This window comes from Candidatus Neomicrothrix sp., from assembly GCF_035329545.1.
Lineage (GTDB): Bacteria > Actinomycetota > Acidimicrobiia > Acidimicrobiales > Microtrichaceae > Microthrix > Microthrix subdominans.
This window is the reverse complement of record NZ_DAOLGP010000036.1, coordinates 1-40,417: the sequence shown is the minus strand read 5'-3', so window position 1 is coordinate 40,417 and position 40,417 is coordinate 1. Positions and strand designations below refer to the sequence as shown.

At 66.8% G+C, this 40,417-nt stretch carries 35 protein-coding genes and 1 pseudogene; 25 read left to right on the top strand and 11 right to left on the bottom strand.

The features are described from left to right. The 4 genes from PKD89_RS16265 to PKD89_RS16250 all read right to left on the bottom strand — a co-directional run. The coding region (locus tag PKD89_RS16265) for a DUF4157 domain-containing protein (RefSeq protein WP_324332537.1) at window positions 1-1,027 on the bottom strand (1,027 nt) is incomplete at its 3' end. 16 nt (window positions 1,028-1,043) lie between these two features. Beyond that, window positions 1,044-1,808: a hypothetical protein gene (locus PKD89_RS16260; RefSeq protein WP_289010948.1), complete on the bottom strand. Its 765-nt coding sequence runs from the start codon at window positions 1,806-1,808 to the stop codon at window positions 1,044-1,046. Window positions 1,809-1,963: 155 nt separating this feature from the next. After that, entirely contained in the window at window positions 1,964-2,542 is a 579-nt protein-coding gene (locus PKD89_RS16255) for a hypothetical protein (protein WP_289010947.1), read from the bottom strand. Between the two features lie 2 nt (window positions 2,543-2,544). After that, window positions 2,545-3,777, bottom strand: a complete 1,233-nt coding sequence (locus PKD89_RS16250) for an eCIS core domain-containing protein (RefSeq protein ID WP_324332538.1) — start codon at window positions 3,775-3,777, stop codon at window positions 2,545-2,547. Window positions 3,778-3,944: 167 nt separating this feature from the next. Between PKD89_RS16250 and PKD89_RS16245 the strand changes: the two genes are divergently transcribed. The 19 genes from PKD89_RS16245 (at window position 3,945) to PKD89_RS16155 (ending at window position 29,982) form a co-directional block, all read left to right on the top strand. Continuing rightward, window positions 3,945-4,526: a Pvc16 family protein gene (locus PKD89_RS16245; protein ID WP_289010945.1), complete on the top strand. Its 582-nt coding sequence runs from the start codon at window positions 3,945-3,947 to the stop codon at window positions 4,524-4,526. Between the two features lie 299 nt (window positions 4,527-4,825). Further along, a complete protein-coding gene (locus tag PKD89_RS16240; RefSeq protein ID WP_289010944.1) occupies window positions 4,826-5,368 on the top strand; it encodes a hypothetical protein in 543 nt (180 codons plus the stop codon). A 16-nt stretch (window positions 5,369-5,384) separates the two neighbouring features. After that, a complete protein-coding gene (locus PKD89_RS16235; RefSeq protein ID WP_324332536.1) occupies window positions 5,385-7,337 on the top strand; it encodes a phage tail sheath family protein in 1,953 nt (650 codons plus the stop codon). A 12-nt stretch (window positions 7,338-7,349) separates the two neighbouring features. Beyond that, entirely contained in the window at window positions 7,350-7,805 is a 456-nt protein-coding gene (locus PKD89_RS16230; protein ID WP_289010942.1) for a phage tail protein, read from the top strand. 134 nt (window positions 7,806-7,939) lie between these two features. Then, window positions 7,940-10,000: a phage tail sheath C-terminal domain-containing protein gene (locus PKD89_RS16225; RefSeq protein ID WP_289010941.1), complete on the top strand. Its 2,061-nt coding sequence runs from the start codon at window positions 7,940-7,942 to the stop codon at window positions 9,998-10,000. 2 nt (window positions 10,001-10,002) lie between these two features. Further along, entirely contained in the window at window positions 10,003-10,656 is a 654-nt protein-coding gene (locus PKD89_RS16220) for a phage tail protein (protein ID WP_289010940.1), read from the top strand. Continuing rightward, window positions 10,656-11,390: a hypothetical protein gene (locus PKD89_RS16215; protein ID WP_289010939.1), complete on the top strand. Its 735-nt coding sequence runs from the start codon at window positions 10,656-10,658 to the stop codon at window positions 11,388-11,390. The genes PKD89_RS16220 and PKD89_RS16215 overlap by 1 nt, the downstream gene beginning before the upstream one ends. Continuing rightward, window positions 11,378-11,551: a hypothetical protein gene (locus PKD89_RS16210; protein ID WP_289010938.1), complete on the top strand. Its 174-nt coding sequence runs from the start codon at window positions 11,378-11,380 to the stop codon at window positions 11,549-11,551. Before PKD89_RS16215 ends, PKD89_RS16210 begins: the two co-directional genes overlap by 13 nt. A 1-nt stretch (window position 11,552) precedes the next feature. Continuing rightward, window positions 11,553-12,596 (top strand): phage late control D family protein, encoded by a 1,044-nt coding sequence (locus PKD89_RS16205; RefSeq protein WP_289010937.1) that lies wholly within the window; start codon window positions 11,553-11,555, stop codon window positions 12,594-12,596. Further along, window positions 12,593-13,318, top strand: coding sequence for a phage baseplate assembly protein V (locus PKD89_RS16200; RefSeq protein ID WP_320415446.1), 726 nt, complete (start codon window positions 12,593-12,595; stop codon window positions 13,316-13,318). The genes PKD89_RS16205 and PKD89_RS16200 overlap by 4 nt, the downstream gene beginning before the upstream one ends. 4 nt (window positions 13,319-13,322) lie before the next feature. After that, entirely contained in the window at window positions 13,323-15,128 is a 1,806-nt protein-coding gene (locus PKD89_RS16195; protein WP_289010936.1) for a hypothetical protein, read from the top strand. After that, window positions 15,125-15,529: a GPW/gp25 family protein gene (locus tag PKD89_RS16190; protein ID WP_289010935.1), complete on the top strand. Its 405-nt coding sequence runs from the start codon at window positions 15,125-15,127 to the stop codon at window positions 15,527-15,529. The genes PKD89_RS16195 and PKD89_RS16190 overlap by 4 nt, the downstream gene beginning before the upstream one ends. Window positions 15,530-15,531: 2 nt before the next feature. Next, a complete protein-coding gene (locus PKD89_RS16185) occupies window positions 15,532-17,778 on the top strand; it encodes a hypothetical protein (protein WP_289010933.1) in 2,247 nt (748 codons plus the stop codon). A 178-nt stretch (window positions 17,779-17,956) separates the two neighbouring features. Next, a complete protein-coding gene (locus PKD89_RS16180; protein ID WP_289010932.1) occupies window positions 17,957-20,431 on the top strand; it encodes a phage tail protein in 2,475 nt (824 codons plus the stop codon). A gap of 43 nt (window positions 20,432-20,474) precedes the next feature. Next, window positions 20,475-22,550 carry a hypothetical protein gene (locus PKD89_RS16175; RefSeq protein WP_289010931.1) on the top strand — a complete coding sequence of 692 codons (2,076 nt, stop codon included), beginning with the start codon at window positions 20,475-20,477 and terminating at the stop codon, window positions 22,548-22,550. 965 nt (window positions 22,551-23,515) lie between these two features. Next, window positions 23,516-24,298, top strand: a complete 783-nt coding sequence (locus tag PKD89_RS16170) for a hypothetical protein (RefSeq protein WP_289010930.1) — start codon at window positions 23,516-23,518, stop codon at window positions 24,296-24,298. Between the two features lie 160 nt (window positions 24,299-24,458). Then, a complete protein-coding gene (locus PKD89_RS16165; RefSeq protein WP_289010929.1) occupies window positions 24,459-25,877 on the top strand; it encodes a hypothetical protein in 1,419 nt (472 codons plus the stop codon). Further along, the gene (locus tag PKD89_RS16160) at window positions 25,877-28,006 is read left to right on the top strand and encodes an ATP-binding protein (RefSeq protein WP_324332535.1); all 2,130 of its coding nucleotides are present in this window, start codon (window positions 25,877-25,879) and stop codon (window positions 28,004-28,006) included. The genes PKD89_RS16165 and PKD89_RS16160 overlap by 1 nt, the downstream gene beginning before the upstream one ends. 293 nt (window positions 28,007-28,299) lie before the next feature. Further along, complete coding sequence (locus PKD89_RS16155; RefSeq protein WP_289010927.1) at window positions 28,300-29,982, top strand: SulP family inorganic anion transporter; 1,683 nt, start codon at window positions 28,300-28,302, stop codon at window positions 29,980-29,982. 16 nt (window positions 29,983-29,998) lie between these two features. Here PKD89_RS16155 and PKD89_RS16150 read toward each other — a convergent pair whose 3' ends face one another. The 4 genes from PKD89_RS16150 to PKD89_RS16135 all read right to left on the bottom strand — a co-directional run bounded on the left by PKD89_RS16150 (window position 29,999) and on the right by PKD89_RS16135 (window position 32,965). Continuing rightward, a complete protein-coding gene (locus tag PKD89_RS16150; RefSeq protein ID WP_289010926.1) occupies window positions 29,999-30,778 on the bottom strand; it encodes an ArsR/SmtB family transcription factor in 780 nt (259 codons plus the stop codon). 54 nt (window positions 30,779-30,832) lie between these two features. Then, window positions 30,833-31,267, bottom strand: a complete 435-nt coding sequence (locus PKD89_RS16145) for a VOC family protein (protein WP_289010925.1) — start codon at window positions 31,265-31,267, stop codon at window positions 30,833-30,835. Next, entirely contained in the window at window positions 31,264-31,428 is a 165-nt protein-coding gene (locus PKD89_RS16140; RefSeq protein ID WP_289010924.1) for a hypothetical protein, read from the bottom strand. The genes PKD89_RS16145 and PKD89_RS16140 overlap by 4 nt, the downstream gene beginning before the upstream one ends. An 88-nt stretch (window positions 31,429-31,516) precedes the next feature. Further along, window positions 31,517-32,965: an FAD-dependent oxidoreductase gene (locus tag PKD89_RS16135; RefSeq protein WP_289010923.1), complete on the bottom strand. Its 1,449-nt coding sequence runs from the start codon at window positions 32,963-32,965 to the stop codon at window positions 31,517-31,519. A 76-nt stretch (window positions 32,966-33,041) separates the two neighbouring features. Here PKD89_RS16135 and PKD89_RS16130 point away from each other — a divergent pair, with 76 nt between their 5' ends. Then, window positions 33,042-33,593, top strand: coding sequence for a helix-turn-helix domain-containing protein (locus PKD89_RS16130; protein WP_289010922.1), 552 nt, complete (start codon window positions 33,042-33,044; stop codon window positions 33,591-33,593). A gap of 32 nt (window positions 33,594-33,625) precedes the next feature. Here PKD89_RS16130 and PKD89_RS16125 read toward each other — a convergent pair whose 3' ends face one another. Beyond that, complete coding sequence (locus PKD89_RS16125; protein WP_289010921.1) at window positions 33,626-34,432, bottom strand: DUF4386 domain-containing protein; 807 nt, start codon at window positions 34,430-34,432, stop codon at window positions 33,626-33,628. A 134-nt stretch (window positions 34,433-34,566) separates the two neighbouring features. Here PKD89_RS16125 and PKD89_RS16120 point away from each other — a divergent pair, with 134 nt between their 5' ends. From PKD89_RS16120 to PKD89_RS19850, 3 genes and pseudogenes are all read left to right on the top strand, one after another. Next, window positions 34,567-37,779, top strand: a complete 3,213-nt coding sequence (locus PKD89_RS16120) for a BTAD domain-containing putative transcriptional regulator (protein ID WP_289010920.1) — start codon at window positions 34,567-34,569, stop codon at window positions 37,777-37,779. Between the two features lie 94 nt (window positions 37,780-37,873). Further along, complete coding sequence (locus PKD89_RS16115) at window positions 37,874-38,047, top strand: hypothetical protein (RefSeq protein WP_289010919.1); 174 nt, start codon at window positions 37,874-37,876, stop codon at window positions 38,045-38,047. Window positions 38,048-38,055: 8 nt separating this feature from the next. Beyond that, window positions 38,056-38,493 (top strand): annotated as a pseudogene (locus PKD89_RS19850) (ribbon-helix-helix domain-containing protein); the annotation flags it as partial. Between the two features lie 37 nt (window positions 38,494-38,530). Here PKD89_RS19850 and PKD89_RS16110 read toward each other — a convergent pair. Beyond that, entirely contained in the window at window positions 38,531-38,734 is a 204-nt protein-coding gene (locus PKD89_RS16110) for a hypothetical protein (RefSeq protein WP_289010918.1), read from the bottom strand. A gap of 575 nt (window positions 38,735-39,309) precedes the next feature. Here PKD89_RS16110 and PKD89_RS16105 point away from each other — a divergent pair. Beyond that, the gene (locus PKD89_RS16105; RefSeq protein ID WP_289010916.1) at window positions 39,310-39,546 is read left to right on the top strand and encodes a hypothetical protein; all 237 of its coding nucleotides are present in this window, start codon (window positions 39,310-39,312) and stop codon (window positions 39,544-39,546) included. Then, window positions 39,531-39,809: a hypothetical protein gene (locus PKD89_RS16100; protein ID WP_289010915.1), complete on the top strand. Its 279-nt coding sequence runs from the start codon at window positions 39,531-39,533 to the stop codon at window positions 39,807-39,809. Before PKD89_RS16105 ends, PKD89_RS16100 begins: the two co-directional genes overlap by 16 nt. A 97-nt stretch (window positions 39,810-39,906) precedes the next feature. On the opposite strand, the gene PKD89_RS16095 is transcribed toward PKD89_RS16100, so the two are convergent. Then, complete coding sequence (locus PKD89_RS16095) at window positions 39,907-40,203, bottom strand: DUF2442 domain-containing protein (protein ID WP_289010913.1); 297 nt, start codon at window positions 40,201-40,203, stop codon at window positions 39,907-39,909. Between the last annotated feature and the right edge of the window lie 214 nt (window positions 40,204-40,417).

Sequence of the window (40,417 nt, the reverse complement as noted above, 5' to 3'; positions counted from 1 at the left end):
CCTCAGAGAAATACGAGGCGTCGTCCTGGATCTTGACGAGCCGGTCGACGTCGGCGGTCATCGCGGTGACGGTGGCTGCGCTCGCCGTCGGTGAGGCGAGCGCTGTAGCGGGCGCCACCATCGGGATGGGAGACGGCTGCTGGGAGAACCTCGTCTGCCGTAGGCGTCCGGCATCGTCGCGGACGTAGGTGACGGTCCAGTCGGCCGGAGCCTGCAGCAACATGATGTCGAGGATCGGCGACAACTCGGCGGCGACCTCCGTCCATGACCTCCACGTCGTGCCCGAAGGGCGCGGACGCTTCGGATCCTGCTTCTCGAACCCCGGGATCAACTCGCGGTCGGTGCGGCGAACGGTCAGGACCACTCCGGCGTAGCCGGCGCTGTCGGTTTCGACGACCACCTGGGTGAACGACTCGAGGGCGGTCTGGCGCTGTCGGGCCAGACGCTGCGGAGCGGATTCGGCAGGAGGGTCGACCGTCGCTGTCTTCGACTGGCGCCAGGTGACCGAGAGCGCGGAGTGGCCTTGCTCGATGTGCGCCAACTCGTGGGCGATCAGCGCGTCGCCGCGTGGTGTGCCCGGTCGGTACTCGCCCTGGTTGAAGAAGATGTGGCTGCCGTAGGTGAAGCCTCGGGCGTCGACCGATTCGGCGAGCGTCGCTGCTAGCGCGTCGTCGTGGATCCGCACCTCGCCGAAGCCGAAGCCGAAACCCAGCTCGAAACGCCTTCGGGCCGCACCGCCGAAGATCGAACCGCCGGAGCCGGCGATGACGTCGGGTGCTTCTGTCGGAAGCTGAGCTCTCGAAAGTCCGAAGCGGATGGCCCCCGGTGGCTCGGTCGGGGCGAGCACCTCCCGCGCCCTGGCTGCAGCGGCCACCTCATGGGCGTCATTGCTCGGAGCGACGAACATGGCCCACGCGGGCACCAGCAGTTCTCGACCTACCGCCCTGTACGGTCCTGCGCGAGCCGACGATCGCTCGACCGGCTTGGCCTGCGGTTCGGCGGTTTGGCGACCAGCGGGTTCAGCCACGACCCGACCTCGTCTCTCAAGGGTTGATCGGCGGCTCCTTTGGAGCGAAGGCCGACAACAGGAGGAGTTGCTGGGACGGGTCACCGTACGCGGCGACAAGCTTGGTCAAGCGGGCGACCGACAGCGACGTCGCCGCCTTCGCCAGAGACGCGGCCGACGCGTTGGTCTGCGCATCGGTCACGCGGCTCAACGCCTCGTCGAGGTCGGCTGGCAACGTCTTGATCCTGTCAAGATTTGCCCTGAGCGCCTTGAGTTGCTGGGCCCGGAGTGTCGTCCGGCGATACCTCGTCGAAGCGTCCGCCGACGTGCCGGCGGCGTCGGACGCTCCGGCCGAGGCGATTGCAGCGACCGTCGTGTCGCGGCGAACGACGACCCGATCGAAATCCGCGAGCGCGGCGGCATGCTCAGATGCTGCCACCGACTCGGCCTCCTCGGCAGCGGCCGCCGCTGATTGGGCATCCTTTAGCTGCTTCTCGATGTCAGCGATGCGTTTTGCCAACCCCGTGAACTCGCCGTCGATGGACGTCATCTGCTCGTCGGTGAGGGTGCCCGTAGCTGAATCGAGGTCGCCGCTGTTGTCTTCGTCGAGCTTGGCGAGGTCCTTGGTGGCGGCCGCAGCGACGTCGTCGGCGACCAGAGCGGCCTTGGCCGTGGCGACCTGCTCGCGCCGCGCCGTCGACTCGGTAACCAGCCGGTCAAGGCCGCCGCCTCGCTGGAGCGCGATCGTCGATTCGTCACGTGCCTGCTGTGCCTGATCTGCGATGTCGAGGAGATTGTCCATACGGCGCTCCTTTGCCAACGGTCGATGGTTCTCGAACCATGCGCTCGCCAAGGTCGCGTCAGCGTCACCGAGAAGTCGCGGGCGGTCGAATCCGACGGGTTCCATGCGCCGCAGCGTGTCGGGCCGTCTCGTTCACCACTGAGCATCGAGCAGGTTCAGGGCCGGTAGCGGTACCAGTGGCGCGTCATTGCCAAGTCAATCTCATCGAACGGAAAGTCGTCGCTGTGGGCGCGCCGGAATCGCTCGAGGAAGATCACGATGGCAGCACCTTCCGCGGGTAGCACGTCGTCGAAGCGTGCGACGAAGAGAGCGTTCGGCGCGCCTGAGTCGAACCATTCGAGCTGCCGCGAGCGGAGCTCGTTCGTCAGTCCGGGATTACGCAGTGATTTCGGAGGCAACGAATCGAGGAGTTCGAAAGCTGCGCTCACGTCCTGTCTCGACGGCTCGGTCAGTGCACCGATCAGTTCCCCTGCGAAGACCGTGAGGGCGGGGTAGTCGACTAAGCAGAGTCGCATGAAGGCAGGAAGGAAGTAGAGGAACGCTGGTCCCGCCAGGCTCCACAGGTTGCCTTCGAACACGCTCGTGACATCATCTACGGAGAGGGTCGATGGCGAGAGGTCGCTATAACGGGCACGGAGCAGCGAGTCCGCTTCGACCATGTCGGGTGTGAAGACAGCCGAGAGCGCTGGCTTGGACCTGCTCGTAAACGCAGGTAGGAAGTCGGGAATTTCCACAGTCACATCGATGGTTGAAGCGCTCTGCCAAGCGCCGCGACGATCCCGATCAGTTCGGCGACTGCGGTGACGACCAGGGCTGATTCGGCGGCTGCGGCGACCGCTGCGGCGATCATCTCGGCCAGCGCCATGATTGCCATTACCAAGACTGCGAGCGCCGCAATGACGAGAGCGATGGCAGCAGCCGTCATCGCGACTGCGATCACCGCCGTGGCGGCGACTACCACCGATTCCATCATCTCGACGAGGCCCTGTGAACATTTCCCGTTGTTGAAGAACCTGTAGCAGCGGATCAGCATGTTGACCTTTCCCTGGATCTGTTGGCGATGACCGGTATCGCCCCCCCGGAAACAGGCAGTGGCCAAGGCAACCCGTGCTGCGATCTCGGCGGTGATGGCCGCAATCTTGAGGGCGAGAAGCTCGCACTTCTTTCCGGACGGGCCGACGCCGCACGGTCCGAGCATTGCTCCGAGCGTGCTCACCAGCGCCTTAGTCGCCTCTACCGAAAGCCGCGTTTGGAGGTAGGTCGACCAGTCGCAGTCGCCGGGTGGCATCATGCCGTCGCCGGGGAAACGCTGGACGAGTGAGCTGCGCGTCGCTTCTTCCCCACGTTCACCCGATCCACGTTGTTGGACCACGTGTGCTAGCTCGTGCGCCAGCAACCGAATCCCACCGGTCGTGGCCGGGTCGTAGGCCCCTCTGCGAAAGACGACATCGGTTCCGGTGGTGTACGCGAGAGCTTGGACCGATTGAGCGGCGGCGTCGGCCCCACTGTGGTCGTGTACACGAACGTCGCCAAAGTCGTGGCCGAAGCCGTGCTCCATGAACCGCTGGGTCGAGGGATCGAGCGGTTTTCCTGTGCCCAACGATCCGCCCTGGCCTCTAGGAGACGTGTCAGCGCCGGCGGAGATCCCATCTCGCTTGGCCACCACGTGCTCGGAATCTTCCTCGCGGTCGTCCTCCTCGCAGGCATCGCACTTGCGGAGTGTTGCGTCTGGGATCGCCCGTGTCAGTGGCCCTGCCAGCGAACCACGAACGACCTGGTCGGCTGCCTGGTCTGCCTCGCGTTCTAGCGGATGATCGGACGGACCGACCTTGAGCCTCGGCTGGGCCCACCTCGGGACACCTGCCTGACGCGTCGGTGAGAGAGTTCCGGACGTTCGGCGCGTCGGCGATCGGTCGCGCGCTTGGGTGGGCTCGTCGATTTGGGTGGGTTGTCGAATCAACGTTCTCATGGACACCTCCGGGACGTCGCATGCAATTCCAATCCTAGAGGCATTCTCGGCGATCGTCGCCCTCCGGCGCGTCACCGATCAGTCACGGCCCACGCAAACGTCGCACGTGACGCGGGGACGACTGCACCGCGACTGCGTCGCGACGCGATGCCGAGCACGGTGGGGCCATGGCGAGCTATCGGGGCATCGGGTCGGCGGCACAGGCCGTCATTGAGGTGCTCCGCGACTCTTGGGAGCCGGCGAAGTTCAACGGCTCACCGTTCGGTGCACAGCTGTGTCGCAGCCTTGACCTCCAGACACCGCCGATCGAATTCGGCTACAGCGTGTACGTCCCGAGCGTGGTCGTCGGTGGCGCCAGGCGGACCATGCCGCCGACCATTGAGGGACACCGCCGGTCGCTTCCGTTGGAGGCGACGTTGATCCTTACCGCATGGGCGGCCTCCGCCGAGCTAGAGCTCGACCTCATGGGTTGGGCGATGCTCGTGCTCGAGGAGAACGCAGTCCTTGGCTCGGCTCGGCTGAACGCCGCGGTGCCGGGTGTGTACCAACCGGCCGAGATCGTCGAGCTGGTCCCGGTCCAGATGTCACCCGACGAACAGTTCCGACTGTGGGACGTGCTGCCTTACGACCTCCAGTTGTCGGTCACCTACGTCATCCGGTCGATCCGGCTGCAGTCGGACCGGGTGGTCACTGACGCCGGGCCGGTGCTCGAACGCGAGTACCAGGTCGGGATTTTGGAGGACGTATGATCCTCGCCGATTCGCAGCGCTTCGTTCCCGGCGACGTAGTCGTGCGCCGCGCCTCTCTAGCTGTCAGGCCGATTGACGGCGGGAGGCCGACCCCGACACCCGTCGTCGACGGGGTCGAGGCGACCGCGTTTCCCTACGGGTCGCCGGCTTTCGCCCGAACGGCGAACAGCGGTCGCGGCAATGGGGTCATCGGCTTTACGGCGCTGCCCGGGCTCATGTTGTACGAGCGTGGTGACGGAGCGCGTGCTGAATGGTTAGGACCGAACCCCACGAAGCTGCAAGTTCGGTTCGTCGTGATCGTGAGCGATCGACTCGGAAGGTATCAGTCCTCGACCGACCTGATCGATGTTCCGGTCGGTCAGGTAATCGACGTCCCGATGTTCCCCGGACCCGATGCTGCGTCGTGGGCTCCGGGGACCGTCCGGCTGGTGGCGCAAGTGGTGCGTCGGGTTGGGGGAGCCGCCGTACCGGGAGCTGTGGTTGAAGCATCGACACCAGGTGGTGTGCTCGCTCGAGGAGTCACTGACGGCCGTGGAGCGGTGGCGCTCGCAGTGATCGCCGCGCCCGTCCCTGGTGAGCCGATCGACGCCGTCGGCGGCGCGTCGTTCCCCGTCGACATCGTGGTCCGCGCTGCGGCCATCGCCCCCGACACGACGGTCGCCCTCGGCGTGACCTACCCCGCCCCCTGGCGCATTCTGCTGAGACAGCCGCCCGCCACTGTGAACGACCTCGGCACGCCGGTCACCACCCTTCGCCGCACCGTGACCGGGCCCGCTCCGTTCGTCCTGTCCTCGAGCTCGGCCGTCGGAACCGCCGGCCAACTCGAGATCGACCCCGTCTGAATCAAGGAGACCGACCATGCCCGAGTACCTGGCGCCCGGCGTCTACATCGAGGAGACGAGCTATCGCGCCAAGAGCATCGAGGGCGTCAGCACCAGCACCGCTGGTTTCGTTGGACCGACGAGGACCGGCCCCGTCAGCGGCGAGCCCGAGATGCTGACGAGTTTCACCGACTTCGAACGGATCTACGGCGGACTTGAGGACCTCGGCGTCGGCGAACCCAACTACCTGGCGCACGGGGTCAAGGCCTTCTTCGACGAAGGCGGCCGTCGAATCTACGTGGTCCGGGTGTTCGGCGGCGACGTCGGGACAGGGACGGCGTTGATCGGATTGCCGGTCACTAAGGCGCCACCGGTGCCCTCGGCGACATCTCCGTTCTCGTTGAAGGCCCGGTTCCCTGGGACCGCCGGGCAAGTGCAGGTCACCTTCTCCCTTCAGGTCGGACCGAACCAGTTCTTCATTGCCGGCGCTGATCGGTCGCTCACCCGCATCCGTTCCGAGGACACTGTGGCGATCGTGGGGGCGACGGCTGTGAAGCTGGCGATCGCCCGCCAGAGCACCACGACCGGCGACTGGACCTTCACCGACGTCGAGTCGGGGACGCGCACGGTGATGAGTGCCGTCGACGTCAAGGCGACCGTGCATCTGGTGAAGATCCAAGTCGAGGTTGCCCGGCCGACCATCGACGCCCGCGGGCTTCCTGGATTTGGACAGCCCGAATTGCTCGGCGCGTTCAGCCTCTCCTCCGACAGCTCGGAAGGCCTGACCAAGGTCCTTGCCGTCTCTCCGCCGACCCGGGTCGAATCGCTCCAGCTTCCGATAGCGGTGGTGCCGACAAAGGCGCCGGCTCCAGGGACCGCGGTTGACGTGAAGGCGCTGGTGCAGGCGGTGTTCGGTACCGAGCCGGGGGCGAAGCCCGCCGCTCCACCTGCCCCCACCAACCCTCCCACTCCACCCGCACCGGTCGACCCGTTGGTCCAGAACGGTGTGCTCCGCGCCCCGCCGCTAACCGTCGTGCTGGCGAACGGCGGCAACGGCACTCGACCTTCTGTCATCGACTACCAGGGCCACGCTGATGGGGTGCCCGGCGATACGACCGGCGACACACTCTCCCGGTCGAAGAACGGACTGCTGGCCTTCGAAGGAGTCGAGGACATCTCGATTATCGCCTCGCCGGGATCGACTGGTCTGTTTGGGACCGACCCCGGAACCGCCATGGGGGTGCGCAATGCCCTAGTCGCGCACTGCGAGCAGATGCGGTACCGGGTCGCCGTGCTGGACACACCACCGGGAAGCCTTCCGAGCGAGGCCCGTACATGGCGCAACAGCGTGACCTCTGATGGCGGTCACGGTGCTCTGTACCACCCGTGGGTAGTCGTGCAGAACCCGTTCGACGGGTCCCGCCTAGTCTTGCCACCGAGTGGTTTCGTCGCCGGCATCTGGGCCCGCAACGATACCGAAAATGCAGTGTTCAAAGCGCCTGCCAACGAACCGATCCGCTCAGCCATCGAGCTCGAGTCGGCGGTGTCACGAGGACAACAGGAGATGCTCAACCCTGAAGGCGTCAACTGCTTGCGGTATTTCCCCGGCCGGGGAAATCGGGTGTGGGGGGCCCGGACGATCTCCGACGACCCAGAGTGGAAATACGTCTCGCTCCGCCGCTACTTCGCCTACCTCGAGCACTCGATCGAGCGCGGCACGCAGTGGGCGGTGTTCATGAACAACGGTGAGGCGCTATGGGCCAACGTACGCCGAACCATCGAGGAATTCCTGCTCAACGAATGGAAGACGGGCGGCCTGCTGGGAGCATCGGCGAAGGAGGCGTACTTCGTCGAATGCGAACGCAAAACAATGACTCAGAACGATCTCGACAACGGTCGGCTCGTCTGCAAGGTCGGTGTCGCCGCAGTGAAGCCAGCCGAGTTCGTCATCTTCCGGATCGGTCAATGGACCGCTTCCGCAACCAGCTAGGAGCGTGTGCTGATGAGCATCAAGCGAGACGATCCGTACGGCAACTTCAACTTCCTCGTCGATCTTGGCACCGGTGACACGTCGACCGTCGTCGCGGGTTTTCAGGACGTCACCGGCCTCGGCATTGAGGTGACGACGGCGGAGTACCGCAACGGCAACGAGCCGGTGAACCACGTTCGTAAAGTCAACGGCATGTACAAGATCGGTGACGTCACGTTGAAGCGCGGCCTTATCGGGGTGCTCGACCTTTACCAGTGGATCGACGAGACGCGGCGGGGAATGAAGTCGGCGATGCGATCGGTCACGATCCATCTGCGAGACGAGGTTGGTGAGAACGACGTGATGGTCTGGAAACTGACCCGGGCGCGCCCGACGAAATACACGTCGCCACCCATGAACGCCAAGGGCGGCACCGATGTCGCAATCGAGGAACTCGTGCTGACCTACGAGGACCTGGCGCTCGAGTGACTACCTCCATCGCCTTTCGCAGCCGGTTGCCAGGCGTCACCTGCGACCCACGGCTGGTCCCCGAACCCCCTGGCGTCCGGCTTGATGTCGCGGCGTTCGTTGGGTTCGCTAATCGTGGCCCCCTGAACGTGCCGATGCCCGTTGACGACGCCCGGGTTTTCGATCAGCTGTACGGACCGGACGTCGAGCTGGCGGTCGACGACCGGGATCGTCCGGTGTTCGGCCACCTCGGATCGTCGGTCCGGTCGTTCTTCGCGAACGGCGGACGCCGGTGCTACGTGGTTCGGGTCGCCGGACCGTCGGCCTCGGCCGCCCGGTTTCGACTCGCTGGCATCGAGATCGCCTCGATCGGCGCCCCGGGCTCGATGGTCGATCCGGCGCCGCTCGATCTCGACGCGGCCACGGCCGGCGTGTGGGCTGACGCGATGGGCGTGACCGGCGAGGTGGTGGCGCACCACATGCTGAGCGAGACCGTGATGGACGGTACGATCCGGTGCCGGGCGCTCACTGCCACCGCTCGTTCAGAAGTAGCAGTGGGCGACCTCCTCGCCGTCATTCCACCCGGCGGAACGACGGTGCGACTCATCACCGTCGGCGGTGTGGACGGGACGTCACTGAGTGGTGTGCGACCTGTTGCCGAGGTGAATGCGTCCCTAGTCGGCTCTCGTGTCACCTCGCCCCAGGTCGCTACGCCGTCGGATCGGTGGCCCGACGGTGCGACCGTGCTCCGGCTCCGCCTCCGCCTCGACGTCGACGAGGCCGATCGGTTCGTCGTCAGCCGTGTCGAGCAGATCGACGGGCTGATGCTCGGAGCGCTCGACGGCGGGGGTGCGCCGCCCGTGTCCGGCAACAGCGACTCGGCCGGAGCGCAGCCCTGGGTGGCGCGCATCCAGCAGCACGACACGGTCGATTTCGATGCATCCCGGTCGCGGCGCCTCCGGTCACCGTCGATCGCCGGGTCGGTGATGCTCATGCCGACCGATGTGCGCTTGTCGGCGGCCATGCCGATCACGAGCTCCCTCACGGCCCGCGGACATGATGGCCTCGACCGGTTCGACCCCGAGGCCATGTTCCTCGACGCAGAGCTGTCCGACGCCACCGTTGTGTCGCTCGGCGAGCGAATCGAGGTGCAGCGGTCGGGACTCCACCGGCGCCCGACCAGCGCTATTCACGCCATCCACGCCATCGCTGAGGTGGCCGTTGTCGCACTGCCTGACCTCTGCCACACGCCGTGGGGTCCGAGGACGGCACCACCGGAACGATCGCTCCTCGAACCGGAGGTCCCCGAGCCGCTTGGCTTCGTGGACTGCGGCCCAGAGGGTCCGTGCGGCGACCTGCCCCGCACGAAGCTCCGACCCGTGGTCCTCCCCGCGAACGGTCTCGCCGAACCATTCCGAGGAGCGGACCTTGGACCGATCAGCTCTGTTCACGCAGCGCTGTTGGTGCTCTGCCGGAGCCGGGCCGACCTCGTAGCGGTCATGAGCCTCCCGCGTGGCGTCGCCGCTGCCGACATTGCTGATTGGCGGGCCGCGCTGGCGACCGAGCCCAGACTGGTCGATAGTCCGGCCCTCAGCCACGGTGGGCTTTGGCACCCCTGGGCTCTGGTTCCCGAGACAGTGGCTCGCGACCGGCAATTGCTGCGCCCCATTCCACCCGATGGAGTCGTGTGTGGCCTGATCGCGGAACGGGAGCGGACGAGAGGTGTCTGGGTGTCGCCGGCCGGTCAGCGACTGCGGAGCGCCGCCGGACGGAGCGTCAATATGCCAAGCCAACTGGAGGTCGCTCTGTTCGACCTCGGGGTCAACCTGCTCGTCGACGACCGGGGCGGCGTCACCACCACCAGCGCGCACTCGCTCGATCACGACCCGGACTGGTTGCAACTGTCGGTGCGTCGGCTCGTCATCCTGCTGCGCAAGATCGCAGTGCTCCTCGGGGAGCGCTACGTATTCGAGGTCGACAACGACCGGTTCCGGGCCCAGGTCCGGGTGGCCTTCGGGACCGTTATGACCCAGTTGCTGGAGCGGGGAGCGATCGTCGACTTCGACGTCGTGGTACCCCCACCGAGCAACGTGGTGGGCCAGCGTGAGGGACGCGTTGAGATCGACTTCCGGATCGCGCCGACGTCACCGATCGAATTTATCACCGTGCGCCTCACACGCACCGGCAGTGGCGTCATCGACGTCCGGGGAGGTTGACCGTGGCCGCCGCCGATGTGCTCGAGCCCCCGTTCTCAGCGTTCCGATTCGACGTCGAGCTGACGGTGCGGTCTGCCCTGCGCGGGATCGGCAGTCCGGTGTGCCGGGGCGCGTTCGCAGAGTGCGACGGCATCGAGATCGCGATCGAGCCGAAGACGATGACGCCTGGCGGGTACACGACCCGCCAGTCACATCGCGTCGGCCCGCCCAAGTTCGGGCAGATCACCCTGCGTCGAGGGATGGATTCGGCCCACGACCTGTGGGCCTGGATGTCGGCGGCCACGGTGCCGGGCCGCGATCTCCGCGCCGACGGGCGCATCGCACTTCAAAGCCCCGCCGGCGAGGTGAATGCGGTGTTTGTGGTCGAAGGATGCCTGCCGGTGCGGGCCAAGGGTCCGTCGCTGCACGCCCAGAACGGCCAGATCGCCATGGAGGAACTGGGGCTGGCCGTCGAGCGGCTGTACCTCGATGGCACCCTGTCGGTCGGCAGGGGCGCATATGGCGTCGACGCGTCGGTGGGCTTGTCAGCGTCGTTCGACCTGTCGGACGGCGGGAGCGTCGGCGTGAACGCCACCGCCGGGCTTCAAGTGAGCGGTGGGGAGGGACTGTCGGGTTCCCTCGGTGGTGTGGTCTCAGGGTCGGCGGGGATCGGCTGATGGCGTCAACCATGACGTTGACGGATCAGTCGGGCAGCCTTTCGATTACGGCCGACTTCAACCCCCAGTCGCTTTCGCTCACCCACTCGACGTCGCTGGTCAATCAGGGCCAACCGAAGACCGGCACCCAGAGCAGCCCTGCGCAGGTCACGGGCTACCAGACGGCGTTGTCGTTCGACCTGCAGTTCGACACGACCCTGACGGGCGACGACGTCCGCAACACCACCGAACGATTGGTGCAGCTCAGCCGGCCCGACAAGGCCGAGGCCCGGAACGTCACCGTGTCGTGGGGCACCTTCCTATTCACCGGACAGATCCAGGGCATCACCGAGTCGGTGGACTTCTTCTCTCCCGACGGTGTGCCGCTCCGTGCTGTCGCCAAGGTGCAGATGAGCCAGATTGGCAAGGAGACACTCCGAGGGATGTCGGCTAGCGGCGGTGCCGGTGTTGGCGCGTCGTTCGGGGCTAGCGCGTCGGTGAGTGCGTCCGCCGGTGCGTCCTTCGGGGCGAATGCATCGTCGAGGGTGTCGGTCGGCGCAAGGGGGGCCGTTGGCGTCACCCCGCTGGCCATAGCCGGCAACGGGACCTCGCTCCAGGCGATGGTCGGCCGGGCTGGAGGGGGAGCGTCGTGGAAGGCGGTCGCCACCGCCAACGGCATCGACAACCCTCGCCTTCTCAGCGGTGGCATCACCATCGATCTCAAGGCTTCAGGAGGCACGTCATGGGGATCGTGATCGATCAGCTCGACGTCGAAGATCCAGACGACCCCGCTTCGTCGACCGGCGGCCCGGTAGCCGCCGCCATCGCGTCGGCAGCGGTGCCGGAACGGACCGATCTCGGAGCGCCGGTATCCCGGCTCTCCGCTGCTCGCTCGACCCGTCAGTGGGCCGACTGACATGACCACCGTCTCTTACGTCGCCCAGCCAGAGCTTCGCGTTGACGGAACCGTCCTCAACGCGCAGATCGTGGCGGTGTCGATCGAGGACTCGCTTGACGGCCTGGATCGTGCCGAGGTCGAACTCGATGGCTGGACCGCCGACGGGTACGACTGGTTCGCGGGAACGCTGGACTTCGGCAAGGAGGTGTCGATCGCCGTCGGCGCAGTCGACGAGCGGGCGTTACGATTCGTCGGGCGGGTCAGTGGCATCGACGGGCGGTTCCGGAACGGCGGCGGGACGACCGTGACATTCCTGCTCGAGGACGCCATGAGCTTGCTACGCTCGACCCGGCGAACCCGGTCGTTCGACGATGTTTCGGACAAGGATCTCGTCCAACGACTTGCTAAGGACCATGGTCTCCGAGCCGAGGTCGACCTCGATGGTCCGACCCACCTCCACGTCGCCCAACTCAACCTGAGCGACCTTGCGTTTCTTCGTGACCGCGTGAGGGGCATGGGGGGAGAGCTTTGGCTGGATGGAACCACCGTGCACGCCCGCCAATCTCGACCGACCGACGATCCGGTCGAGCTGGACTACGGCTACGGGCTTCGATCGTTCCGGGTTGTGGCCGACCTCGCTGACCAGTGCTCCGAACAACATGTGACGGGATGGGACGTGGCCGCAAAGGAGGCAATCGACGAGTCGGCAGACGCGTCCGACCTCTGCCTCGAAACCGACCACGGCCGGACCGCGGCCACGGTCCTCGACGACACCTTCGGGCGCCGGATCGAAACGGCCGTGCTGACGTCGCCTGTCTCTATTCCTGAAGCTCGGAGTCGGGCCCGCGGGCTGTATGCGGAACGCTCGCGACGATTCGTTGTCGGTTCGGGCCTGGCCGACGGGCTACCCCGGCTGCGGGCTGGCCGCAGCGTGCGTCTCGGGGGGCTCGGGCCGATCTTCGACGGCGTGTACCACCTAGTCGCCACCCGCCACCTGTTCACCGTCGGCGAGGGCTACCGGACCGAGTTCGACGCCGAGCGTCCCGGGGTGGGGGCGGCATGACGATCGCCGCGTCGCCGCTAACCGGCTTGAGCAGCGACCCGCGGCCTGTCGCCGCCGGCCTCGCCAACCCTGGTGGTTGGAACGCGATGTACCCGGCCACGGTCGTGGACAACCAGGACCCTGACCATCAGGGCCGTGTGAAGGTTCGACTGCCCTGGAGCCCCGACACCGGTTCGGGGCGGTTCGAGGCGTGGGCCCGCCTGACAACGCTGATGGCCGGTCCGGGCCGGGGTACATGGTTCGTCCCGGATGAAGGTGACGAGGTGATTGTCTCATTCCAGGCCGGTGACCCTCGACACCCAATCGTTCTCGGTGCGTTGTGGAACGGCGAGGACGATCCACCTGAGCGGATGGCCGACGGCAACCACGTCCGGACGATCCTCACTCGAAAGGGCATCCGGCTCACCTTCGACGACACCGACGGTGATGTGCATCTGCTGCTTGAGACCCCCGGTGGGCAATCCGTACGACTGAGTGACACCGGGACCAATGTCGTGGTTACGGATGCGAACGGCAATGAGATTGCGCTGGAGGCCAGCGGCGTGACGGTGACGAGCCCATCGAAGGTCACGGTGCAGGCGCCATCGGTCAAGGTCGAGGCCACCTCGGTGGACGTCACGTGCCCGATTTCGACGTTCAGCGGCGTGGTCAAGGTCGACACGTTGCTGGCGACCACTGTCGTCAGCGCCACCTATTCGCCCGGCGCTGGGAACGTGTGGTGACGCCGTGACCGAACTCGCACAGTGGACCGTGCCCGCCCCATCGTGGCTCGACACCACGGACGACCTCGACGCCGGGACGTTGGCCCATCCCGAGATCATCGAGTTCAGCGGTGACGACTTCGTCGACCAGCTGAGGGACGTGCTCGACGGGGGCGACCCCCAGCATCGACGCTTGTCGGCGATGCACCCGAAGGGCCCCGGGACCGAGGCCGATCCGTGGCGGCTCTTCCAGCCGTTGCACGCCCGCTATTACATGGTCACCGGGTCGCTGGTGTGTCGGCGCGCCGGGCTGCCGGACCGGGCGGTTGATCGCCGGGCCGGCCAGTCGGCGAGCTTCGTGGTGCGCCGCGTGGTCGCCGGGCGGGAGCAGGCCTGGGTGCCGTCGGGTCGCTCGGGTGCGTGGCGTGACCTCTCCGACCCGGCGACGCTGTTCACGACGGTCAACGGTCTCAACGACGTCGTTGCCGAGGAGCGTCACAAGATGCAGCCGATGACGGTGACGGCGAGCAGCGGCACCGGGGAGGTCGCAGAGCTGTTCGGGCTGGACGAGCCGGGTCGTCGCCAGATCTGGGTGGGTTATCTCCCGGTGGTGCCCCGCGTCGAGCCTCGCGCCGAGAACGGGCGGGGGGCTGCGATCGTGAGTGACGCGAACGCGACCGTCTCGGCTTCGAATCAGGATAACGCCGCAGCAAAAAACGATCCGCGGATGATGGTGGCGACCATCCGCGTGCTTGAACCGTGGCGGTTACTCAAGGAGGGCGATAAGAATGGCGAAGTGCGCAACGATGACGCGTACATCGCGTCGTTTTATTGGCTGCTTGAGATGTCGGACCTGATGCACCAATGGTTCCCCGACGAACTGGCGGCGGCCCGCCGCGACCCGTATACCGACTCGGACTTTCCGGCGCCCTGGCCGCCGTCGACGGCACCGGCGGTGCCGAGCTACGACCCCGATCCAGCGGGAGCGAACGGGACTATCCGTTCCTTCCTACGCGACACGTACTTCGTGCGACCGGACTCGTCGCTTATGGAGCCCGGCTGGAAGTTTGCTGCGCTTCCCGGGGAGGTCCGCAAGGTTGCCAGGCTCGCCGACGTACTCGTTGAGCTAGCTGGCGAGCGCGAGATCCTCCGAGGTCATTCGATGCCGCCGAAACGCGACACGGCCGACAAGTTCGATGTGCGGACCATGTTCCATAGCTCGGCTGCACGACGGGAGCGGAAGGACTGGACCGTCGACCCAGAGAAGCCCAGTCCCGTCGAGCTGGCGACCGCTATCGTCTCAGCACTCGCCGAGGACGGCGCCCCACCCGTCGAGGTGCCAGAGGAACTGGTCGGCTTGATCGCTCCGATCCCGGACCGCCCAGCGACGGACGCGATCGCAGCAGGGACCGTCGAGGAGCAGTACGTCGTGCGGCTCGGATACGAGCACGAGCCGTGTATGCCAGTCCTGAGCGAGCCCAGTCGACGTCTGGTGTTCGCCAAGGTGTTCGATCCGGGCGCGCCGGCGCGACCGATCCGGATCGAGCTGCCCGACCCGAGCACGCTCCGACGCAACCGTAAAGGGGTGGCGTTCGAGATGCCTCCGGCGCTGCGCAATCAGTTGGCCCGCATTGGACCAGGCTTACTCAAAGGAGACGAGCCCGGCGACGCCGGAGACTTCGACATCGCCATGATCTGCGCGTTCTCGATTCAGATCATCACCCTCGTCGCCTTCGTCGTGATGTTCATCTTCCTGATTCTGCTCAACATCGTGTTCTGGTGGCTGCCCTTCTTGAAGGTCTGCTTCCCCGTCCCCACGAAGAAGCAATGAGCGCGGTCGAGGACATCGGGGCCCGGATGTACGGGCAAGGCGTCGCCTTCCCGTTCCGGGTTGGACTGGACGGACGCGTCGCCTGGTCCACCGGCGAGGAGAACGTTCGCGAATCGCTGAGCCTGATCGTGCAAACCCGGCCGGGGGAGCGGATCGAGCGGCCGGATTTCGGTTGCGGCGTCGACCGCTTCCTGCACGAGCAGGTCACGGTGGCGACACTACGTCGGCTGCAGGACGAGATCAGAACGGCGATCGATCGCTGGGAGCCACGGGTGGCGCTTGATGATGTGCGGCTTGCGGCTGATCCCGCTGACCGCCGCGCCGTTGACATCACCATCAGCTACCGGCTTGTGGCTAGCGGGCTGCTGGACCGACTGTCGCTGACGATGGCGGTGGATTGATCATGCCGATTGATATCCCCAACCTCGACGATCGCTCGTACGCCGACCTGCTGGCAGACCTCCAGGCTCGAATCGCGGTGCACACGCCGGAGTGGACGACGCCTTCGGCATCGGACCCGGGTTACGCGCTGCTTGAGATGTTCGCGTTCCTCACGGACAACCTCCTGTACCGGAGCAACCGCATCCCCGAGGCAAACCGAAAGAAGTTTCTCTCACTGCTCGGTGTGCCGACCCGGCCGGTCGGTGCGGCGACGGGGTTGGTGGCGTTCACGTCGAAGATTCGGCGGGACCTCGACGCGGCCGAGGAACTCCGCGCCGGCAACGTCGTCTTCCGCACGGTGGCACCGGTGAACGTCCTGCCCATCGAGGCGCTCGCCGTGGTGAAGCGTCGCCGAGATGGAATCGACGCGGCGACGCGGCGACATATGGAACGGCTGCACGGATCCCTGGTCACCTCGGGCAAGGAGGCGCTGACGTTCTACGACCCGGTGCCCATCGAAGACCCCGTGCCTGGCATGCCTCCTCCGTCGGTCGATCTATCTGATCGCAATGCGTGTATCGATGCATCGGTTTGGGTGGCGCTGCTGGCCCCCAAGACCTCCACGTTCGCTGATGCGGTCAAAGCGATCGGGGGTCAGACGCTGCAGCTCGGCGTGGCTCCGTCGCCGACCATCACCGAACGCCTCCTCGGCGCCCAACTCGTCGCAGGTGGTCCGACCGGCGGCCTGATCGTCGAGGCCATGCTTCCCGACGTCCAGGCTGGTCAGGACCCTACCGTCACCGTGTTGCAGACGACGAGCGACACGGTGCTTGAAGCGCCGGGTGTAATCAACGTGGTCCTTCCTCGGGTCGACGAGATCCACCCGTGGTTGCTGGACCCCATCGAGGACGGCGTCGGCGACCTGCCGCCGTTGATCGCTGAGGCAGCGATTCGTGGGCGCGTCGTGATGTGGCTCCGGTTGCGCCTCCCTGACCAAACGGTTGCGGCCGAGCGGACAACCGGACCGGTGCCCAGCCCCGTGATCTCGTGGGTCGGCATTAACGCAGCGCTGGCCCGGCAGTGCGAACGAGTCACAGGAGAGCTGGTAGCGGTTGGCAACGGCGCTCCATCGCAGGAGGTACGGACCCGGTTTGCGCCGGTGCTCGTTGATCAAGGGGGTGCCGGAGCGCTCGATCCTGAGGTCGAGGTGCAGGATGACTCCGGTGCTTGGGCGGCGTGGGAACGGGTCGACGACTTGGCGGTGCTTGACGCGTCCGACACCTCCTTCCAACTCGATCCTGATATCGGCACCCTACGGTTCGGCGATGGTCTCCGGGGTCGGCGCCCCGGCCTCGGCGCCGGCATCCGCGTCACCTACGACCATGGTGGTGGACTCGCCGGTGCCGTCGAGGTGGGCGACATCAAGGGCGGACCGACGCTGCCCGGTGGGTGCAAGGTGTGCAACCCGGTACGTACGTGGGGCGCCGGCGCCTCCGAGACCACCGAGGAGGCCGAGCGGAGCATCCCGGCGTTCCTGCGCCACCGCGACCGTCTGGTCACGGCGACCGACTTCCGCGACATCACACTGCAAGCACCAGGCGCTGACCTGGCACGCGTCGACGTCCTCCCGCTGTTCCGCGCCGAGCCGCCGCCGGGCGCGCCCCAGGAGGGTTGGCCAGGGATGGTCACTGTGGTCGTGATCCCGCGCACCGATCGAGTGAGCCCCGAGGCACCCCGCCCCGATCGCTCGACCCTCGACCTTGTCTGCCGATGGCTTGAGCCCCGTCGGCTTGTGACCACCGAGCTGCACGTGCGCGGACCCGACTACGTGCGGATGTGGGTATCGATCGGTGTGACCGTGCAAGGGGGGCAGATACAGGACCGTGTGGAACGCGCTGTCCGGTCCGAGATCGAGCGGTTCCTGTCGCCCCTCGAGGGTGGCCTCCGCGACTGGCCCGGTGATCGGCTGGCACTTGAGGAGGGCGGACGTTGGATCAGCGGTGGTTGGCCCCTAGATACCGACGTGCGGGTTCAAGACATCGAAGCGGCGGCGACGCGGGTTCCGGGTGTTCGCAACGTGGAGGGTGTTCGCTTGGCCGTCGAAGGGGCGGACGGTTCGCGTGCGGAGGTCCCGATCGCCCGCCTGCGCGGCCTCCAACTGCCATGGGCCATCGTGTTCGCCTCGGTCGGTGATCCGGTCGACCCGTCGGCTCGACCGCCCGAACCGACCAACCAAGTTCCCGTCCCGATTGTGCCGGAGACGTGCTGATGGGGACGCGCTGATGGACGTCCAGGGTGGCCGGTTCCATCTCCTGTCGGGACGGTCGGATTGGACATCGTGCTCCCACGCGCCTCCGGGCGCTGTGGTCCGCCCGCTGGGATTCTGGTGGGACAGCGCGGATCCGCGTAGTAACCGGGCGACCCTTGAATGGAGCGAGTCGGAAGGCGTGATCCGGCTTCAATCGGTCGTTCCGACCTTCGTCCTGCGCGGCTCGCGTGCGGTCCTTCGGGGTCGGCCCGAACGCCGTGGCGCCGGCGCCGAATGCGGCGGCTGCTGGTACTGGATCGGACAGGACTGTCGATCGATCTGGCGGCGACTCCCCGGGACTTCGACGCCGGCGGTGATGTGGTGGTCCCTCGACGAGGGTGTCGGTGGTCCCGGAGATGTCTTCGCCGAGTGCACTCGGCCGGAACCATTGGTCGGTTGCCTCCAGGGCCTGACGGTCAGCGGAGCCAGCGACCTGGTTGTGGGCGTGGTGCGACCGGGTGAGGAGCAGGGCGGATTGCTGGTGTTCGACCTTGAGTGCGGAGGGTTGCCCGAGACCGTGACGTGGCTGTCGACCGGTCGGGAGGGTTCGCCCGGTCCGCCCGTCCGGCCACTTGACCTCGCCGCGGCCGACGACGGGTCGGTGCTCGTGCTCGACGAAGATGGACGGCGCTGGTGGCGCCTTGATCGGTGCGGGCGCCTTCCCGCCGTCGGTATCGCCTCGGAGGTCGTGTCGGATAGATTCGTCGATCAGACCCGATTGGGGGGTGAGCCGGTCGACCCGGCCGCTCAGGTGGACGCCGACGGTGGGGGTTCGGCTCATGAATGGCGGTGGACCGCACCCCCGTTCATGGTTCCCGGCGACAGTCGAGCCGACGCGGTGGAAGCGGGGCCTGGCGGCCTGGCACTCTTCCTCGTGGGGCCGCTCGACGACGCTGACGAGCCAGCGTCGACCGTCTGGATTGTGCCAGCGTCGGGCGAACCGACCCCGTGGCCGCTCGTCGTGCCCGTCGCCGACCCCGAGCAACCCAACGACCGCCAGACCGAATTCGGGTTCGTCGCGACCGACCTGTGCGTGATCGATGATCAGGTCCCTAGCTGTGGTGTTAAGGGCGGTGGCAACGGTTGCGGCCGCGCTGGTTGGCGTGGCAATCACGACGACCACGACCACAAGGATCGCAAGGATCTTCCCCTCGTCTTCGTCGGGGGCGCCGACATCGACCAAGCCATCGCGTTCAGGCTCCGTAGCGACGCGAAAACCCCCTCCCTGGAACCGGTGCCGCGCTACTACTCGCTCCGTGGGTGGCGGGGCCGTGGCATTGTGGCCCATGACGGCGACGTGTGGGCCGACATGGGCCCAAGGGCAGCGAGCGTCGACGACACCGTGGATTGCTGGCTCCCGCTCGAATCGTACGATGCGTGCGCGTTCGCACCCGAAGGAGCGTTCGTGTCGCCGACCGCGTTCAGCGCTACGCCCGGTGCCCAGCCGCCGTTGCTCGGGCAACCATTCGACGGCGAGACGCCGGGGTGCGTTTGGCACCGGGTGTTTCTGGACGCTCGCATCCCGGTGGGCACCTCGGTCACCGTTGAGGCCCGGGCATTCGACGACCCTGATGGTCTTGACAAGCTCCCGTGGATTATCCAGCCGTCCCTGTACCTCCGTTCGGGAGGGTGCGAACTGCCGTACTACGAGCCGTGGGCCTCGCTCGAAGATGAAGTGCAGGACGACCGAACTGGCACGTGGGAACTTCTCTTTCAGGGCATTGTTGGACGTTACGTGCAACTCCGGATCACGTTGCGCGGGTCGGTGGGCCAGTCACCGAAGGTTCGCTCCGTTCGCGCCTGGTACCCGCGATTCTCGTACGTGACCAATTATCTCCCCGCGATCTTCGGAGCCACCGACGACGATCGATTCCTCGAGCGGTTTCTCGCAAACGTCGAGGGTGTCGAAACGGTACTTGAGGAGCGTATGGAACGGGTCGGCATGTTGTTCGACCCTTACGCCACACCTCGCGAATCGGTCGATTGGCTGGCGTCGTGGGTCGGGCTGGCGCTTGAGTCGGCATGGGATGAACCCCGCCGCCGCTTTCTCGTCGCGCATGTCGACGACTTTTTCAGGCGCCGGGGCACGCTGGGAGGGCTGCGGGCCGTTCTGCGCCTGTACCTGCGCTGCTGGCCCGGAGGCGCGGACGGTGATCGTGCAGTAATCGACGCCACCGTGGTGTTCGACCCCACAGCCCGCTCCGATGATCCGGCGTTCCTAGTCGAGCTGTTCATGAACCGGCCGCAACGGGCCGACGAGATCCTGGCCTTGGCGGGCGGGGCCGATCCGGACGGCGACAATCGGGCAGCAGCGGAGCGGCAGGCCGCCGACGAGCTGGCTCACCGCCTCCTCGTGCTGGTTCCGGCCGCCCTGTCCCCCGAGGTCGACGGCATGGTCGAACGGATCGTCGACATGTTGCGACCGGCTCACGTAGCCTTCGAGCTTCGACGGGCCGCCGGACTCTTGAGAGTAGGCGACGTGACCATCGGCGACGGGACCGTGGTGGGGCCGAGCCATGACTACACGCCGATGGTCGAAGGGGTCACAGTCCTCGGTGGGGGCTCGCTCGCCACCGTGGACTGCTCGCCAGGACTGGACGGAGTGCTGAGGTGAACGATCTCACTGATCTCACGATGGCAAAAAATGGAGGACCGAGATGACGGATGTGCTGCGAGCATGCGCGCTGCTGGACGCTGGCCGATTCCACGTCGACCAGAGGCTCAACTACGAGAAAGGCTTGCCGTTGGGGGCCGCCGAGTTCCGACTTGAACAGCGGTACCTGTTGGAGCGCGACCAGCGACACCAACGCTCAATCCACGGATATGGAACCGTCGAGGGGCTGGCCGTCACGACCGAGCCGGTGGGTCAGGGCGACGACGCCGACGTCGAGATCCGGGTGTCGACCGGGTTCGGCATCGACCAGATGGGCCAGCCCATCTTGGTACGGACACCCCAGTGCGCCCGGCTCGGTGCTTGGCTCAAGGCCCAGCGAATCGACCTTGAAGGGAAGCTGCCGACGGTGGACCTGAACATCGGCGACGGCGTGCACTCTGCCCAGTTCGTTGCCGGAAACGGCAAGGTTAGGGGAAACCGGATTTGGGTGGTTGCGCTCAGCGACGAGTGCGGCACCGACCTCCGGCCGATTCCCGGCTGCACGTGCGCCACCGAGGACGAGAGCCGGGCACCGTCGCGTATTCAGGATTCGTGGCGGATCGAGCTGCGCTGGGTGCCGCCGGGAATGCCGGTGTGGCACGCCGCTCAGCAGTTCGCCGACCTATTGCTGAGCATCATCTGGCAAAAGAAGCAACCCACCGACGCCTCGCCTGACGCGCTGAAAGCCCGCGTCGACACTTTCGTGCAAGCGTTAGGGGATGCCGCGGGCGACCCAATGGCCGTTGCGCGCGCCATCAAGACGCTAGATGCCAGCCCGGGCCTCAAGCTTTGGTCGACCGGCGCCAGGACGGTCATCGATGGGCTCCTTCGGCGTTGGGCCGTGGAGATCCGACCGCTCCTGTCTCCAGGAGGCGTGCTCCCCAACACGGACTTGACGGAAGGGGCGATCGTCCTGGCGTCGGTGTTCGTCCCTCTCGTCCCGGTTGGCATCGGCAACCAGTCGGGGGACCACCCGGTCGACGGACACGGCCATACCGGTGACGACGAAGCCATGGGGCTCACCGACCTCCACGGCGCGACGGTCGATAATAGCGAACGCCCGATGTTGGCCCCGACCCAGTTGCTCCAAGAGTTGCTCCTCCTCGGCGTCGGCTCGGGGGTGACGGTGTCGGGCGAGACGCCGCCGCCCCGACCGCCCCGTGAGATCGTCACCGTGATCGACGCGGATGATGTCGACGGGCAGGTACCGGGATTGCGCGCCCTCGGGCATCTGCCTGGCAACCTGAATGTCGTGTTCAGTGGTGCGCCCGGGGCGCCCAACAGCTGGGTCGGCACACCGGCAACGTCCAGCGGCGTCGCCGACGCGACCTTGGCTAATGGATCTGCGAGGGAGTTGCGGCTGGGTGTCGCTCCTGCACCCGGGCAGCTCGTTGGGTTGGCGATCGACCTCGACCGGTCGACCGTCGACGAAGGGCTCGCGGCCCAGTCCTCGCTCGCCGACTACCTTGCCGCCCACGACCTCGAGGTGGTCAACCGAGAGGGATCGGTGGCCTGGATCTACCACCAGATCCGTCAGGCCACACCCGATCCTGTGCCCGAGCCAGTCAAGACCGTTCTGTTGCCACCGAACCTGATCACGACGCGTAGCACGGTCCGCCGTGCCGACGACAACCAGCAAGTGACCGAATGTCGGCTCGACGTCTGGCTTCACCTTGACGTCATCGACCCGGCCCCAGGATCGCCGCAGGGCGACGAATATGAACTCGCCGCCGAGGGCGAAGAGCTGTCCAACTTTGTTGGCGTGTATTTCGAGGTGCAGACCGCCCCGGACCCACCGACGGTAGTCGACCTTGGGCCACAACCGATTCGCATCGTGCATCACAACCAGCTGACGATCCTGATCGAACCCGCCCTATTGTCGGATCTCGTTGGACAGGTAAGAGATGGCGTGCACCTTCGTGTCCACCTAGTTCCGGACCTTCCCTTGCGTCGTCACAACGACAGCGGGCCAGGAGATCCGATCCGGTTAAGTGAGGTGCTGGTGACCGACCTACACCTCGGTGATGCCGCCGAGTTGGGGCTCTGGACCTACATTTATGTACCGGGCTGGGCCGACTGATGGCTTCACCCAGCGTAACGACGACGATGAAGAGCGACGTTGTATGGCCGAGGTTCGCCAATGGCCGGTTGCTCTATGCCGATGACCTCTCGGCACTGCGAGCTGCGACCGGGTCGTCAGACAGGAGGTTGGGGCGCGCCGTCGGCGTCGGCGTCGTCGAGGGACTTGATGCGCAATTCGTTGGGTCCAAGCTTCGCGTTTCTCCAGGTCTGGCTGTCGCTCCCAACGGTTCGATGATCGAGCTCGCCAACCTGGTGGATCTTCCGGTGACACGGACCGCAACCGCCCCCGGTCGACTGACCGCCGCCACGGCCTTCCCAGGAGCCTTCAGCGACTGCGAACCCGGTTCGATCCTCACCTACGCCGATCGTGGACCGTACGTCCTCCTGGCCAGGACCGAGACGTACGCCGAGGGTCAGGTGCCGTTGCAACCCAAGCCGTGCGCCGACGCCGACCCCGGCTGCACCGAACGATGGGATCGTGAGTACGTGGCGTTCCGCCTTGCTGCCGTGCCGATCGGGAGCATTCCGGGTGTGCGGTCCGACGCCGTTGACAAGCTGACGCGTAATCGAGTGGCGCACTGGTTTTTTGGGAGCGATCGGGAGCGGGATCTCGTCGACGACCCGTTCAGCGCCCAGCCTCCCGGGCGGGTCAACGCCGGACGCATGACCGAATGGTTCGACAACGAGGTGGCTTTGGCGGTTATCTGGTGGACGGGTAGCGGAGCTGCATTCCTCGATCGTTGGCCGGTCCGGCGTCGGCTGGTCCGTCCGACGGCGCTGATCGGCTGGACGGGCCTCCTCGACGATCGGCGCTCGGCCGACGGTGAGGCGCGGTTCCTCCAGTTCCAGGACGAATTGTCCTCCGTCGTCGATGTGAAGCTCGTGGCGCGTGACCATTTCGCCTGGTTGCCGCCCGCGTTCATCGTCCCCCTTCGGGCGAACGCCCTCGTGGGTCGCTTCCGCGTGGCGACCGACGACCTCCGTAAGCTGGTCCCTCTCGTCCGGCCTGTTGTTTTCGACCAGACGGTCTCGAAGACGATCAGCGAGGCGCTCGAGGCCGTCAAGGGGCACGACGACCTCGAGAAGGTCGTGGTCTCCCGGCTTGCTGAGCAGCTCGTGCCACCCAAGGCGTTCGGGGTCCGGGTACCGACCGACCCACTTGTCGTCGACCCGGCCGAGCCGACCCACGTGGCGTTGCCTCTCGAGGATCTACTTCAGCGACACCTGAACTTCTTCCAGCACCTCGAACAGATGTCGCTGAAAACCGTCGACGACGGCATCGACCTAGACACCTTCCTGCCACCGAAGAGCTATCGCATCCGGATAATCGATCACGACGAGGTCGATGCTCGGATTCGGCGGTCGTGGTTGGACGAGTCAGTGTCGACTTCCGAGGACCGCCGGTTCGACGTGCTAATCGTCGACAGCACTCTCAGTCCTGGCTCGGTTCCGTACGCACTCGTCGTGCGTCGCCCCGTCGACCCGGTCGACCAGGTCGACGTATCAACCGAGGAGGTGCCAGCCAGTCCATGGCTCATTCCGCCGTTCCTGATCGGAGGGATTGGTGAGCCGATTGTGACGAAGCCGGTCGTCGACATCGAGATCGTGAAGCCGGTGTGGAGCGGTCCGGTGGTCGATCCGCCTCACGAGCACTGGAACGATCTTGGGATGGTCGTCAATCCGGTAATCAACGTGCAACTGGATGATGTCCTGAACCACTCGATCCTGTTCAATCCGAATGGGTGATTCTGCGATGATCGCGATCACCCCGAGCGCTCCGGGCACCGTACCCAGATCAAACGACCTTGGCGGACCGGACGACCTTAGTGGGACGGTAGTGCGCCGGTCGTTGGTGCGCGGCTGGCGTCACTCCGCAGATGCGTATCGGTCGGACCTCGAAGAGCACTTGCGCCCGTTGTCTCTCGGGGCCCTCGGGCTGGCGTCGGGCGCCGTCGTCGTCATCCGGCGTCTCGGTGGAACTCTGGGCATCTCGTCCCTCGAAGAGGCGCGAATGCTCGTCGAGGGAGCCCACCGGCCGGCGCTCGGTGGGCGGCGCGTCGACGTTGACTGTGCCGTCTTCGACAGCTCGGAGGATCTCCTAGTCGGATATCTTGTCGCCCGCGTTGCCCCCGACCCGGGCGCGTGGTGGTGGCAGACGATGGGCCCGATGTGGAACCCGACAGCGCCCGCCGATCGAGTGGCAGCTGTCCTCGGTCAGTTCATCACTGTCCTCCCGTCGGTCGTCGACCGGACCGGGCCGACGATCATGAGGGCGCTGTTGGCCGACCTCGGTGACGAGTGGTGCGGTGTCCTCGCCGATGCGCTCGTCGCGTCCGGTATTCCGGATGTTGCGAGCGTTGCCGCGATTTCGGCGACGCAGAAGTCTCAACAGACCCATGGGGTCATGACTGTGGTGGGCGACGCCGATCTAGGGGTCGATCGCCTGGGGACTCTTCTCGGGCTCGATGCAGGTAACTCCCCGGGGTTTCAGACTCGTGGAGCTGAGCCCGAGGGCCCTGAGGCGGAACTCGTCGGCTCGCGGTGCGAGCGTCGCCTCGATACCGACGGCGCGCCCGAGGTCGGAAGCTACGGCGCACCCCGTGCCGCCCGCGCAGGCAGAGCCAACGCCTACGGCCCTAACCGCGACGCTGCCGCAGGCTCAGGTCTGGCCGGCCGGCTTCTCGGAGCCAGGGGCCCGTCGTCGGATCCCACGGCGCTGCCGGGCTCGACAGGGAAGCGGTGGGTCGACGGTGGTTCTCCACCTAACGTGGCCGGAGCGAGCGTTGCAGCACTCGGAGGGTCTGGAGTGGAGCGGGTTGCAACCGGCCTCGGTGGTCTCTGGTACCTGCTGGCGCCGTACGATGCCGTGCTCCAAGAACTGGACCTCCGGCCCGCGCCCGCCGGTGTGTGGGCCGGGTTCTCCAGCGTCGGCCGCGAGGTGCTGTCGCTGCTCGGTTCGGGGGTGCCGCGAGATCCAGTGTGGGCACTACTGGACCGGCTGGCCGATTCCGCACGAAGCGAGGCCGCCTGGGACGACACCAGCCAGCTCGCCTCCGGTGCCCTCGGACAGATGGCGATCGCCGAGCGAGTGCTTGATGGGTTCGCGGCCGGGAGCCACTTCCTATCGGGTGGTCTACGGTTGGCGGCGGTCGTTTTAGTGAGCGACACCGCCAACGAGTCGATGGTTGATCGGGTGAGTCACACGGTCGTCGAGGTGCGGGTCGATCCTCGACTGGCGGATGCCGAGGTCCGTCGGCTGGGCTACGACTGGGACCTTTCGCTGTCTGGCGTGTTCGGTGTCAACCTCCGGTTTCGGTTCGAGTGATGGAATCGATTGTGACCGGTCGCCGTAATCCGTCAACTGCAGCGCAGCACTGGGACCTTCTCGGTCGGGCCGCCTTCGCTCGGATCCTCCGTAACGTCGGAACGGGGCGACGGTACGCCCTGTTCGGCGACGACGAGTCGTCCCTGGACTCCGAGGTCGTGGAGCGCGCCCGGGCCGATCTGGATCAGCAGTCCGGACGGGGCGGCGACGGCCAGGACCCTCGCTTCTGGGAGCGGCTCGCCCAGAATTTGACGGCGACGGCGACGGCACCGCTCCCGCTCGAGCAACTGCGGCGGCAGCTGTGGGCCGGCGACGCCGCAGTCGCGATCCTGGCGACGGCGGGATTGGCGGAGGAGGACGTCTCGATGGCCACGATCATCGGGCTCCTGCAGCGGCCTAATCCGTCGATGCGCCCCTGCGTCGGGCTGATCGATCGGGTGATGGGGGAGCCGGACGACGAGCCGCGGGTCCTTTGGCCACTGTGCCGATCTCTGATCGACCGCGGCTTCCTCCAGATCGAGAATCGGGCCGACCTGCGCGTCGAGTGGTCGTTGCAGGTGCCGGCCCCGGTGCTCGACGCCTGCCGAGGCCTTCCTGCGACGGCTTGGTCGCCGACTCGCCGGTTTAGGCTCGCTGACTCGCTAGATTTTAATGGTCTCGTCGCATCGGCGGGCCATCACGAGCGGGTGCGGCGGCTGGCGGGGATGCTAGGCGACGGCACCGTCGATGTCGTCGTCCTCCGGGGTGCAACCGGCTCAGGACGGCTGACAACGGCTCGGGCGATGGCAGGGCTTCTCGGGCGGCCCGTCTTGGTGCACGACGGCCTACCGGCCCAAGACGCGTCGGCGGCGGCGGAAGCGATCCTCGCCAATGCGGTGGTCGTGGTTCGCCTCGACTTGGACGAGGGCGAGTCTGCCGATCTGGGGTGGTTGCGGGAGCTGGTAGGACCTCTCGTCGTAGCGTTGGGCCGTCGCGGTGCAGTGACGGCCGGAGTCGACGGTCAAGCGACCGTGCTGGACGTCCCTCGTCCCAATCGCGTCGAACGCGGTCAGCTTTGGTCACGCGCCCTACCCCGATGTGACCCCGACGTCCTCGACCAGGTGACGCGGAGCATGCTGATTTCTGGTGGCACCATCGGCTCACTCGCCACTGCGGCCTACACCGCTGCCGGGGCGGAGGGCACGTCGGTCGGGCTCGTTCAGCTCCGTGCCGCTGCGAAGGGGTTGCACCGGAGCGGCCTTGAGCCGCTGGCCACGCCGCTCCAACGGGTCGAGTCCGCGCCGGTGGTGCCGCCCGTGTGCCGGACGGCGTTAAATGAGGTGGTGTCGCGGTGCGAGGTGCGCGAAGATCTGACGGCGGCGTCGGGGCCGGCGTTCTCCGGCACCGTCGACACCGGCGTCCGGGCCCTCTTCTCGGGTGCAAGTGGCACCGGGAAGACCCTGGCGGCCCGGTGGTTGGGCGCTCGACTCGACCTTGAGGTCTATCGCCTCGATCTTGCCGCCGTTGTCGACAAGTACATCGGCGAGACCGAGCGCCGCCTCGACCGGTTGTTCACCGCGGCCGAGAACGCCGACGTCCTTCTCCTGCTCGATGAGGGCGACGCACTGATGGCCAAGCGGACCGACGTGAGCGGTGCCAACGACCGATACGCGAACCTTGAGACAAACTTCCTACTCCAACGCCTCGAGGGCCATCAGGGTGTGGTGGTCGTGACGACGAACGCCCTCGATCGGATCGACACAGCGTTCTTGCGGCGCCTCGATGCCGTGATCGACTTTCCTTCGCCCGGAGCCGACGAGCGCGCCGAGATCTGGGCGATGCACCTGCCCGCCCGCCGTGACGTTAGCCCTGAGTATCTGCGCAACGTCGCCGTCCGTTGCCGGCTGAGCGGCGGCCAGATCCGGAAGGTGGCGCAGGCGGCCACCGTGGCCTCCCTCGCTGCGGCGCGGGTTCGGGAGGATGCATCGCCGGCGGTCACCGACGACCACCTCGACGCTGCTATTCGGGCCGAGTACCGCCGGGCCGGAGTCCCTGTCCCCCTTGCAGACGGAGCCGAGAAGGTCAGGCCAATCACCGATCCGCTCGACTTCTTGTCGCGTACTGTCCATCCGGGTGCAGCCCACTCATAGCCGTGGTGAGGACGAACTCGCCACAGCCCAATGAGCATTGTCGTGCTTATCACGGTCGTCCCCAACTTCTGCGAGCTGCGTCCGCCCAACTCCGGGTTTCGTTCTCCGGCGAAAATGCCGTGGGATACGCTCGCCGATATCGACCTCCAGGTCGCGGTCGGCTCCGCTGGCGACGCGACGATCGGATGGTGGCACATGTCCGAGGATCACGTAACCACAGCCGAGCCGAGTAGCTGGGCTACGGACCTGGCCACACCCGCTTCGTTCACGACCGCCAGGGCGGGGTGCTCCCGGTGAAGCGCCTGCTGCCCATCTTCGAGTGGCTTCCCAGGTATCAGCGGTCCGATCTGCGCTACGACGTGATCGCCGGGGTGACCGTGTCGGCCCTGGTGGTGCCAAAAGCGCTCGGCTACGCAGGGATCGCCCTCATTCCGATCCAGAACGGGCTCTACGCCGCGGCTGCGGGTGCGTTGATCTACGCGATCTTCGGAACGTCGCGCCAGATCTCCACCGGCCCCAGCTCGGCGATCGCCGCTGTTGCCGCCAGCGCAGTGGTGACGACGGGGCTGCCGGCCGACGAGGCCCCACAGCTGGTTGCGGCGGTGACCTTGATGGCGGGAGTCCTGTTCCTCGCGCTGTCGGTGCTCAAGATGGGGTGGATCTCGCGGTTCCTCTCCAAGGCGGTGATCACCGGCTTCTTGTTTGGCGCTGCGATCGAGGTGGTCGTCGGTGAGCTGCCCAAGACGACCGGTACGGAGGCGTCGGGTGAGAACAGCTGGCGCGAGTTCGCCAGTTGGTGGAACTCGCTCGACTCCTTCCATGGCACCACGCTGCTGGTCGGCGCGGTTGCTCTGGGGGCCATCCTCGCAATGCGGTTCATCTGGCCGCGGGTGCCCGGAGCGCTGGTGTTGGTGGTGGGCGGTCTCGTGGCGGCCCAGGTGTTCAACCTGGCGGATAGCGGCGTGGCGACGGTTGGTGAGGTGCCTCGCGGCGTGCCGGCGCCTGCGTTCCCCGGATTGTCGGTGTTTACAGAGAACTTTCCGACGATCACCGTCGCTGCGATTGCGTTGCTGCTGATCGGCTTCTCTCAGACCGCCGGCGACGCCCGCATGTTCGCCTCCCGGCACAAGTATCGGATCGACGTCGACCAGGAGTCGCTCGCCCAGGGCATGTCCAATGTGGGGAGCGGCCTGTTTCAAGGCATGCCGGTCTCGACGAGCCTGTCGGCAAGCTCGCTCAGCGACTCGACCGGGGCGCGCACCCAGATGAGCTCGGTCGTCACGGGTGCGATGGTGATCCTGACGCTGCTCGTGTTCGCACCGCTGTTCTCCGACCTTCCCAAGCCGGTGCTCGCGGCGATCATCATCGACGCGGTGGTGTTCGGCATGATGGACGTTGCCGAGATGCGCCGTCTCTGGCGGGTTGCGCGTGTCGATTTCTGGATCGCCGTCGGTGCGATCCTGGGAGTGTTGACCAGCGGAGTGCTGGCCGGTGTCATCATCGGGATCGTGCTGTCGCTGGGGTGGCTGGTGTACGTGAACGCTCGCCCCCCGACCCCCCAGCTTGGCCGTCGTCCTGGGACCACCACGTTCCGCCCGCTCGAGCAGTACCCGGACGACGAGACCTATCCCGGGGTTCTCGTGCTTGGCTTCGATGGCGGCCTCTACTTCGCCACGACCGAGGTGCTGACCGACCGACTGCGCGACAAGGTGGTCGATGCCGACCCGCCGATCGAGGATGTCATCTTGGACTTCGAGGCCGTCAACTTCATCGACTCACAGGGTGTCGGCGAACTCGACCGCTTGGCGGGTGTCGACGGCGACCTGGGGATCACGGTCCACTTCGCCCGCATGAAGGACGACGTGCGAGCGGTACTTGCGGCGGACGGTGTGGTCGATCGCCTCGGGCCGGATCACTTCCACGTGACCGTCGACGGCGCCATGAAGGCAGTGCTCGCAGCCCGACAGACCCGCTGATCAGGGCGACGCTCTGTCAGCGCGAGCTCCCGGGTGCCCGTTCCTCTTGGTACATCATCGAGCCGGGGGTGGTGAGCAGTTCGCCGGTCTCGAGCCAGGTCTTCAGGCCGGAGAGGATCATCGGCCAGCCGCCGAACAGCTGGTCGTTGGCGCCCTCTCGCAGTTGGTCGTGGGTGACGGTCAAACGGCACGAGTCGCCGACGGGTTCGATCTCCCAGGTGACCCGGCTGGTTCCCTCGGCGATCACCTCGGGCCCCCACAGCGCCCGCATCGATTGCACCAGCCTGCGGGGTGGCTCCACCTCCAGGTTCTCGCCCTCGCCGAGCAGGTCCAAGCCGTTCGGGTGGGCCATGGTGAACGAGGAGCCGGGCGTCCAGTCCGATCTCACGCCGGCCCCGAAGTTGTACTTTGCCCTGATGTTCGGGTCGGTGATCGCCTCCCACAGCCGCTCGGGCGTGGTTCGAATGTAGATCTCGAAAACCTTTTCCATGGTGTGCTCCAGTTCTTCCTTGAGGTCGACGAGGCCGGCGGTCCAGCCTTCGGTGAACTTGGACACCCAGCGGTCGTGGACCAGCCGGATGGGAACCGGGTTGAGGTAGTGCAGCTTCTCGCGGCCCCGTCGCTTGGTGACGACCAGCCCTGCCTCTTCCAGCAGACGCAGGTGCTTGGCCACCCCGATGCGGGACATGTCGAAACGCTCGACCAAGGCATTCAGCGGCTGCCCGTCGCGCCGGAACAGCTCGTCGAGCAGTTCCCGCCGTGTCGGGTCGGCCAGCGCCTTGAACACCAGTTCCATGCCTGAACAATAGGAAACCAAAAGGTTACATGTCAATGGGTTTGTCGGAGGGGACTACTGCACGCAGAACTCGTTGCCCTCGGGGTCGGCCATCGTCACGTGATGGCCCCCGGGCTCGTCGATCTCGTACAGGACCTCGCCGCCAAGCCGCTGGAGCCGCTCGACCTCGCCGTCCCTGCGGTCGTTGCCGACGTTGAGGTCGAGGTGCAGCCGGTTCTTGCCGGTCTTGGCCGTGGGGTTGCGTTGAAACAGCAGGCGCGGCCCGGCCTTGCCGGGGTCGCCGACGCCGACGAGGTCGTTCCAGTAGAGGCGTCCGCCGTCCTCGTGGATGAGGTCTCGTGTGGCCAGCCCGGCCTCGAGCACACGGTTGATCAGATCGGTGGTGTCCTCAACCTCGTAGTGCAGGGCATCGGCCCAGAAGCGGGCCTGGGCGAGAGGGTCGGTCGCATCGATGACGATCTGGATCGGAGTAGCGGCGTTGGTGCTCATGCAACCGGTGTACCGGTCGCCTCTGGGCGGGCGCAACCGATTGGTGGGCCGATGGTGGCGAAGAGCGAGATCCAGGCGCCCTGTGCGATGAGCACCGCGACCCAAAAGATTGTGCAGTTTCGAATGGTTCGCGCACCGGCCTCGGTGAGTTCGTCGCGCACCGACCCAGTCTGGCGGATTGAACCACCTGCGCGAGGATCCCCCCTATCGCGTTGCTGGATGACGCGAGAGGAGGGATCCTCACTTCCCTCAGGACGTCCGCCGGCGTGCGACGACGACGCGGTCGGTGTGGTTGTGGCCGCCATCGGGTGAGCGTGGCTGTGGGCGCTGCTCGTCCACCTCGACATCGAATTCGCCGCCGAGCAGGGTGATCATGTCGTCGACCGACAGGTAGTCGTCCGGGTTAAACCCGTGCCCAGCGGCCTCGGCCAGCGCTGCCTCGTCGTGAACGTGGCCGATCAGCAGCAGGCGCCCGTCGGGGGCCACGGCGTCGGCGATCCCGGGGAACGACGTAAGCCCGGGGGCCCGCCTCAGCGCGGGGAAGGCGAGCATGACGAGGTCGAACGCCTGCGGCGCCGGCCGATCGACGACCGAGTCGACGGCCGTGAAGGTTGGGTCCACGTCCGCCTCGTCGGCGGCGGCCCTGGCCCGGTCGATGGCGACGGCGGAGATGTCGGTGGCGGTGACGTCCCAGCCCTGCTTTGCCAGCCAGATGGCGTCGGCACCCTCCCCGCATCCGACATCGAGCGCACGTCCCGTCTGCAGGTGCGAGGCCTCGGCGAGCAGGGCGGCGTTGGGCCGACCGCTGAACATGGCGATGTCGTGGCCGGCGTAGCGCTCGTCCCACTCGCGTCGCTCCGCCTCGCGTGTCCGGGCCAGGTTGAGGACGTTGCCGGCGGCAGAGATCAGCGGGTGGCTCGTCTGGCCCAGGTCGTTGGCCAGCACGTGGCGGCCCATGCCCGAGGGGTGATCCCCGATGTCGACCAGTGCCTCGACCATCGAGGCGTTCGGTTCGAATTGCGGTCCCACCGCCACGGCGTCGACGGTGATCGACCCGCCTTCCAGCGTCACCTCCAGGGCGCCGGAGTGCTCGGCGACGCCGGTCGCCTGCCGATGCTCCACCCGAACGCCGCCCAAGCCCAACCTCTCGGCGTCGTCGTCGGTCAGCGGCTGGTCGTGGTTGCGGATCAACGTCACGTCGTCGCTCAACTGGGCAAACAGCAGTGCCTGGTGGGTGCCTATGCCGCTGGTGTCGATCACTGCGATCCGCTGGTCGCGCACCTCCCAGCCGTGGCACCAGGGGCAGTGGATCACCCGGTCGCCCCAGTGCTCTGCGATGCCCGGGATGTCGGGCAGCACGTCGGTCAGCCCGGTCGCCAGCACCACCCGCCGGGCCCGGTAGACGTCACCGTTCTCGCAGGTGCATGCCAGGTGGTCGCCGTCCTCGACCACGCCGGTGACCCGCCCGCCGACGACGTCGACGCCGTAGGCGGCCAGTTCGGCGTGTGCGGTCGTGAGGAACTCGCCGGGTGGCCGCCCGTCGTGTCCGAGGTAGCCGTGCATGTGCGCGGCCGGGGCATTGCGGGGTTCGCCGCCGTCGATGACGACCACCGAGCGCCTGATCCGGCCCAACTGCAGGGCGGCGGCAGATCCGGCTGCGCCTCCGCCGATCACGAGTACATCGATCGTTGTGTTCATGGCGCCGACGCTACGTCGGTTGTCGATAATGCAAAGTAGCTTGCAGTATTCGCAAGATGATGCGAGTGTGGGCCTCATGACGCAACCGGTCGATGATCTGGTGCGGTCCCGCCTGCGGGCGATCCGCCAACACCTCGGCTGGTCGCTCGACGACCTGGCGGCCAAGACCGGCGTCGGGGCCTCGACGATCAGCCGCATCGAAACCGGGCGCCGCACGATCAGCTTCGACGTGCTCGTCCCCCTGGCGCGGGGCCTGGACGTCAGTGTCGACGAGCTGATTGCCAACGATCGTCACGACGAGGTCGTGATTCGGCCCGAGCCGCACCACTCGCCAGGGATGACGGTGTGGACGCTGTCCCGCCCCGGCAGCGCCATGCAGGCGGTGAAGATGCGCATCGAGCCCGACGCCCCCGACCCGGAGCCCCAGGTTCACCCCGGCCACGACTTCATGTTCGTCCTCGACGGCACGGTCCGCCTGACGCTCGGTGGTGTCGACCATGTCGTCAGCGCCGGGGAGTCGGCCGAGTTCTCCACGATGACGCCGCACGCCGTCGTGGCGGTCGACCGCCCGGCCGAGGTGCTGATGATTTTCGATCGCGATGGCGCCCTGGCCCACCTGCACGACTGACATGCTGGGTGTTTCGGCTGCGGGTGGCGTCCTCATGCTGCGACGGCGCAGGCGTCCGAGGGCACGATCTCGTCGGTGCCCGGCGAGGGCTTGAACCCCTTGAACGTGAGGTAGATGCCCAGGGAGAGCTCCCAGATGGCGACGGGTGCCATGGCGAGCGTGGCGGGTCCGGACACCTGCTCCCAGACGCCGAACAGCGTGGCGGCGGCGGAGGCGAGCCCGAGGGGTGCGCCGATCAGTCCCAGGGCGGGGATCCAGCGTGGCACCAGCCCGGATCGGTACATCACCGTGCCCAACAGCAGGGCGTTGATCGGCGACATGACGCCTGGCCCGAAGAGAAAGGCCCAGTCGTGGAATGCGAGCAACGCGTGGGCGATCGACACGAGAGTGTCGGGGGTGCCGGTGCCGTCGAGACGCAGCGTAACGATCGACATCAGGCTGAGGGCTCCGACGGTGAGGAGTGCCGCTTCGAGCGTGCGGGAGGCGAGGAAGCCCAGCGAGCACCGCCGGCTTTGGCGGCGGATCACCGGGTAGAGCGCCACGGCCGTGGCGATTCCGGCGAACCCGGTGAGCACGTCAAACAGGCTGGCCCAGACGACCGACGTCGACGACCCGACGCCGAGCACGAAGGATGGGTCGTCCAGCGGCGCCTTCATGCCCAGGGTCGGGATCGAAAAGACGAAGGTGAGCAGGTAGGCGATGCCCCCGGCGAGGGCCACCCTTCGGCCCCAGCTCAGCGAGGACCAAAATCCGAATCGGCTCGGAGGGGCGCCGTCGATCCTGGGGTGTCCGCCGGTGGGCTCGGACGGGCGTGGGGCTGCGTCGATCAGGTTGGTCATGGGATGGACTCCTTGCTCGTGGGTCTCCGTTCACGGTGCACCCAACCGCTGACCCCCAGCTGACCGTTTGCTGACCTCACGGCCTCGTGGCGACCGAGGACCCGTTCCGTCGCCCACCCGGTAGCGTCCGGCTAGTGCAGGTGAGACTCCTGGGCCCACTTGAGATCGAGGGCGAGGACGGGCCCCTTCCGATCAGCGGCTCCAAGCTCCGCGCCGTGCTGGCGATGCTCGCCCTGGACGCGGGACGGGCTGTGTCGACCGACCGGCTGGCCGAGGCTCTCTGGCAGGACGACCCGCCGGCCGGGGCGACCAACGCACTCCAGCGGCTGGTGTCCAAGCTGCGCAGGGCGCTCGGATCGCCGGATCTGGTGGTGCTGGGACCGTCCGGATACGTGCTGGCGGTCGACCCGGTCGACGTCGATGCAAGCCGGCTGGAGGCGCTCGCAGCGACTGCCAGGAGGTCGGTGGCCGTCGGGGATCTCCCGCTGGCGTTGGCACACTTCGCAGCGGCGGAGGGGCTGTGGCGTGGCCCAGCCCTCGCCGACTTCGCCTCCGACGACTTTGCCCGGTCGCACATCGTTCACCTCGACGAGCTTCGGTTGGCGCTCGCGGAGGAGCGGGTTGACGTCGAGCTGGCCATGGGACGTGACGCACAACTCGTCGCCGAACTCGACGCCCTGGTCGCCGAGCATCCCCTGCGCGAGCGGCTGCGGGCCCAGCTGATGGTGGCGCTGTATCGGGCCGGGCGACAGGCGGACGCGCTGCGGGTCTACCAGGACGGGCGCATCGCGCTGGCCGAGCAACTCGGGCTGGAACCCGGACCCGAGCTGCAACGCCTGGAGTCGGCCGTGCTGCGACACGACCCGGCGCTGCTCGTCGATCCGGCCCCGCCCGTGCCGGCGCCGTCGTCGGGCCGGAGCAACGGCAACCTCAGGGCGTCGCTGACGCCGCTCATCGGGCGCGACCGCGAGGTGAGCGACGTCTCCGAGTTGCTCCAACGGACCCGCCTGGCGACGGTGGTCGGCCCCGGCGGTGCCGGCAAGACGCGGCTGGCCGTCGAGGTGGCCCGGGCCACGCACGCAAGCTGGGACGGCACGTTCGTCGTCGAGCTGGCACCGGTGGCCGATCCCGCTCTGGTAGCGGCTGTGGTGGCAACCGCGCTCGACATCGCGGAGTCTGCCGATGCCCCGGAGCAGCGCGTCCGAGACTGGTGTGGCGACCGCCGGGTGCTGCTGGTGCTCGACAATTGCGAACACCTGGTGGGCGCGGCAGCGGCGTTCGTCGACGACCTGCTCTCGGCGAGCGAGCACGTCCACGTCCTCGCCACGAGCCGGGAATCGCTGCTGGTCCCGGGCGAGCAGGTGTGGCCGATCCCGCCGCTGACCCCGGCGGATGCGTCCCTGCTGTTCACCCGCCGGGCGACCGCAGCCGACCCCGGCTTCCAACCCGACGGCGAGGCCGCAGCCGTCATCGACAACATCTGCACCCGGCTGGACGGCCTGCCCCTGGCCATCGAGCTCGCAGCGGCTCGAGCACGTGCCTTCTCCGTCACCCAGATCGCCGAGCGGCTCGACGACCGCTTTCACCTGCTCACCGGCGGGTCCCGCACGGCGGCGGCGCGCCAGGCGACGCTCGAGGCCGTCGTGCGGTGGAGCTACGACCTGCTGAACGACGACGAACGATGCCTCTTCGAGCGCCTATCCGTGTTTGCCGGGGGTTGCGTGCTCGATGACGCCGAGGCCATCTGCGGCACCGACCCGCTGCAAGGCGATGACATCGCCGATCTGCTGGCGGCCCTCGTGCAGAAGTCGTTGCTCACCGTCGACCGCAGCAGCCGCAAGCCCCGCTACCGCATGCTCGAGACGCTGCGGCAGTACGGGCGGGAGCGGTTGATCGAGCGGGAGGAACTGGACGAGGCGCTCGACCGCCTCGGCAGCCACTATGCCCGGCTGTGCACCGGGGGTCGGGCGGCGTTCCAGGGGCGGAATCAGCGCGCCTGGCACCACGCCATGCAGTCCGACCGGGACAACGTCAGGGTTGCGTTCAACCGGGCGATCGACGCTGGCGACCGGGAGGTGGCGCTGGGCATCGCGGCCGACCTGGCGCTGCACCGTTGGGTGACGGGCACAGTTGGCGAGGGCTATCGGTGGCTCGAGTCGGCCTTTGCCTGCCCCGGTGCGACCGCTCCGTTCACCCTCGGCTGGGCCCTGATGTGGCGAGGCTTCCTCGGCTATCTCAGCGGCAACGCCGACGACGCCGATGCCCAGTTCGCCGAGGGCATTGCACTTCTTCGAGCCCACGCCGGCCCGGTCTTCGAGGCCTATGCCATGAGCTTCCGGGCCCAGATCGCCACCGAGGCGGGCCAACCGGAGCGCGCTGCTGCCATCCTCGCCGCCGCGCACGAGGTGCTCAGCGGGGCGGCGGACGACCCGTGGGTGCGAGCGTTCCGCACCTGGCTGCAGGCCGGCCTGGCCCTTCGTCGCGATGTCGACGCCGCCTCGCACGAGGCCCTGCTCCGCAGGGTGATTCCCGAGCTTCGTTTGGCCGGGGACGAGTTCATGACCGCCGTCTGCCTTGACCTGGTGGCCGAGTTTGACGAGGCCACCGGCGCCATCGACGCAGCGATCACCCAGCGGTCCGAGGCGCTCGACATCGTCACCAACCTGCGCATGGCCCGCTTTGAGGCTGCCCTGCTGGCCCGGCTGGGTGCCTCGTCGGTGCTGGTCGGAGCCGACGCAGCGGCCGAACAACACCTGCGGGCCGCAATGTCGCTGGCCTCGGACCTCAAGGCTGCTCCGGTGCGGGCCATGGCGCTCAACGCGCTGGGCGATCTGCGACGACGTGGCGGTCGCCTCGACGAGGCCGAGAATGCCGCCCTGGCTGCCTTCGACCTCTACGACGCGGCCGGGCCTCGGTTCTCCGGCTCGTTCTCCCGTGCCACGGCCGCCTTCGACGTTCCGGTCGGCCTGGCCACGTCGACCTCGGTCCTGGGCTTCGTCGCCACCGCTCGAGGTGATACATCACTGGCGATCGAGTGGCAGCGCCGGAGCTTCCGCCACGCCCATCTGGCCGGGCAGCCCCGGGCCCTGGCCGTCGCGTTGGTTGGCCTTGCTGCTGCGACGGCTGCGTCGGGCGACGGGCGGTGGGCCGCACGGCTTCTCGGCGCTGCGGATCAGCTTCGGCGCAAGAGCGGCGCCCTGGCCGCACAGCGGGAGCAGGAGGATGCGGACGCCGTGCGCAGGCGAGCACAGGCGCTACTCGGCGCCAACTACGCCCACGAGTACGAACGGGGCGGCCAGTTGGCGCCGGAGGACGTCGTGAACCAAGGGGCCGCCGATCCCGAGTGATCGTGGGGGCATTTAAAGACATCTCGTTACTCGACGAATCATTTTTCTACATTCTCTGGCTCGCTCGCATGCAAGCGACTCGAAGGCCGCTCCGGTGCGCTTCGACGGCGTGGTCATCCGAACGGTGGGGGATGAGTTGGTGGTCTACGACCCGGCCATCACAGCCACCGACGTGCTCGACTCGGTGGGCGCCGCCGTGTTCGCAGCAGCGTTGGGTTCGCCGAGGGAGCTGGCGCCGCTGCCAAGTTCAACCGACCGTTTGGTGTAGCGGTTGGCGCCGACGGCACCGTGTACGTCGCCGACTCCGGCAACAGTCCATTTGAAAGATCACCTGAGCCCGGCGACCGGCCCCACCGCTCATCATGCGCCGGAACGGTTGACAACAGTTGTTGGGCGAATCAACGTGGCCGCGTGAGCAGCAACACCAGCGAGCACCTTCGCGACCTCATTCGCCGCGACCAGCAGGACGAGGCCGTCCGTCGGCCCAGCGGGCTCATTGCAGAGGGCCTCGATTCCGGCTCGGCCCGACCGGAATCGGATGCGGGTGGTTCTACCTTGAGCGCGCCGATCACATCGACGGCTATGGCCTGTGCACCTGTGTCAGCTCGCTGGCGCAGGCACCGCTTGATCGAACGGTCATCTTGGTCAGGCCGCTGTAGGCGTAGATGGAGGGATCGTTCAAGGTTCCCTTCACCTGCTTCAGATAGTTGCTGATGGTGAGTTGGGCCCGTTGAAGAGGCAGACGACGTAGTCAGACACTCTCGAAGATCTCGATTCGTGGCGATCCTGCAACGCCGCCGTTCATCATCGCAGCCTTCAGGTCGGGATCGTTTGCGAGTTCGTTCGCCGCGGCTGCGGTCGCGAAGCGGTGAATGATCGTGATGTCGTTGGCATCATCGGGTGCCCGCAATACCTCGGAGTCGGTGACGCCGTGCTTGGCGTGCAAGCCGTGCATGTCTGGGGTGCGGCGTGCCTTGCGCGCGGAGCTGCTCGCCGGTCAGGACCGGTTGCACCTCAACACTGAGAAGCCGTCTCGTCGCCACAAGCTGCTGTCCATCATGGCGAAACTGCCGGTGACGACGATGGTGTTTGAGTCGAAACGCAAAGAGCCGGCGGCTCGGCGATGGGCAATCGCGCGGCAGCTGGTGCACCTGGACGAGACCGGGGACATCGGCTCGTCACCGAGGCCAGGAGCAGCGCCATGAATGTGGAAGAACGACAGCGAATCACCGTTGCGCCCGCAGTAGTGAAGAACTCTGCGTAGACGCGCAAAACCCGGACACCGACCGTCCGGTCGGGTTCCGGGAATCACTTCCGTCGTCAAAGACTTCGGCACCCGTCAGTCTGCGCCTCTCAACCTCAGAGGACAAGCCACCGAATCTTGCTGACTGTCCTCCGGGGCGTCGAGGCCATGTCGCGTACGCCCGGGTGAAACTCCCTTTCCAGGATCAGCCGGAAGCTTGCCGCTGGAGTCGACGGCAGTCGTCAAGACGTGTTGACGAATCAGGTGGACGTACATACCCTGCCTTGGTGGACATCGAGGCGAGCGCCCGCAAGCACGGTGTCTCCGACGGCGACATGATCCACGCGTATCGAAATCACTGGCGGCCTTTCGAGACCGAAGATCCGGCGGTCACCATGTACATCGGCCCCACATTCAATGCTGACCCACTGGAAGTTGGGGTTGTGGTTGACGGCGATGACGCTGTCGTGATTCATACCATGCCGGCCAGAGACAAGTTCCTGAGAGGATGGTGGAAACCATGACCAAGTCCCGAGCAGAACAAGCGGCGGCGCTGGAAGTGTGGGCCGAAAACGTCGAGTTCGAAGATCTCAAGGAAGCTGACACTGGTTCGCTACGAGCCATTGCGAAGGTTGTCGATCAGCGCAACGCTGTGGCCGACGAGCTGTGGGCGGCGGTGCGAGCGGCTCGGCAGGACGGCCGAAGCTGGTCCGAGATCGCAACCATGCTCGGCGTGAGCAAGCAAGCCGCTCAGCAGAAGTACGGACCGATGTCAGCTGCGTCTTAGGTCCGCCCGGCGAGGGCTGTGCGAGGCTCGGACTTGCTGACGCCGGCCGCCATCCTGCCGGATGTTGATTGAGTCGTGGCTGCTCTGCCGAACAGCTTCAGCGAGCGTCCTGAAGTCGGTACTCCGACACCAGTCGGGGGTCCACCGCACCGGCTGACTCATAGTCTCCGTGGAGGACGTCGGGATCGAGGTCCACACCGGTTGGCCACGAGACGGTGCCTGCGACCGGATCTACCGAAGCGGTCGCAAAAACGCTGTCCTCGTCGACGGTGGCGAGTATGCCGGGTAGCGAACCGGCAAAGTCCAATTCGCGAACCAGGCCATCGGAGAACACCAGCCGAAGCACTCGGCCACCGAGGTACTCCACATTGGTGACTCGGGCTGGACGGCTCATGGGGCCAACCTACTGGGCATCACTCTCCATGCTCTCTCACGCGCAGTCGGGAGTTGTCCATTGGCGGCAGATCCTCCCGAGCGACCTGACGAACGAGTCCTTGTGATCGGGCCATCCCGGTCACGACTGCTACTGGAAATTGTCTGTATCCCGTCCGATTGTCATGCGCCAGTTGAAAGGGACCGGGGCTGCGCCAGCTGCATGGGACCACTTG

Coding starts and splice junctions, on each gene's coding strand:
- PKD89_RS16260 (WP_289010948.1), bottom strand. CDS start 1,808: ATGGACAATCTCCTCGACATCGCAGATCAGGCACAGCAGGCACGTGAC.
- PKD89_RS16250 (WP_324332538.1), bottom strand. CDS start 3,777: ATGAGAACGTTGATTCGACAACCCACCCAAATCGACGAGCCCACCCAA.
- PKD89_RS16245 (WP_289010945.1), top strand. CDS start 3,945: ATGGCGAGCTATCGGGGCATCGGGTCGGCGGCACAGGCCGTCATTGAG.
- PKD89_RS16235 (WP_324332536.1), top strand. CDS start 5,385: ATGCCCGAGTACCTGGCGCCCGGCGTCTACATCGAGGAGACGAGCTAT.
- PKD89_RS16230 (WP_289010942.1), top strand. CDS start 7,350: ATGAGCATCAAGCGAGACGATCCGTACGGCAACTTCAACTTCCTCGTC.
- PKD89_RS16225 (WP_289010941.1), top strand. CDS start 7,940: ATGCCCGTTGACGACGCCCGGGTTTTCGATCAGCTGTACGGACCGGAC.
- PKD89_RS16215 (WP_289010939.1), top strand. CDS start 10,656: ATGGCGTCAACCATGACGTTGACGGATCAGTCGGGCAGCCTTTCGATT.
- PKD89_RS16210 (WP_289010938.1), top strand. CDS start 11,378: ATGGGGATCGTGATCGATCAGCTCGACGTCGAAGATCCAGACGACCCC.
- PKD89_RS16205 (WP_289010937.1), top strand. CDS start 11,553: ATGACCACCGTCTCTTACGTCGCCCAGCCAGAGCTTCGCGTTGACGGA.
- PKD89_RS16200 (WP_320415446.1), top strand. CDS start 12,593: ATGACGATCGCCGCGTCGCCGCTAACCGGCTTGAGCAGCGACCCGCGG.
- PKD89_RS16190 (WP_289010935.1), top strand. CDS start 15,125: ATGAGCGCGGTCGAGGACATCGGGGCCCGGATGTACGGGCAAGGCGTC.
- PKD89_RS16185 (WP_289010933.1), top strand. CDS start 15,532: ATGCCGATTGATATCCCCAACCTCGACGATCGCTCGTACGCCGACCTG.
- PKD89_RS16175 (WP_289010931.1), top strand. CDS start 20,475: ATGACGGATGTGCTGCGAGCATGCGCGCTGCTGGACGCTGGCCGATTC.
- PKD89_RS16160 (WP_324332535.1), top strand. CDS start 25,877: ATGGAATCGATTGTGACCGGTCGCCGTAATCCGTCAACTGCAGCGCAG.
- PKD89_RS16150 (WP_289010926.1), bottom strand. CDS start 30,778: ATGGAACTGGTGTTCAAGGCGCTGGCCGACCCGACACGGCGGGAACTG.
- PKD89_RS16145 (WP_289010925.1), bottom strand. CDS start 31,267: ATGAGCACCAACGCCGCTACTCCGATCCAGATCGTCATCGATGCGACC.
- PKD89_RS16135 (WP_289010923.1), bottom strand. CDS start 32,965: ATGAACACAACGATCGATGTACTCGTGATCGGCGGAGGCGCAGCCGGA.
- PKD89_RS16130 (WP_289010922.1), top strand. CDS start 33,042: ATGACGCAACCGGTCGATGATCTGGTGCGGTCCCGCCTGCGGGCGATC.
- PKD89_RS16125 (WP_289010921.1), bottom strand. CDS start 34,432: ATGACCAACCTGATCGACGCAGCCCCACGCCCGTCCGAGCCCACCGGC.
- PKD89_RS16110 (WP_289010918.1), bottom strand. CDS start 38,734: ATGCACGGCTTGCACGCCAAGCACGGCGTCACCGACTCCGAGGTATTG.
- PKD89_RS16100 (WP_289010915.1), top strand. CDS start 39,531: ATGGTGGAAACCATGACCAAGTCCCGAGCAGAACAAGCGGCGGCGCTG.
- PKD89_RS16095 (WP_289010913.1), bottom strand. CDS start 40,203: ATGAGCCGTCCAGCCCGAGTCACCAATGTGGAGTACCTCGGTGGCCGA.